The 54964-nt window shown below is 67.3% G+C and carries 55 protein-coding genes (1 of these 55 cut by a window edge); 17 read left to right on the top strand and 38 right to left on the bottom strand.

Translation table 11 applies throughout. From position 1 onward, the window contains the following. From rhtB to EJO71_RS13440, 9 genes are all read right to left on the bottom strand, one after another. Window positions 1-504, bottom strand: partial view of a homoserine/homoserine lactone efflux protein gene (gene rhtB, locus EJO71_RS13480; protein WP_125949573.1) — the 5' portion only. 135 nt of this gene lie to the left of the window's left edge; the window shows 504 of its 639 coding nt (coding positions 1-504); the start codon lies at window positions 502-504; its stop codon lies beyond the left edge, outside the window. Between the two features lie 3 nt (window positions 505-507). Beyond that, the gene (locus tag EJO71_RS13475) at window positions 508-1428 is read right to left on the bottom strand and encodes a hydroxymethylglutaryl-CoA lyase (RefSeq protein WP_125949574.1); all 921 of its coding nucleotides are present in this window, start codon (window positions 1426-1428) and stop codon (window positions 508-510) included. A 158-nt stretch (window positions 1429-1586) separates the two neighbouring features. After that, a complete protein-coding gene (locus EJO71_RS13470) occupies window positions 1587-1895 on the bottom strand; it encodes an acylphosphatase (RefSeq protein WP_125949575.1) in 309 nt (102 codons plus the stop codon). 13 nt (window positions 1896-1908) lie between these two features. Next, entirely contained in the window at window positions 1909-3078 is a 1170-nt protein-coding gene (locus EJO71_RS13465; RefSeq protein WP_125949576.1) for an acyl-CoA dehydrogenase family protein, read from the bottom strand. 1 nt (window position 3079) lies between these two features. Next, on the bottom strand, window positions 3080-4297 hold the full coding sequence (locus EJO71_RS13460) for a CoA transferase (RefSeq protein WP_125949577.1): 1218 nt from the start codon (window positions 4295-4297) through the stop codon (window positions 3080-3082). After that, a complete protein-coding gene (locus EJO71_RS13455) occupies window positions 4294-5310 on the bottom strand; it encodes a tripartite tricarboxylate transporter substrate binding protein (protein WP_125949578.1) in 1017 nt (338 codons plus the stop codon). Before EJO71_RS13455 ends, EJO71_RS13460 begins: the two co-directional genes overlap by 4 nt. A gap of 31 nt (window positions 5311-5341) precedes the next feature. Continuing rightward, window positions 5342-5731: a cupin domain-containing protein gene (locus EJO71_RS13450; protein WP_125949579.1), complete on the bottom strand. Its 390-nt coding sequence runs from the start codon at window positions 5729-5731 to the stop codon at window positions 5342-5344. Beyond that, complete coding sequence (locus EJO71_RS13445; protein ID WP_125949580.1) at window positions 5728-6477, bottom strand: IclR family transcriptional regulator; 750 nt, start codon at window positions 6475-6477, stop codon at window positions 5728-5730. Before EJO71_RS13445 ends, EJO71_RS13450 begins: the two co-directional genes overlap by 4 nt. Before the next feature lie 93 nt (window positions 6478-6570). After that, complete coding sequence (locus EJO71_RS13440) at window positions 6571-7491, bottom strand: glyoxylate/hydroxypyruvate reductase A (protein WP_125949581.1); 921 nt, start codon at window positions 7489-7491, stop codon at window positions 6571-6573. A gap of 95 nt (window positions 7492-7586) precedes the next feature. Between EJO71_RS13440 and EJO71_RS13435 the strand changes: the two genes are divergently transcribed. Continuing rightward, window positions 7587-7901, top strand: coding sequence for an EthD family reductase (locus EJO71_RS13435; RefSeq protein WP_125949582.1), 315 nt, complete (start codon window positions 7587-7589; stop codon window positions 7899-7901). 22 nt (window positions 7902-7923) lie between these two features. Here EJO71_RS13435 and yfcF read toward each other — a convergent pair whose 3' ends face one another. The 9 genes from yfcF to EJO71_RS13390 form a co-directional block, all read right to left on the bottom strand. Then, on the bottom strand, window positions 7924-8556 hold the full coding sequence (gene yfcF, locus EJO71_RS13430) for a glutathione transferase (protein WP_125949583.1): 633 nt from the start codon (window positions 8554-8556) through the stop codon (window positions 7924-7926). A gap of 71 nt (window positions 8557-8627) precedes the next feature. Then, window positions 8628-9593 (bottom strand): DUF4349 domain-containing protein, encoded by a 966-nt coding sequence (locus EJO71_RS13425; RefSeq protein WP_125949584.1) that lies wholly within the window; start codon window positions 9591-9593, stop codon window positions 8628-8630. Window positions 9594-9667: 74 nt separating this feature from the next. Further along, complete coding sequence (locus EJO71_RS13420) at window positions 9668-11761, bottom strand: acetyl/propionyl/methylcrotonyl-CoA carboxylase subunit alpha (protein ID WP_125949585.1); 2094 nt, start codon at window positions 11759-11761, stop codon at window positions 9668-9670. Continuing rightward, window positions 11754-12428 carry a DUF4126 domain-containing protein gene (locus EJO71_RS13415; RefSeq protein ID WP_125949586.1) on the bottom strand — a complete coding sequence of 225 codons (675 nt, stop codon included), beginning with the start codon at window positions 12426-12428 and terminating at the stop codon, window positions 11754-11756. The genes EJO71_RS13420 and EJO71_RS13415 overlap by 8 nt, the downstream gene beginning before the upstream one ends. A gap of 25 nt (window positions 12429-12453) precedes the next feature. Then, window positions 12454-13254, bottom strand: coding sequence for an enoyl-CoA hydratase/isomerase family protein (locus EJO71_RS13410; RefSeq protein WP_125949587.1), 801 nt, complete (start codon window positions 13252-13254; stop codon window positions 12454-12456). Then, entirely contained in the window at window positions 13251-14408 is a 1158-nt protein-coding gene (locus EJO71_RS13405; protein ID WP_240651405.1) for a CocE/NonD family hydrolase, read from the bottom strand. Before EJO71_RS13405 ends, EJO71_RS13410 begins: the two co-directional genes overlap by 4 nt. 4 nt (window positions 14409-14412) lie before the next feature. Beyond that, window positions 14413-16035, bottom strand: coding sequence for a carboxyl transferase domain-containing protein (locus EJO71_RS13400; RefSeq protein ID WP_125949588.1), 1623 nt, complete (start codon window positions 16033-16035; stop codon window positions 14413-14415). After that, the gene (locus tag EJO71_RS13395; RefSeq protein WP_125949589.1) at window positions 16032-17714 is read right to left on the bottom strand and encodes an AMP-binding protein; all 1683 of its coding nucleotides are present in this window, start codon (window positions 17712-17714) and stop codon (window positions 16032-16034) included. The genes EJO71_RS13400 and EJO71_RS13395 overlap by 4 nt, the downstream gene beginning before the upstream one ends. Before the next feature lie 75 nt (window positions 17715-17789). After that, window positions 17790-18962, bottom strand: a complete 1173-nt coding sequence (locus EJO71_RS13390; RefSeq protein WP_125949590.1) for an isovaleryl-CoA dehydrogenase — start codon at window positions 18960-18962, stop codon at window positions 17790-17792. A 141-nt stretch (window positions 18963-19103) separates the two neighbouring features. Here EJO71_RS13390 and EJO71_RS13385 point away from each other — a divergent pair, with 141 nt between their 5' ends. Further along, window positions 19104-20132 (top strand): AraC family transcriptional regulator, encoded by a 1029-nt coding sequence (locus EJO71_RS13385; RefSeq protein WP_125949591.1) that lies wholly within the window; start codon window positions 19104-19106, stop codon window positions 20130-20132. 6 nt (window positions 20133-20138) lie between these two features. Here the strand turns inward: EJO71_RS13385 and EJO71_RS13380 are convergent, their stop codons facing one another. The 9 genes from EJO71_RS13380 to glyQ all read right to left on the bottom strand — a co-directional run bounded on the left by EJO71_RS13380 (window position 20139) and on the right by glyQ (window position 27966). Further along, entirely contained in the window at window positions 20139-20600 is a 462-nt protein-coding gene (locus EJO71_RS13380; RefSeq protein WP_125949592.1) for a hypothetical protein, read from the bottom strand. 61 nt (window positions 20601-20661) lie between these two features. Next, a complete protein-coding gene (locus tag EJO71_RS13375) occupies window positions 20662-20988 on the bottom strand; it encodes a thioredoxin family protein (protein WP_125949593.1) in 327 nt (108 codons plus the stop codon). Window positions 20989-21044: 56 nt separating this feature from the next. Then, entirely contained in the window at window positions 21045-21737 is a 693-nt protein-coding gene (locus EJO71_RS13370) for an HAD family phosphatase (RefSeq protein WP_125949594.1), read from the bottom strand. A 108-nt stretch (window positions 21738-21845) separates the two neighbouring features. Next, on the bottom strand, window positions 21846-22790 hold the full coding sequence (locus EJO71_RS13365) for a SprT family zinc-dependent metalloprotease (protein WP_125949651.1): 945 nt from the start codon (window positions 22788-22790) through the stop codon (window positions 21846-21848). Between the two features lie 41 nt (window positions 22791-22831). Beyond that, a complete protein-coding gene (locus tag EJO71_RS13360; RefSeq protein WP_125949595.1) occupies window positions 22832-23605 on the bottom strand; it encodes a lysophospholipid acyltransferase family protein in 774 nt (257 codons plus the stop codon). Then, window positions 23605-24183: a D-glycero-beta-D-manno-heptose 1,7-bisphosphate 7-phosphatase gene (gene gmhB / locus EJO71_RS13355; RefSeq protein ID WP_125949596.1), complete on the bottom strand. Its 579-nt coding sequence runs from the start codon at window positions 24181-24183 to the stop codon at window positions 23605-23607. The genes EJO71_RS13360 and gmhB overlap by 1 nt, the downstream gene beginning before the upstream one ends. 40 nt (window positions 24184-24223) lie before the next feature. Next, window positions 24224-26377 carry a glycine--tRNA ligase subunit beta gene (glyS, locus tag EJO71_RS13350; protein WP_125949597.1) on the bottom strand — a complete coding sequence of 718 codons (2154 nt, stop codon included), beginning with the start codon at window positions 26375-26377 and terminating at the stop codon, window positions 24224-24226. Window positions 26378-26475: 98 nt separating this feature from the next. Further along, window positions 26476-27027, bottom strand: a complete 552-nt coding sequence (locus EJO71_RS13345; RefSeq protein WP_125949598.1) for a metal-dependent hydrolase — start codon at window positions 27025-27027, stop codon at window positions 26476-26478. Between the two features lie 15 nt (window positions 27028-27042). After that, the gene (gene glyQ, locus EJO71_RS13340; protein WP_125949599.1) at window positions 27043-27966 is read right to left on the bottom strand and encodes a glycine--tRNA ligase subunit alpha; all 924 of its coding nucleotides are present in this window, start codon (window positions 27964-27966) and stop codon (window positions 27043-27045) included. Window positions 27967-28159: 193 nt separating this feature from the next. On the opposite strand from glyQ, the gene EJO71_RS13335 reads away from it, so the two are divergent. Beyond that, window positions 28160-28978, top strand: coding sequence for a phosphatase PAP2 family protein (locus EJO71_RS13335; protein WP_125949600.1), 819 nt, complete (start codon window positions 28160-28162; stop codon window positions 28976-28978). Between the two features lie 81 nt (window positions 28979-29059). On the opposite strand, the gene EJO71_RS13330 is transcribed toward EJO71_RS13335, so the two are convergent. Further along, window positions 29060-30130 carry an asparaginase gene (locus EJO71_RS13330; protein ID WP_125949601.1) on the bottom strand — a complete coding sequence of 357 codons (1071 nt, stop codon included), beginning with the start codon at window positions 30128-30130 and terminating at the stop codon, window positions 29060-29062. A gap of 159 nt (window positions 30131-30289) precedes the next feature. Between EJO71_RS13330 and EJO71_RS13325 the strand changes: the two genes are divergently transcribed. Both EJO71_RS13325 and EJO71_RS13320 read left to right on the top strand, forming a co-directional pair. Continuing rightward, window positions 30290-30967: a TetR/AcrR family transcriptional regulator gene (locus tag EJO71_RS13325; protein ID WP_171022514.1), complete on the top strand. Its 678-nt coding sequence runs from the start codon at window positions 30290-30292 to the stop codon at window positions 30965-30967. Window positions 30968-31167: 200 nt separating this feature from the next. Continuing rightward, window positions 31168-32304, top strand: coding sequence for a hypothetical protein (locus EJO71_RS13320; protein WP_125949602.1), 1137 nt, complete (start codon window positions 31168-31170; stop codon window positions 32302-32304). Between the two features lie 26 nt (window positions 32305-32330). On the opposite strand, the gene EJO71_RS13315 is transcribed toward EJO71_RS13320, so the two are convergent. From EJO71_RS13315 to EJO71_RS13290, 6 genes are all read right to left on the bottom strand, one after another. Beyond that, a complete protein-coding gene (locus EJO71_RS13315) occupies window positions 32331-32645 on the bottom strand; it encodes a hypothetical protein (RefSeq protein WP_125949603.1) in 315 nt (104 codons plus the stop codon). 126 nt (window positions 32646-32771) lie between these two features. Continuing rightward, a complete protein-coding gene (locus EJO71_RS13310) occupies window positions 32772-33182 on the bottom strand; it encodes a hypothetical protein (RefSeq protein WP_240651406.1) in 411 nt (136 codons plus the stop codon). 251 nt (window positions 33183-33433) lie between these two features. After that, a complete protein-coding gene (locus EJO71_RS13305; protein WP_125949605.1) occupies window positions 33434-34453 on the bottom strand; it encodes a spore coat U domain-containing protein in 1020 nt (339 codons plus the stop codon). Beyond that, complete coding sequence (locus EJO71_RS13300) at window positions 34450-36861, bottom strand: fimbria/pilus outer membrane usher protein (RefSeq protein ID WP_240651407.1); 2412 nt, start codon at window positions 36859-36861, stop codon at window positions 34450-34452. Before EJO71_RS13300 ends, EJO71_RS13305 begins: the two co-directional genes overlap by 4 nt. After that, on the bottom strand, window positions 36812-37543 hold the full coding sequence (locus EJO71_RS13295) for a molecular chaperone (RefSeq protein WP_125949606.1): 732 nt from the start codon (window positions 37541-37543) through the stop codon (window positions 36812-36814). The genes EJO71_RS13300 and EJO71_RS13295 overlap by 50 nt, the downstream gene beginning before the upstream one ends. 14 nt (window positions 37544-37557) lie before the next feature. Further along, complete coding sequence (locus EJO71_RS13290) at window positions 37558-38061, bottom strand: spore coat protein U domain-containing protein (protein ID WP_125949607.1); 504 nt, start codon at window positions 38059-38061, stop codon at window positions 37558-37560. Between the two features lie 316 nt (window positions 38062-38377). Here EJO71_RS13290 and EJO71_RS13285 point away from each other — a divergent pair, with 316 nt between their 5' ends. From EJO71_RS13285 to EJO71_RS13255, 7 genes are all read left to right on the top strand, one after another. Further along, window positions 38378-38965 (top strand): NAD(P)H-dependent oxidoreductase, encoded by a 588-nt coding sequence (locus tag EJO71_RS13285; protein WP_125949608.1) that lies wholly within the window; start codon window positions 38378-38380, stop codon window positions 38963-38965. Next, window positions 38962-40236: an amidohydrolase family protein gene (locus tag EJO71_RS13280; RefSeq protein WP_125949609.1), complete on the top strand. Its 1275-nt coding sequence runs from the start codon at window positions 38962-38964 to the stop codon at window positions 40234-40236. Before EJO71_RS13285 ends, EJO71_RS13280 begins: the two co-directional genes overlap by 4 nt. A gap of 16 nt (window positions 40237-40252) precedes the next feature. Beyond that, window positions 40253-41116: a creatininase family protein gene (locus EJO71_RS13275; RefSeq protein WP_125949610.1), complete on the top strand. Its 864-nt coding sequence runs from the start codon at window positions 40253-40255 to the stop codon at window positions 41114-41116. 69 nt (window positions 41117-41185) lie between these two features. Next, entirely contained in the window at window positions 41186-42169 is a 984-nt protein-coding gene (locus EJO71_RS13270) for an ABC transporter substrate-binding protein (RefSeq protein ID WP_125949611.1), read from the top strand. Between the two features lie 64 nt (window positions 42170-42233). Further along, window positions 42234-43070, top strand: a complete 837-nt coding sequence (locus EJO71_RS13265) for an ABC transporter ATP-binding protein (protein ID WP_125949612.1) — start codon at window positions 42234-42236, stop codon at window positions 43068-43070. After that, window positions 43067-43873 carry an ABC transporter permease gene (locus tag EJO71_RS13260; protein ID WP_125949613.1) on the top strand — a complete coding sequence of 269 codons (807 nt, stop codon included), beginning with the start codon at window positions 43067-43069 and terminating at the stop codon, window positions 43871-43873. The genes EJO71_RS13265 and EJO71_RS13260 overlap by 4 nt, the downstream gene beginning before the upstream one ends. A gap of 9 nt (window positions 43874-43882) precedes the next feature. Continuing rightward, a complete protein-coding gene (locus EJO71_RS13255) occupies window positions 43883-45253 on the top strand; it encodes an FAD-binding oxidoreductase (protein WP_125949614.1) in 1371 nt (456 codons plus the stop codon). Window positions 45254-45259: 6 nt separating this feature from the next. Here EJO71_RS13255 and lnt read toward each other — a convergent pair whose 3' ends face one another. The 4 genes from lnt to EJO71_RS13235 form a co-directional block, all read right to left on the bottom strand. Then, on the bottom strand, window positions 45260-46825 hold the full coding sequence (gene lnt, locus EJO71_RS13250) for an apolipoprotein N-acyltransferase (RefSeq protein ID WP_125949615.1): 1566 nt from the start codon (window positions 46823-46825) through the stop codon (window positions 45260-45262). Further along, window positions 46825-47703 (bottom strand): transporter associated domain-containing protein, encoded by an 879-nt coding sequence (locus tag EJO71_RS13245; RefSeq protein ID WP_125949616.1) that lies wholly within the window; start codon window positions 47701-47703, stop codon window positions 46825-46827. Before EJO71_RS13245 ends, lnt begins: the two co-directional genes overlap by 1 nt. Window positions 47704-47802: 99 nt before the next feature. After that, window positions 47803-48531: a GNAT family N-acetyltransferase gene (locus EJO71_RS13240; RefSeq protein WP_125949617.1), complete on the bottom strand. Its 729-nt coding sequence runs from the start codon at window positions 48529-48531 to the stop codon at window positions 47803-47805. A gap of 109 nt (window positions 48532-48640) precedes the next feature. After that, complete coding sequence (locus tag EJO71_RS13235; protein ID WP_093206014.1) at window positions 48641-49114, bottom strand: Lrp/AsnC family transcriptional regulator; 474 nt, start codon at window positions 49112-49114, stop codon at window positions 48641-48643. A gap of 143 nt (window positions 49115-49257) precedes the next feature. Between EJO71_RS13235 and hppD the strand changes: the two genes are divergently transcribed. The 5 genes from hppD to EJO71_RS13210 all read left to right on the top strand — a co-directional run bounded on the left by hppD (window position 49258) and on the right by EJO71_RS13210 (window position 54886). Further along, a complete protein-coding gene (gene hppD, locus EJO71_RS13230; protein WP_125949618.1) occupies window positions 49258-50385 on the top strand; it encodes a 4-hydroxyphenylpyruvate dioxygenase in 1128 nt (375 codons plus the stop codon). Between the two features lie 37 nt (window positions 50386-50422). After that, the gene (locus tag EJO71_RS13225; protein WP_125949619.1) at window positions 50423-51229 is read left to right on the top strand and encodes a transporter substrate-binding domain-containing protein; all 807 of its coding nucleotides are present in this window, start codon (window positions 50423-50425) and stop codon (window positions 51227-51229) included. A 25-nt stretch (window positions 51230-51254) separates the two neighbouring features. Continuing rightward, entirely contained in the window at window positions 51255-52130 is an 876-nt protein-coding gene (gene phhA / locus EJO71_RS13220; protein ID WP_125949620.1) for a phenylalanine 4-monooxygenase, read from the top strand. 125 nt (window positions 52131-52255) lie between these two features. Further along, entirely contained in the window at window positions 52256-53950 is a 1695-nt protein-coding gene (locus EJO71_RS13215) for an AMP-binding protein (RefSeq protein WP_125949621.1), read from the top strand. Window positions 53951-53953: 3 nt separating this feature from the next. After that, window positions 53954-54886 (top strand): MBL fold metallo-hydrolase, encoded by a 933-nt coding sequence (locus EJO71_RS13210; RefSeq protein WP_125949622.1) that lies wholly within the window; start codon window positions 53954-53956, stop codon window positions 54884-54886. Window positions 54887-54964: the final 78 nt, after the last annotated feature.

Here is a 54964-nt window from a genome sequence, read left to right as displayed (position 1 = left end):
GTGCATCACGGTCACGTCGACCATCACCGTCGTGGCCAGCAGCACCAGCAGCTGCAGCCACAGGGGCCGCGTCGGCTGGATGAACTGCGGCAGCACGGCCGCCATGAAGACGATGCCCTTGGGGTTCGTCACGTTGGTCAGGAAGCCGCGCAGCACGCGCTGCGAGGCCGTGAGGTCGGGCTCGGCGGATGCCTCCTGCGCGTTGCCTTCGGCCTTCGCGACGGGCGCGCGCCACTGGCGCCAGCCCAGCCACAGCAGGTAGCAGGCGCCGACCACCTTGATGACCGTGAACGCGGTGGCCGAGGCGGTGAGCACCGCGCCCACGCCGAGCCCGGCCACCAGCAGGATCACGGCGAGCCCCAGCTGGAGCCCGACGATGGTCGCCGTGGTGCGCCGCACGCCGTAGCTGAGCCCGTGGCTCATGCTGAGCACCGCACCCGAACCGGGCGACACGGCAATGACGCAGCTCGCCACCAGGAATGCGAGCCAGACTTGCAGATCCATGCTTCAACCCGCCCGCTTGGTGCGGATGGCCTTCGAGGCGCGCGAATTCGGCTCGCGGCCCAGTGCCTCGCTGATGTAGACGCCCGCGTCGATCAGCCTGTCGAGGTCGATGCCGGTCTCGATGCCCATGCCGTGCAGCATGTAGACCACGTCTTCAGTCGCCACGTTGCCCGTCGCGCCCTTGGCGTAGGGGCAGCCGCCCAGGCCGGCAGAGGACGACTGGAAGTTCCACACGCCCAGCTCGAGCGCCGCCAGCGTGTTGACCAGCGCCTGCCCGTAGGTGTCGTGGAAGTGGCCGGAGATGGCGTCGACATCGAAGTGTGCCAGCGTGGCCTCCATCGCCGCCTGCACCTTGCGCGGCGTGCCCACGCCGATGGTGTCGGCCACGTCCACGCGCTGCACGCCGATGCCCTTCATCAGCTGCGCGAGGTAGCCGACCTTGGCCGGCGCGATCTCGCCCTCGTAGGGGCAGCCGACCGTGCACGACATCGCGCCGCGCACGCGGATGCCCTTTTCGAGCGCCGCGGCCACCACCGGTGCGAAGCGCTCGATGCTCTCGGCGATGGAGCAGTTGATGTTCTTCTGGCTGAAGGCCTCGCTGGCCGCACCGAACACCACGATCTCGTCGGGCCATTCCTCGCGCGGTGCGGCGATGGCCGCCTCGAAGCCCTTCATGTTGGGCGTGAGCACCGAGTAGCCCACGCCGGGCTTGCGCTGGATGCCGTGCATCACCTCGGCGTTGTCGGCCATCTGCGGCACCCACTTGGGACTCACGAAGCTGGTGACCTCGATCTCCTTCAGGCCCGCGTCCTGCAGGCGGTGCACGAGGCCGATCTTCACTTCGGCGGAGACGGGCTGCTTTTCGTTCTGCAGGCCGTCGCGCGGGCCGACGTCGACGAGCCTGACTGTGGTGGGGAGTTTCATGGGATGTCTCTGGTATCGCGGGAGGATGGAAGACCGCCTCCGATTGTCGGCCACATGGAAATACCCTGCCTGGTACACAAGCGGCGGAAGGTAGCAATGCGTGCCTGTGGCGTTGCAAATGGTGCCAGCCGCGCGGCACCGGCGGCTGGAAGAGCCGGCTAGACGGTTTCGCGCTGCTCGAAGCCTTCGGGCAGGTCGTCCGCCGGCGTGGTACCGACCATGTCGCCCAGGTCCACGGCATCGACGCGCGCGCCGTCCGGACCCTGATGCGCCCAGCGCACCAAAGCCTCCACTGCGCCGGCCTCGCCTGCGGCAAGCGCCTCCACGCTGCCGTCGCGCCGGTTGCGCACCCAGCCGCGCACGCCGAACCGCCGCGCGGCCTGCACCATCGACCAGCGGTAGCTCACGCCCTGCACGAGGCCGTGGATGGCGAGATGGCGGACGACGATGGCGTTGCGGTCGTTCATTGCATGGGTTGGATCAGTACGACTTCGGCAGCCCCAGCGCCTTCTCGGCGATGAAGTTCAGGATCATCTGCGGGCTCACCGGCGCGATGCGCGGGATGTAGCTCTCGCGCAGCAGCCGCTCGACATGGTATTCCTTCGCATAGCCCATGCCGCCGAGCGTGAGCACCGCGTTCTGGCAGGCGTCGTGCGCCGCCTCGGCCGCGAGGTACTTGGCCGCGTTGGCCTCGATGCCGCAGGGCTCGCCCGCGTCGTACAGCGTCGCTGCCTTGAGCATCATCAGGTCGGCCGCCTCCAGGTTGGCCCAGGCGCGTGCCAGCGGATGCGCCACGCCCTGGTTCTGGCCGATGGGCCGGCCGAACACGACGCGCTCCTGCGCGTACTGCGAGGCGATGCGCAGCGCCGCGCGGCCGATGCCGATGGCTTCCGCCGCGATCAATATGCGCTCGGGGTTGAGCCCGTGCAGGATGTACTCGAAACCCCGCCCTTCCTCGCCGATGCGGTCTTCTTCCGGCACGTGGAGCCCGTCGATGAAGAGCATGTTGGAGTCCACCGCCGCGCGGCCGAGCTTGTGGATCTCGCGCACCTCGACCTTACTGCGGTCCAGCGGCGTGTAGAACAGCGTGAGGCCCTGCGTGGGCTTCTTCACCTGGTCGAGCGGCGTGGTGCGCGTGAGGATCAGCATGCGGTCGGCCACCTGCGCGGTCGAGATCCAGATCTTGCGACCGTGCAGCACGTAGCCTCCATCGGGCCGGCGCACGGCCTGCGTCTTGAGGCTGGTGGTGTCGAGCCCCGCGTCGGGCTCGGTCACGGCGAAGCAGGCCTTCTCGGTGCCCGCGATCAGCGGTGGCAAAAAGCGCTGGCGCTGCGCCTCGCTGCCGAACACCACCACCGGGTTGAGCCCGAAGATGTTCATGTGAACCGACGACGCGCCCGACATGCCGGCGCCTGATGCGCTGATGGCACGCATCATCAGCGCCGCCTCGGTGATGCCGAGGCCCGCGCCGCCCTGCGCCTCGGGCATGGCGATGCCTAGCCAGCCGCTTTCGGCCACGGCGCGATGGAACTCGTGCGGGAACACGGCGCGGTCGTCGTGGTCGCGCCAGTAGTCGATGGGAAAGTCCTCGCAGAGGCGTTCGATGGCGGCGACCAGCGAGCGCTGGTCTTCGTTCAGGGAAAAGTCCATTTCAGTCCTTGGCTGTGTCGGGTTGCAGCGTCACGCCGCGTTCGAGCATGCGTTCGATGGCCTCGTCGCCGTAGCCCGCCTCGCGGAGCAGCTCCACGCTCTGCTCGCCGATGCGCGGCGCCTGGCGGCGAATGGCGGCCGGCGTGGCGCTGTAGCGGCCTACCGGCGCGAGGGTGCGGATGCGGCCTTCGCTCGGATGGTCGAGCTCGGGATAGAAGCCGACGGCGCGCAGGTGCGGATCGTCGAGCAGGCTCTCGGTGCTGTGCAGGCGCGCGACCGGGATGTCGGCGGCAGACAGCGCGGCGAACCACTCGTCGCTGCCGCGCGTGGCCATCACCTCGGCCACGAAGGCATAGACCGCGCCGATGTTCGCGGCGCGTGCCGTGTGCGTGCCGAACATCGGCGAATCACGCAGCTCCGGCCGACCGATCACGTCGAAGAAGGCCTGCCAGTGCTTGTCGTTGTAGATGAGCACGCTGAGGTAGCCGTCGGCCGTGGCGTAGGGCTTGCGGTGCGGCGCGAGCAGGCGCGCGTAGCCGGTGGGGCCGAGCGGCGGCTCGAAGCTGTGGCCGCCGAGATGGTCGCCCATGACGAACTGCGACAGCGCCTCGAACATCGGCACCTCGACGGCCTGGCCCTTGCCGGTGCGCTGGGCATGCAGCACGGCGGCCAGCAGCGCGATGGCCGCCTGCAGCCCCACCGCGCGGTCGGCTAGCGTGACGGGCGCATAGCGCGGCGCGCCGCCGCTTTGCTGCGCGAACAGCGAGGCAACGCCCGCCGCGCCCTGAATCAGGTCGTCGTAAGCGGGCTTGCCTGCATAGGGCCCCTGCTCGCCATAGCCGAAGGCGCCGAGGTAGACGATCTTCGGGTTCACGGCGGACACCGCCTCGTAGCCGAGCCCGAGCCGGGCCATCGCCTGCGGCCGCGTGTTGTAGATCAGCGCGTCGCAGCCCGCCGCAAGCCGCAGGCAGGCCTCGCGGCCCTCGGGCTGCTTGAGGTCGAGCACGATCGAGCGCTTGTTGCGGTTGAGGTGCATCGCCATCGCGCCCATGCCCGGGTTGCGCATCGGCCCGACGGCGCGCAGGTTGTCGCCGCCGGGCGGCTCGACCTTGATGACGTCGGCGCCGAGGTCGCCCAGCGTCTGCGTCGCATACGGCCCCATCACCACGGCCGTGAGGTCGAGGATGCGGATGCCCTGCAGAGGTCCGCCCGCGCTCATTCGGGCTGGATCCCCGCTGCCTGGATCAGCTTCTTCCACTTCGCCAGCTCCGACACCGTGAACGCACCCAGCTCTTCGGGCGTGCTGCCGAAGGCATCGAAGCCCAGCTTCGCCACGCGCTCGCGGAAGACCGGGCCGTTCGCCATCTCGGCGAGCACCTTGTTGAGCTTCAGCACGATGTCGCGCGGCGTGCCTGCCGGCGCGAACACGCCGTTCCACGAGGTGATGTCGAAGCCCTTGAGCTCGGGCGTGTCGGCCAGCGGCGGCAGTTCGGGAAAGAGCTTGGTGCGCTCCTGCGTGGTGACGGCGATCGCGCGCATCTTGCCGGCCTTCACCGTGGCGAGGCCCGCGGCGAGGTCGACCACCATCATCGACACCTGCCCGCCGATCAGGTCGGCGATGGCCGGCGGCGTGCTCTTGTAGGGCACGTGCAGCATCGGCACGCCGCTCATGCGCGAGAGCGTGGCGCCGCTCACGATGCCGGTGCTGTTGCCGCTCGCGTAGGTGAGCTTGCCCGGGTGGGCGCGACCCCAGGCCAGCAGCTCGGCCACGCTCTTCACGGGCAGGTCGTTGTTCACCACCAGCATGAAGGGCAGGTTGCCCATACGGCTCACCGGCGCGAAGTCTTTCACCGGGTCGTAGGGCAGCGACTTCATCAGGCTCGGGTTGGCCGAGTGCGTGGTGTTGGTCGTCATGAACAGCGTGTAGCCGTCCGGCGCCGCCTTGGCGACGTACTCGGCCGCGATCACGCCGTTGGCGCCCGCCCTGTTGTCGACGATGACCGAGGCCTTCAGCGCCTCGCCCAGCATCTGCCCCGTGATGCGCGCCACCGCGTCGGTGCCGCTGCCGGCGGCGAAGGGCACGACGATGCGTATGGGCTGCTTCGGATAGCCGTCCTGCGCGAAGGCCCAGGGCATGGCGCCCGCAAGGCCCGCGGCCGCGCCGATGGAAATGAAACGGCGACGGTTCGCCATCGCGGCCGGTTGCCCGGTCGCGTTCTTCGTTGTCTGCATGGTTTGTCTCCGGTTGTAGTGCTGTCGGTTCTCAGGGCCGGATCACGCGCTCCGGCGATTCCTCGTAGGGCGGGCTGTAGATCACCAGCACGCGCACCGGCTCGTCGCTCACCACCGTGAAGGTGTGCATCGCGTCGGCGGGAAAGAAGCAGCTGTCGCCCGGGTGCAGCTCCTGCCGCTGGCCGCCCACCTCGGCGACCGCGCGGCCCTCGAGCATGTAGCAGACCTGCTCGATGCCCGGGTGGGCGTGAGGCAGCGCGCCTTTGCCCTTCTGGATATGGCCGACGAGCACCTCGAGCTGCTTCGCGCCCACGGTCTCGGGGCCGATCAGGCGCTTGTTCAGCGTGCCGGTGTGGTTGGCCGGGTGGTAGCCGGTGATCTCGTCCTCGCGGACGAAGTAGCGCGGGGAGCTTGCAGTCATCGGGGGCTTTCGTTCTTGGGTTCGATGGCGAGGCAGGCGGAGCGCAGCATCGCGGCGATCTCCTCGATGCGCGCCTCCATGCGGTAGCGCGGGCCTGCGACGGAGATGGCATAGGCCTCGCCGCCGATGCGCAGCGGCCAGGCCAGGCCGATCAGGTCGGGAATGCTTTCGCCGAGGTTGCCGTACCAGCCGCGCACGGCGGAGCGCTGCAGCTCGGCCTCGATGGCGTCGGCGGTGGTGAGCGTGGCGTCGGTCAGCGGCGCGAGCGTCATGCCTTCGAGCAGGCTGCGGCGCGCGCCGGGTTCGAGCGTGGACAGCAGCGCACGGCCGATGGAATTGGCATAGGCCGGGCGCGTCTCGCCCGACTCGGCTGTGTAGCGAATGCTCTGCGGCGCGCTCAGCACCTCCAGGTAGACCACCTGCCCCGCATCACGGAACTTGCCGAAGACCACCGTCTCGCGCGCCGCGTCGCGCAGCTCCTCGAGCGTGGCCTTCACCCGGTCGAGCACCGGGTCGTGGGCGGCGATGACCTGCGCCATCGCGAGCAGCCTGCCCGTCGGGTAGTAGCCCTGGCGGCGGCCGGTCTCGTACATGTAGCCCTGCTCCTCGAGCGTGCGGATCAGGCCCAGGCAGCTCGACACCGGCATGTCGAGCAGGCGCGCCATCTCGGAAAGAGCCAGCGGCTGCTTCTCCCGGGCGAAGAGCTCGACGATCTCGATCACCCGAAACGCAGTTTTCACAGTCATGAAAATATTTTCATACTTGTGAAAAACTATTGTTTCAGGGTTTCCCCTGCCCGCTTTGCACTCCGGCGGGCCCGGAGATAGGGTGCGCGCCCGTCAGTAGCCGCGCACCGGATCGACCACGCCAACGATCGGCAGCCCCTTCTCCATCGCACGGATCTTCCCGGCGATCTGGGCGATGGACTCCTCGCGCAGCGTGCGCGCCGAGCCGTGCGGGGTCACGGTGATCTTCGGATGGCGCCAGAAGGCGTGGTCCGATGGCAGCGGCTCGACCTGGAACACGTCGAGCGTCGCGCCCGCGAGCCGGCCGGCGTCGAGCAGCGGGATCAGGTCGTCTTCCACCAGGTGGCCGCCGCGCGCGATGCTGATGAGATAGCCCTCGGGCTTGAGCTTGCCCAGCGTGTCGCGGTTGAGGATGCCGCGCGTTGCCTCGGTCAGCGGCAGCAGGTTGACCAGCACGCGCGTGGACGACAGGAACTCGTCGAACTGCGCCTCGCCGCTGAACACGCGCACGCCTTCGATCTCTTTTGGCGAACGGCTCCAGCCCAGCACCGGAAACTCGAACTGCGCCACGGCCTTCGCCACGCGCTCGCCGAGCACGCCCAGCCCCATGATGCCGACCGGGAAGTCGCGCCGCAGCTTCGGCTTGCGGTAGCTCCACTTGCCCTCGCGCGCGTCGGCCTCGTAGACATCGAACTCGCGGAAGTGGCGGATCAGCGTGTGGCAGACGTACTCGGCCATCTGCACCGACATGCCCGCGTCGTCGAGCCGCACGATGCGGGTGTGCGCCGGCACCTTCAGCTTGAGCAGCGCATCGACGCCCGCGCCGATGTTGAAGATGCCGCGCAGCTTCGGCTGCTCGTCGAGAAACTCCTGCGGCGGCGCCCACACCACGGCATGGTCGGCCTGCGGAGCACCGGGCTTCCAGGCTTCGATGACGGCATCGGGGAGTTCGGCCTTCAGGCCTTCGATCCAGGGGTCTGGGCGGTTGTCGGTGAGGTAGACGGTGATTCGCATGGGCACGCATCTTAGGTCGCGGCCGCGTCGCCCTCGGCTTGTGCGGGCACTGGCCATCTCCTATCCTCGAACGCCCATCTCAGGAGACTCCTTGCATGATCAAGTTCAGCGTGATGTACCCCCACACCCCCGGCGCACGGTTCGATCACGACTACTACCGCGACAAGCACATGCCCATGCTCAAGGCCCGCATGGGTGACGCATGCCTCTCGTACACCATCGACAAGGGCCTGGGCGGCGGCGCGCCGGGCTCAGCGCCCACCTACGTCGCCATGTGCCACGTGTTCGCCGAATCGGTCGAATCCTTCCAGAAGGCCTTCGGCCCGCACGCGAAGGAGATCAGGGACGACGTGAAGAACTACACCGACATCGCGCCGGCGACGCAGATCAGCGAAGTAGTGGTGGGCTGACGGGCTCGCCGCCGCCGAAGACTCAGCGCGGCGGCCGCTCCAGCGCCACCCAGCGCTGCACCGAAGGCCGCTGCCACTGGCGGTCGGCATAGGAGGCCAGCCGCTGCGGCACGGCATCGCCGTTCATGACCAGACGGTTGAGCATCAGAGCCAGGTCGACATCAACAATGGACCACTCGCCGAACAGGTTCTCGGCGCCATCGGCAAGCAGCGCCTGCGCCACCTGGAAGAGCGTCTTCGCCGCCCGGTGGGCCGTTGCCGACAGCGGCGCGCCGGCCGGGCCGTAGAAGATCACCTCGGTGGGGCGTTCCTGCCGGATCGGCATCAGGTCGCTTCGGAGCCAGGCCTGCAGCTGGCGCGCCCGGGCCCTGGTGCGCGGCTCGGCGGGGTACAGCGGCGTTCCCAGCACAAAGCTCTCTTCGATGTACTCGGTGATGGCGGACGACTCCGACAGGGCGAAGTCGCCGTGCACCAGCGTCGGCACGCGTTGCGTGAGCGACAGCTGCGAGAAGCCCGCCGCCCGGTGCTCCAGCGCGCTCAGGTCGAGGGGCGACATCTCAAAGGCGAGCTGCTTCTCGTGCAGCGCCACGAACACCGACATGGCATAGGGGCTGGCGTACTGGGCATCCACGTAGAGACGCAGCGGATCCGGCATCGGGAAAAGCTCCTGGGGTAAGAAAAAGGGCCTAGAACAGAGCCCTCCCCGATCTTACTTACTCGGCCGCATCATTTGGCCGCGGCGCGGCGACGACGCCACAGCACGCGCGCCAGCCAGCCCACCGGCAGCACCACCAGCACCAGCCACGGCAGCACCGCCGCGATGAAGGTGATGAGCGAGCCCACGCTTTCCGCCAGCACCGAGCCGGCGTTGCGCAGCGCATGCCGCATCGGGCTGTAGCCGTCGCCGCTGCTCACCAGCGCGCGCTTGGCCGAGAACTGGATCTGGATGTGCTGCTTGCTGGTCTGCTGCGCCAGCACCTTTCGCTGCGTGGCGATGGCGTCGAGCTCGGCCTGCGTGTCCGACAGCGTGCGCTGGATGGCCAGCAGGTCGGCCATGGTGCGCTTGGTGACGGTGTCGCGCAGCATCGTGCGCAGGCTGTCGCGGAACTCGGTGCGGTTCTTGATGCGGGCCTCGACGTCGATCACCTCGGCGGTCTTGTCCTCGCTGGTGGTGGTGTGCGAGACCACGTTCGCCACGCCGGCCAGGCCGCCGAGCAGCTTGTCGACGTCGGCGGGCTCCACGCGCATCTCGAGCATGGCGTTGCCGGGCTGCTGCGGCGTCTCGCGCAGCAACGACGACGACAGCAGCTCGCACTTCAGCGTGCCGCACAGGTCGCGCACCTTTCCCCAGGCGTCGGCCAGCTGCTCGGCCGGCACTTCGACGTTCAGGTCCTGCCGCACGGCCAGGAAACGCTGCAGCGGCGTGCCGTCCTGCTGCGAGTCGGTGGCCGAAGGCGCGGAGGCCGGCTCCGCCGAGCGCATGCGCTGCTCCTTCATGGCCATGCCGCCACCGTAGCCGGCTGCCGCCTGCATGGGCGCGGGCGGCGGGGCCGGTTCGGCGAGCACGTTGGCTTCGCCGCTGCTGCGGTTGCAGCCAGCCAGCGAGAGCGCGGCTGCAAGGGCCAGCAGGGCGATGCCCGCATGGCGGCGGGCGGAGAAACGGCGGGGCAAACGGGGCAGGCGATAGGTCATGGAACGATTCCCTTGAGTGATGACTACCGCAGCTGATACGGGCAGGCGCCCGAAACGGGGTTAACTTTTTTTCGTCAGGCCGCCACCGCCGCGCTCATCCGAAGCAGTTCGTCGCCCTCGGCCACCTGCTCGCCCGGCGCGAACATCAGCTCCTCCACCGTGCCGTCAGCCGGTGCGGCGATGGTGTGTTCCATCTTCATGGCTTCCATCACCGCCAGCGGCTGGCCACGGCTGACCTTGTCGCCGGCCTTGACCGCGAAGGACACGACCTTGCCGGGCATCGGCGCCGTGAGGCGGCCGCCTTCGGCATGGGTGTCGCCGGCGTGGGCGAGGCGGTCGATGGCGGTGATCTTCGTGGCGCCCTTCGATGCAAAAACGTGCGCGGTGGCGCCGTCGAGGTGCACGTCGAGCGTCTGGCGCGTGCCGGCGAACTCCACCTCGAACTCGCCGGTCGGGAACTGGCCGATCACCAGCGGCCCTTCGGCGCCGCCGGCCTCGAGCCACAGGCTGCCGTCGCGCTTGTAGGTCAGCACCGCGGTCTGCTCGGCACCGCGGAACTCGAAGTCGAAGTGGCGGCGGTACTCGCCCAGCGAGCGCCAGCCATCGCGCCGCGCAAAGGGATCGGGCATCTTCGCGGGCCATTCGGTGATCAGCGTGCGCGTGATGGCTGCGGCAGCCGCCAGCGGCAGGCCCAGCGGCTCGCGATCGAACAGCACGGCGCGCTCGCGCTCGATCAGCGCGGTGTCGAGGTTGGCCTTCGAGAACGACTGGGTCGCCAGGATGCCGCGCAGGAACTGCACGTTGGTGGCCACGCCCACGATCTGCACCTGCGCGAGCGCAGCGTCGAGCCGGGCCAGCGCCTCTTCGCGCGTGGAGCCGTGCACGATCAGCTTGGCGATCATCGAGTCGTAGAAGGGCGAGATCTCGCCACCCTCGCGCACGCCGTCGTCGATGCGCACGCGGCTGCGCTGGAATGCGGTCGCCTGCGGCTTGCGGTACACGCGCAGCGTGCCGGTGGCGGGCAGGAAGTTGTTGTCGGGGTTCTCGGCGCAGATGCGCGCCTCGATGGCATGGCCGTGGATCTGCAGCTCCGACTGCTTCGCGGGCAGCGTCTCGCCCGAGGCCACGCGCAGTTGCCACTCGACGAGGTCCTGCCCCGTGATGGCCTCGGTCACCGGGTGCTCCACCTGCAGGCGCGTGTTCATCTCCATGAAGAAGAAGTTCATCTCGACAGAATCGGCCCCCACGCTCGGCACTGACGTGTCCTCGCTGCCCCCCGAGGGGGCGCTCGCTTGCTTGGGGCGGCCCGGCGCGGCGCGAGTTTCTCGCTGCTCGACGATGAACTCCACCGTGCCCGCGCCCACGTAGTTCACCGCGCGCGCGGCGGCCACGGCGGCCTCGCCCATCTGCTTGCGCATCGCCTCGGTCATGCCGGGCGCGGGAGCTTCTTCAAGTACCTTCTGGTGGCGGCGCTGCACCGAGCAGTCGCGCTCGAACAGGTAGACGTAGTTGCCGTGCGCGTCGCCGAACACCTGGATCTCGATGTGGCGCGGGCGCTGCACGTACTTCTCGATCAGCACCGCGTCGTCGCCGAAGCTGTTGATGGCCTCGCGCTGGCACGAGGCAAGCGCGGCGGCGAAGTCTTCGGCCTTGTCGACCGCGCGCATGCCCTTGCCGCCGCCGCCGGCGCTGGCCTTGATGAGAACCGGGTAGCCGATGCGATCGGCCTCGCGCTGCAGCAGCTGCGGGTTCTGGTCATGGCCGTGGTAGCCCGGCACCAGCGGCACGCCGGCCTTTTCCATCAGCTGCTTCGACTCGGCCTTCAGGCCCATCGCCTTGATGGCCGAGGGCGGCGGGCCGATGAAGACGAGGCCCGCATCGGCGCAGGCCTGCGCGAACTCCTCGTTCTCGCTCAGGAAGCCGTAGCCCGGGTGAACCGCCTCGGCGCCCGTGGCCTTGGCGGCTTCGAGGATCTTTTCCCAGCGCAGGTAGCTGTCCTTCGGCGCGCTGCCGCCGAGGTGCACCGACTCGTCGCAGGCGCGCACATGGTTGGCATGCGCATCGGCATCGGAGTAGACGGCGACGGTGCGTATCGCCATGCGGCGGGCAGTGGCAGCTACACGGCAGGCGATCTCGCCACGGTTCGCAATGAGGATCTTCTTAAACATTCGGAGTGTCTCCCGGAGGATTCTTTTTCAGTTGAAACGCGGGCACCACGCCCGGATCGGGCCGGCCGCTGAAGATGCGGGCCACGCGGGCGAACAGCGCCTTGAGGAAACGCCAGCTCTTGCGGATGAGCCACACGCTCGCCACAAGCACCAGCACGAACAGCACGAAGAAGACGAAGGGATGCGCCACCGCGAGCCACAGCCCCGCGGGCACCATGGCGTCTTCCGCCAGCGAGGCGCCGACGTTCGAGAAAGGCTCCGGCGACGTGTTGATCGCCGCGCGCGTCGTGGCCTTGGCCGCGTGCGCGGTGGCCGCGAAGCTGCCGCCCAGCAGCGCCGCGACGATCGCCATCACGCCATGGTCCACGCCGAACACGCTGGCCGCGAGCGCCGCGCCGGCCGGAATGCGGATCGCCGTGTGCACCACGTCCCACAGCGAATCGAGGCCGGGGATCTTGTCGGCGAAGAATTCGATGAACACCATGAAGCCGCTGGCCGCGATCACCACCGGATGCGCCAGCAACTGCAGCCCGCCCGGCAGCGGCACCCAACCGAGGTACCCGACCAGCCCCGTCAGCAGCACGACAAGGTAAAGCCGCACGCCGCTGGCCCAGCCGATGGCGGCGGCCAGTGCGATGAGCTGGGGCATGTCGAGGCTGGTGTTCATGGCGGGACCTCCGGAGGATGGGTCGTCAGGCCTTGTTCGCTTCGAGCCACGAGGGCTTGCGCTTCTGCAGGAAGGCCTGCACGCCTTCGCGGCCTTCGTCGCTCGCGCGGATGTCGGCGATGCCTTCGACCGTCTTCGCGATCAGCGCGTCGTCGATCTCGCGGCCGGCCACGTCGGCGATCAATTGCTTGCAGGCGCGCACCGCAGCCGGGCTCGCCCCGGTCAGTGCCTTCACGAGCTCGTCGACCTTCGCATCGAGCGCGTCGGCAGCGACCACTTCATGCACGAAGCCGATGCGATGCGCCTCGGCGGCGGTGAAGCGCTCGGCCGTGAGGAAGTAGCGCTGCGAGGCGCGTGTGCCCATCGCGCGCAGCACGTACGGGCTGATGGTCGCGGGCACGAGGCCGATCTTCACTTCGCTCAGGCAGTACCAGGCGGTGTCCACGCTCACGGCCATGTCGCAGGCGGCGACCAGCCCCATGCCGCCCGCATACACGTCGCCCTGCACGCGCGCGATGGTGGGCTTTGGGCATTCGGCAATCGTGCGCAGCATGGCGGCGAGCTTGCCCGCGTCGGCGATGTTCTCGTCGCGCGTGTAGTCGGCCATGCGGCGCATCCAGTTGAGGTTCGCGCCCGCGCAGAAGGCCGGGCCGTTCGCGCCGAGCACGATGGCCTTGACCTGCGGCGCCGCGCCGGCCTCGGTGAAGGCCTGCGTCAGCTCGGCGATGACGATGTCGTCGAAGGCGTTGCGTGCGTCGGGCTGGTCGAGCCAGATGCGGGCGATGGCGCCCTCGAGGCTCAGTTGCAGTTTGGTGTATTGGGTCATTGTTCCGGTTTCCAGACGACGTTGGCATCGACTGCATAGAGCTGGCATCCGCCCGCTGGTGCCTTGCGGGCGCAGCTTTCCATCGCCCGGCCGCGCGGGTCTTCTCCGCCCCATGCGGAGCCCCATCCGCCTTGCGAGCTGGCCGCGAACGCACGGGGAGAGGGCTTTTCCAGGAAGACCCGATAACCCTTCAGCGAAGCCTCGCTCTGGTCGGGCACGCGGTCCACCGCGTCGATGGCGGCAAAGCCGCTGGGCGGCATCGCCGGCTCGACCGCATAGCGCGCAAATTCGGCGCGCGGCTCGTCCGGCATGCCGATCTCGCGCAGGAATTTCGCGACCTCCGGCTGCCAGATGCGCGCGCCGTCGGCGGCGCCGAACATCGAGTGCGAATCGCCGCCGAAGGTGCCGAACGCCACCAGCCGGGCCCTGCCGCCCGCCGCGACGTAGCTCTCGTGCATGCCCTTCCAGGCGAAGGGCGGAAAATAGCTGTCGTTGTCGCCGTAGAACCAGAGCGATGGAACGCTCGTCCCCTTGCCGTAGCTGCCGGCCGCGCCGATCAGGCCCTGCTGCCAGCCCACGCACTGCTCCTGCTTGAGGCCGCCGGCGAAATCGATCAGCCCCTTCACGCCCGGATAGTTCAGCGTGCCGAAGGCCAGCGTGGTCCATCCGCCGTGCGACTGGCCCGCGACCACGATGCGCGTCTTGTCCGCCCAGAGCTGCGCCGTCACGTAGTCGAGTACCGCGGCCACGTCACCGGCCTGCTCGCGGCCGTTGCTCTCCACATTGCAGCCGCCGCCGATGTAGCTGCCGGTCGACTTGGAGAAGCCCTGCCGCATCGGCACCACCACGGCATAGCCTCGCGCCAGGAAGAAGCGGACCGCACCCAGCGGCCGGTAGCGGCCCTGGAAGCGCGGATCGCCGTTGGCCTTGCCGTGGTTGATCACCACGATCGGAAACGGCCCTGCGCCATCGGGCTGATAGATCGTGGTCTCCAGCTCTGTGGTGAACAGTCCCGACTTCTTCGGCACCATCACCACCGATTCCGGCAATGCTGCCGCGCCCATGGCCTGCGTGCACGCCAGCGCGGCAGCGGCGAACCCGAGCAGGGCCGCGATCCGCCGGGCGTGCAAGCCGATGGTGCGCGCGAGCCTCATCGCCTCACATCCGGAAGATGCCGAACTTCGGCTCGGGAATCGGCGCATTGCGCGCAGCCGCAAGCCCCAGCGCCAGCACGCGCCGCGTATCGGCCGGATCGATGATGCCGTCGTCCCACAGCCGCGCGGTGGCGTAGTAGGGGTGCCCCTGGTCTTCGTACTGCTGGCGGATCGGCGCCTTGAAGGCTTCTTCCTCTTCCTTGCTCCAGCTGCCGCCCTTGAGCTCGATGCCGTCGCGCTTCACGGTGGCGAGCACGCTCGCGGCCTGCTCGCCGCCCATCACGCTGATGCGCGCGTTGGGCCACATCCAGAGGAAACGCGGGCTGTACGCACGGCCGCACATGCCGTAGTTGCCGGCGCCGAAGCTGCCGCCGATGATGATCGTGAACTTGGGCACGTTGGCCGTGGCCACCGCCGTCACCATCTTGGCGCCGTGGCGTGCGATGCCTTCGTTCTCGTACTTGCGGCCCACCATGAAGCCGGTGATGTTCTGCAAGAACACCAGCGGAATCTTGCGCTGGCAGCACAGTTCGATGAAGTGCGCGCCCTTCTGCGCCGATTCGGAAAACAGGATGCCGTTGTTGGCGACGATGCCCACCGGCATGCCCTCGATCTCGGCGAAGCCGCACACCAGCGTCGCGCCGAAGCGGGCCTTGAACTCGTGGAACTCGCTGCCGTCGACGACGCGCGCGATGATCTCGCGCACGTCGAAGGGCTTGCGCGTGTCGGTGGGAATCACGCCGTAGAGCTCTTCGCGCGGGAATGCGGGCTCGCGCACCGCGGCACGCGCCGGGGCCTCTGCCGCCTTGGCATTGAGGTTCGCCACCGCCGAGCGCGCCAGCGCCAGCGCATGCAGGTCGTTCTGCGCCAGGTGGTCGACCACGCCCGACAGGCGCGTGTGCACGTCGCCACCGCCCAGGTCCTCGGCCGTCACCACTTCGCCGGTAGCCGCCTTCACCAGCGGCGGGCCGCCCAGGAAGATGGTGCCCTGGTTCTTCACGATGATCGATTCGTCGCTCATCGCGGGCACGTACGCGCCGCCGGCCGTGCACGAGCCCATGACCACCGCGATCTGCGGGATGCCCTGCGCGCTCATGTTGGCCTGGTTGTAGAAGATGCGGCCGAAGTGCTCGCGGTCGGGGAACACCTCGTCCTGGTTCGGCAGGTTGGCGCCACCCGAGTCGACGAGGTAGATGCAGGGCAGGCGGTTCTGCTCGGCGATCTCCTGCGCGCGCAGGTGCTTCTTCACCGTCATCGGGTAGTAGGTGCCGCCCTTCACCGTCGCGTCGTTGCACACGATCATGCAGTCCACGCCGTTGACGCGGCCGATGCCCGCGATGATGCCGGCGCCGGGTGCGGATTCGACGCCCTTGCCGTCGAGGTACATCGCATGCGCAGCCAGCGGCGCGATCTCCAGGAACGGCGTGCCCGGGTCGAGCAGCTCCGCCACGCGGTCGCGCGGCAGCAGCTTGCCGCGTGCCGTGTGCTTGGCGCGCGCGGCCTCGCCGCCGCCCTGCTCCACTTTCGCGAACTGCGTGCGAAGGTCGTCGACCAGCGCGCGCATGGCTGCGGCATTGGCCTGGAAGTCCGCCGAGCGGGCGTTCAGTTTGGTCTCGAGTTGGCTCATGCTGTCTTTTCCTGGCTCAGGCCGAGTTGCTCGGTCATGGCGTCGCGGATCTTGAATTTCTGGATCTTCCCGGTCACCGTCATCGGGAACTCAGAGACGAAGCGGATGTACTTCGGCACCTTGTAGTGCGCGATCTGGCCCTTGCAGAACTCGCGGATGTCTTCCTCGGTGGCGCTCTGGCCCGGCTTCACGATGATCCAGGCGCACAGCTCCTCGCCGTACTTGCGGTCGGGCAGGCCGACGACCTGCACGTCCTGCACCTTCGGGTGGCGGTACAGAAACTCCTCGATCTCGCGCGGATAGATGTTCTCGCCGCCGCGGATCACCATGTCCTTGATGCGCCCGACGATGTTGACGTAACCCTCGGTGTCCATGGTGGCAAGGTCGCCGGTGTGCATCCAGTGCTCGGCGTCGATGGCCTCGCGGGTCTTGGCTTCGTCGTCCCAGTAGCCGTGCATCACCGAGTAGCCGCGCGTGCACAGCTCGCCCGACTTGCCGGGCGGCATGACGGCGCCGGTCTCGGGGTCGACGATCTTCACCTCCAGGTGCGGCTGCACCATGCCCACGGTCGACACGCGGCGGTCCAGCGGCGTGTCGGTGCTGCTCTGGCAGCTCACGGGGCTGGTCTCGGTCATGCCGTAGGCGATGGTGATCTCGCTCAGGTGCATCTCGCTCACCACGCGTTTCATCACCTCGATGGGGCACGGAGAGCCGGCCATGATGCCGGTGCGCAGCGTCGACAGGTCGAACTCCCTGAAGCGCGGATGGTCGAGTTCGGCGATGAACATGGTGGGCACGCCGTGCAGCCCGGTGCACTTCTCGGCCTGCACCGTCTCCAGCACGGTGAGCGGATCGAAGCCGTCGTTCGGGTACACGATGGCCGAGCCGTGCGTAAGGCAGGCCAGGTTGCCCAGCACCATGCCGAAGCAGTGGTACAGCGGCACCGGAATGCACAGCCTGTCGACCGGCGAGAGCTTCGTGCACTCGCCGATGAAGAAGCCGTTGTTCAGGATGTTGCGGTGCGTGAGCGTCGCGCCCTTGGGAAAGCCGGTGGTGCCGCTGGTGAACTGGATGTTGATCGGGTCGGTGGCCTTCAACGTCTTCTGCACCTGCGCGACGCGCGGGTCGGCGGCATCGCCGCTCGCGAGCAGTTGCGAGAAGCGCTGCATGCCGGGCTGCTCCGCGCCCTCGCCCGGCTTCGCATCGATCCAGAAGGTGTGGGCCAGCTGCGGCAGGCGCTTCGGCCCCAGCTCGCGCAGCATGCCGAGGTAGTCGCTGGTCTTGAACTGCGCCATCGTCACCAGCGCCTTGCAGCCGACCTTGTTGAGCGCGTACTCGAGCTCGGAGGTGCGGTAGGCCGGGTTGATGTTGACGAGGATCAGGCCGACCTTGGCGGTGGCGATCTGCATCAGCACCCACGGCACGTTGTTGTGCGACCAGATGCCGACGCGGTCGCCGGGCGCGAGGCCCAGCTTCAGCAGCGCGCTGGCGAGGCGGTTCGATTCGGCCTGCAGCTCGCGGTAGGTGTAGCGCTTGCCTTCATGGCGGCTGACGAGCGCCTCGCGCTCCGGCTGCTTCGCGACCATGTCGTCGAAGAAATCGCCGATGGGTTGTTCGATCAGGGGGACGTCGGTGGCGCCCTTGCCGTAGCTCTCGGTCAACGAAGCAGTCATGCTCATTTCCTTCCTTGTCTCCGTTCGCTCTTTTCGCTTTTCTTCCCTGCCCGATTCGTGCCGGGCCAGGGAGAAAACATCCTATGCCGTCTCTGCGAAAAGCTCGCGGCCGATGAGCATGCGGCGGATTTCGCTCGTGCCCGCGCCGATCTCGTACAGCTTCGCGTCGCGCCAGAGTCGCTCGACCGGGAATTCCTTGGTGTAGCCCACGCCGCCCAGCGCCTGGATCGCCTCGCCGGCCATCCACGTCGCCTTCTCGGCCGAGTACAGGATGGCGCCGGCCGCATCCTTGCGGAAGGTGCGCGCATGGTCGTTGCGGTCGCAGGCCTTGCCCACGGCGTACACGTAGGCGCGCGTGGCCTGCCAGGTGGAGTACATGTCGGCCAGCTTGCCCTGCATGAGCTGGAACTCGCCGATGCTCTGGCCGAACTGCTTGCGCTCGTGAATGAAAGGCAGCACCGCGTCCATGCACGCGGCCATGATGCCCAGCGGGCCGCCCGAGAGCACGGCACGCTCGTAGTCGAGGCCGCTCATCAGCACCTTGGCGCCCTGGCCTTCGCCGCCGAGCACGTTCTCTTCGGGCACTTCGCAGTTGTCGAAGAACAGCGGGAAGGTGTTGGAGCCGCGCATGCCGAGCTTGTCGAGCTTGGCGCCGGCCGAGAAGCCCTTGAAGTTCTTCTCGACGATGAAGGCGGTCATGCCGCGCGCGCCCATCTCGGGCTCGGTCTTGGCGTAGATGACCAGCGTGTCGGCGTCGCCGCCGTTGGTGATCCACATCTTGCCGCCGTTGAGCACGTAGTAGCCGTCCTTCTTCTCGGCCTTGAGCTTCATGCTCACCACGTCGGAGCCGGCGTTGGGCTCGCTCATGGCCAGCGCGCCCACATGCTCGCCGCTCACCAGCTTGGGCAGGTACTTCTTCTTCTGCGCATCGCTGCCGTTGCGGTGGATCTGGTTCACGCACAGGTTGGAGTGCGCGCCGTACGACAGGCCCACCGAGGCCGATGCACGCGACACCTCTTCCATCGCCACGATGTGGGCCAGGTAGCCCAGCTCGGTGCCGCCGTATTCCTCCTTCACCGTCATGCCGTGCAGGCCGAGGTCGCCGAGCTTCTTCCACAGGTCGTGCGGGAAGAGGTTGTCGCGGTCGATGTCTGCGGCGCGGGGCGCGATTTCATTCGCGGCGAAGTCCTGGATCGCGTTGCGCAGCGAGTCGATGGTGTCGCCCAGATCGAAGTTCAGGCCGGGATCGTGCATGGGGTTTGTCTCCTCAGAAGGGTCTGCGCGCAATGCCACCCGCGCTGGGCGGCGCTTGCGAAAGATCGCAGCTTACGCCTCGCCGTGCCTCAATTGGCGCCACAATGGTTGCAAATCGCGCCACGACCGACCCGCCGAACCATGTCGCCCCCCTCGTTCCTCCGACCCGCCCGTGCCGTCACGCCGATGGCCTTCGTGAGAGCCATCGTGCAGGCCTATGAGCGCTACGGCATGGACCCCGCCGAGGCCCTGAAGGCGGCACAGATCACGCCGCGCGAGCTGGCCCGGGCGGGCGCACGGGTGACGGCCGCGCAGTTCGAGGCGCTGTCCAGCCACGCCATGCAGGAACTCGACGACGAAACGCTGGGCTGGTTCACGCGGCGCCTGCCCTGGGGCAGCTACGGCATGCTGTGCCGCGCCTCGCTGACTTCGCCCGACCTGGGCGTGGCCCTCAAGCGCTGGTGCCGCCACCACCGGCTGCTGACCGAGGACATCGGCCTGTCGCTCGAAGTGGCCGGCGGCGTGGCCACGCTGCGCATCGCCGAGAGCCGCCCGCTCGACGACGCCTTTCGCGAGTTCTGCCTGGTGACCACGCTGCGCTTCGTGCACGGCTACATGTGCTGGGCCATCGACTCGCGCATCTCGCTGCGCCACGCGAGCTTTCCGTTCGCCGCGCCGCCGCACAGCGACGCCTACCCGCTGATGTTCACGCCCGACGTGCGCTTCGGCGCGCCGCAGGCCGGCATCGCCTTCGACGAGCGCTACCTCGCCCTGCCCCTGCAGCGCGACGAACGCGCGCTGCGCACCATGCTCAAGCGCGCACTGCCGCTCACTATCCTGCAGTACCGGCGCGACCGCCTGCTGGGCCAGCGCGTGCGCGAGCTGCTGCGCTCGCGCGCCAGCGAGGCCACCACCGCCGAGGCGCTGGCCGCGCTGCTCAACGTGTCGGGCCGCACGCTGCACCGGCAGCTGCACGAGGAAGGCACTTCGCTGCAGATGCTGAAGAACGAAGTGCGCCACGAGATGGCCGTCGACCAGCTGCGCCGCACCACGCGGCCGATCAAGCAGGTGGCGCTGGCGGTGGGCTTCCGCAACGAGAAGAGCTTTTCGCGCGCGTTCCTGCAATGGACGGGGCAGGCGCCGCGCGACTTCCGGCAGCAGGGCAAGTGAACAGGATCAGGCGGTCTTTTCGCGATCCTGCAGCAGACCCTTGAATGCGGAGACCTGCCACGCGAACTCTTCCGCGAAGGCATCGGGATCGGTGATCGCGTAGGCGCCATAGGCATAGACCGTGGCGTAGGCTGCGTACTCCGCCGCCTGCAGCGCGCGGCCGGCCACCGCCTGGTAGACGGCATAGGTCGCGGACACCGCTGCGTGGGCCGTCCCGTCGATGGAGCGCGAGCCCGGGTGGCTGGCCGCCACCTCGGCCATGCGCTGCTGCGCCGATGCCAACGCGGCAGCATCGGCCTGGCCATCGACAAAAGCCTCGAGCGTGTCGAGGCCGCTCACGGCTTCGGGCGACTCCAGCAGGTGCCTCACGCGCTGCGCGCACATGAAACCGAACCGCAGCCGTAACGAGGCGTGGGTCTCCGCATCGATATCGGCCGCCCTTGCGAGCTGCTGGAGTTCCGTGTTCATGTCAGACGTCCCTCGGTGGATATCCAGCCTCGAAACAGGTGCGCCCCCGAGCCTCGCTTGCTCAGGCTGGTGCGTCGATCTGCGCGAGCGCGTCGGCGATCGACTGGCTGTCCTCAGGTCGCACCAGCTTCGCGACCTGCTTGCCGTCGCGCATGAACACCAGCGTGGGCCACAGCCGCACGTTGAACGAGCGGCCCAGCGGCCGGCCGCTGCCGTCTTCCACCTTGATGCGGCGCACGTTGGGGTACTTCGCAAAAGCCTCGGTGATGTTCGGCTGCGCGGCCTTGCAGATGCCGCACCAGTTGGTGCCGAACTCGACCACGGCGGGGCCGGCGAGCGCATCGATCTCGCTGCGCTCGGGTTGCTCGGTTTTGTATTCGGATGTCATGGAATGAAGTTCCTGCGGCTCGGTGATTTCGTCCCGAACCGCATTCCAACAGAAACTCAGGCCGCCTGCAGCCCGTAGCCCGAAAGCAGCGCCGGCAGTTCGGCCATGTCGCTGAACACCTTCACCGCGCCCACGCCCAGCAGCGCCCCCGGTCCACTGTGGCCCGACTCGCCCGTGCTGTAGCCGAACACCGTCGCGCCCGCGGCCACTCCGGCCATCGCGCCGGTGACCGTGTCCTCCACGATGGCGCAGCGCCTGGGGTCCACGCCCAGCGCTTCGGCGGCGGCGAGGTACACGTCGGGATGCGGCTTGGAACGCGGCATCTCATGGCCGCTGAAGATGCGACCCTGGAAATAGTCGAGCACGCCGACCTTCGCAAGCTGCAGTTCGACCTTGTGGCGATCGGCACCCGATGCGCAGGCGATGCGGCCCTTGAGCCTGGAGTGGACCTCGCGGATGGCGGCCGGGGCATGGGGGATGGCGGTGAGGTCGCGCTCCAGAGCCTCGTTGCGGCGGGCGCGGAATGTCTTGAGCCAGTCGTCGGTGATTTTGAAGCCGGTCTTCGATTCGATCAGCGCGGCTTCGTCCTTCACGGCCTTGCCGGTGAAGGTGTTCATCGATTCTTCCGTCGTGATGTGCCAGCCCAGTTCGCCGAGCATTTCGGCGAGGACCCGGTTGGTGATGGGTTCGGAGTCGACCAGGACGCCGTCGCAGTCGAAGAGGACTGCGGAGAAGGGGAAGGGGGTCATGGGATTGAGCCTGGATTGGGTTGCCTTGATGGTAGCAATCGGCTTCGGGCCCGGTTTGCTTCCTGGGCGGGGCTCGCACTGACCATGCGGCGAGCCCCCAGAACGACATCAGTTCCAGCGAGGAACCGTCTCATCCTTCAGCTGCTGCCGAAGCACGTCGTAATCAGGCACGACACTCTCGACGGTCTCCCAGAACCGGTGCGAGTGATCCATCACCCTGAGGTGCGCGAGCTCGTGCGCAACGACATAGTCGATCACCGGCAGCCGGAAGTGAATCAAGCGCCAGTTGAGCCGGATCGATCCATCCGCACTGGCGCTCCCCCACCGCGTGGCCGCATTCGACAAAGACAGCTTCTCCCACCGTACGCCAAGCAGCGGCGCGAAGTGATCCAGCCGCTCGATGAACAGCTTGCGCGCCTGCCGCATCAGCCAGGCCTGTGCCGCATCGCGAATCTGCGAAGGCTCGGCGTTCTGCGACACGGCCAGTCTCAGCACCCGCGGTGCATCGCCTTGCGCGGGATCGAGCGTGCCTCCGACACTGGCAAAGCCGTGCTTCGGATCGAGCCGCATCACGATCTGCTCGCCCAGGAACGGAAACCCGGCGCCGTCCTTCCACTCGATGCGCGTGGCTTCGACGCGCGCATGCCGTTGCTGCGTTTCGGTCAGCTTGCGCAGGATCCAATCCGACTTCTCGTGAATGGCCGCGTCGACGTCGCGCAGCGCCACCCAGCGCGGCGCGCGCACCGAGAGCCCATCGGCCCCGACGAGAAAGCCGATCGTCTTGCGCTTGCCGCGCTTGAATTCATAAGCCACGCGCGCGGAGCCCAGCACCACTTCGCGCGTGGCCTGGGGATGCGCGAAGTTCGCGAGCGTCAGCGTGTCGGCCAGCGGCACCGCGGGCGGTGCATCCGGATCGGGCAGCCCTGCCGCGGGAGCGACGACGGCTGGTGGCGGCGCCACCGGCGGCACGGGCTTCTTCTTCGAGCGCCGAGGCCGTGCCGGCGCGGGGGCCGGCGGCGCGAATTCGCTGCCCAGCCCCTCGAACAGATCCATCGTGAACCGGAGCAATCCCATGGCGGGCTTTCTCTTCCTCTTCAGCTCACCGCTTCCTGCTGCGCGGCCTGCCGGGAGCCGTCGGCGTAGGCCTCGGGGTCGAGGCGGCGCATCTCGGCCTCGATCCACTCCTCGACCTCGCGCATCAGCTCGTCGGGCTTGCGGCCCACGCTCGGAATGGCCGGGCCGATGGACACGTCGACCACGCCCGGACGCTTGATGAAGGCCTTGCGCGGCCACACCTTGGCCGATGTCACCGCAATGGGGATCACCGGCACGCCGGTCTCGCAGGCCAGCCGCGTTCCGCCGCTCTTGTAGGTGCCCTTCTGCCCGCGTGGAATGCGCGTGCCCTCGGGGAACATGATGATCCAGATGCCCTGCGCGAGCAGCTTGCGGCCCTGGTTCACGACCTTGTTGAAGGCCTGCGCGCGCTGGCTGCGGTCGATGTGGATCATGTCCAGCCGCGCCATCGCCCAGCCGAAGAAGGGGATGTAGATCAGTTCCTTCTTGAACACGTAGGCCAGCGGATGCGGCATCAGCGTGGGCATGAGGAAGGTCTCGAGCGTGGACTGGTGCTTCACCAGCAGGATCGCGCCGGCGAGCTTGTCGGTCGGCAGGTTCTCCATGCCGCTCACGCGGGTCTTGATGCCCAGCAGCACGCGCGCGCCGCCAATGGCCCAGCTGAGCCAGCGTTCGGCCATCCAGTAGAGCGGAATGCCACGCTTCCAGAGCGAGCTGACGCACATGATGATGCCCCAGGGCACCACGGTGACGAGCATCCACAGTGCGTGGAGAATGGAACGGAACAACGCCATCAGACAGCTACCTGCAGTGCATCCCGCGCTTCGCGCGCGAGCAGAAAGTCGACAAAGGCGGCGAGATCGTCGTGGACCAACGTGTTCGCCGGGTATTCGGAAGGAAGCGGATCGACGCCGCGGCAGGCCGCGCCCATGCCCGTGAGCAGCAGGTGCGGCTCGCAGCCGGCGGCCGCGCCCGCCTGCAGGTCGCGCAGGCTGTCGCCGCAGGTCGGGACGCCCTTGAGGTCGATGCCGTAGCGGTCGCCGATCTGCAGGAACAGGCCCGGCTTGGGCTTGCGGCAGTCGCAGCCCTCGTCGGGGCTGTGCGGGCAATAGAACACCGCGTCGACCTTGCCGCCCACGGCCGAGAGCATCTTGTGCATCTTGGCGTGCATGGCATTGAGCGAGGCCATGTCGAACAGGCCGCGGCCCAGGCCCGACTGGTTCGAGGCGATCACCACGTGCCAGCCCGCATGGTTGAGCCGCGCCACGGCCTCCAGCGCACCGGGCAGCGGCGTCCACTCGATGTCGCTCTTCACGAAGTCTTCGCGGTGCACGTTGATCGTGCCGTTGCGGTCGAGGATGACGAGTTTCATGGCGGTACCGCTCCTGGTGATGGAGGCGTCGTGGTCGGGATCAGACGGCCAGCCGTTCGAGCTGCGCCACGCGGTTCATCGCGGCGTGCAGCGACATCAGCAGGCCCAGGCGGTTCAACCGCAGGTCGGCCTGCTCGGCGTTGACCATCACGCCGTCGAAGAAGGCGTCGACCGGCTCGCGCAGCGCGGCCAGCGTCTGCAGCGAGGCGGTGTAGTCGCCGGCGTCGAACTGCGCGTTGGCGGCGGGCACGACCTGCGCCATGGCGGCGTGCAGCGCCTTCTCGGCGGGCTCCTGCAGCAGCATCTCGCTGACGTGCGCGTCGGCCTCGGGGGCCTTCTTGAGGATGTTGCCGATGCGCTTGTTCGCGGCGGCCAGAGCGGCTGCGGCCGGCAGGGCCGCGAAGGCGCGCACGGCAGCCAGCAGCTTGGGCACCTCGCCCAGGCGCTGCGGGCGATTGGCCAGCACGGCATCGACTTCCTGCGCGCTGGCGCCCTGCTCGCGCAGACTGCCGGCGAGGCGGTCGTAGATGAAATCGACGACGAGACGCACGTCTTCCGCGGCCTTGTGCAGCGGGAACTCCCCGGTCTTGCCGATGGCGTCGTCCAGCACGGTGCGCGCGGAACTCACCAGCGCGGTCAGGTCCAGCGGCAGGTCTTTCTCGACCAGCATGCGGATCACGCCCAGCGCATGGCGACGCAGCGCGAACGGGTCGCGGTCGCCGGTGGGCAGGTTGCCGATGCCGAACATGCCGACCAGCGTCTCGAGCTTGTCGGCCAGCGCTACCGCGAGGCCCACGCTGTTGCGAGGCAGCTCGTCGCCGGCGAAGCGCGGCTTGTAGTGGTCTTCGATGGCGTCGGCCACCGCTGCGTCGAGGCCGTCGTGCTGCGCGTAGTAGCGGCCCATGATGCCCTGCAGCTCGGGGAACTCGCCGACCATGTCGGTCACGAGGTCAGCCTTGGCGAGCTGTGCGGCCTGCGTGGCGTGCGCGGCGAGCGTCGCATCGCCGAGCTTCTCCGCAATGCCGCGCGCGATGCGCATCACGCGCTCCACGCGCTCGCCCTGCGTGCCCAGCTTGTTGTGATAGACCACCTTGCCCAGCGACTCGACGCGCGAAGCCAGCGACTTCTTGCGGTCCTGGTCGAAGAAGAACTTGGCGTCGGCCAGGCGCGGGCGCACCACGCGCTCGTTGCCGCCGGTGACCGCGCTCGCGTCGTCGGGGCTGATGTTGCTGACGACCAGGAATTTGTTGGTGAGCTTGCCCGCGGTGTCGAGCAGCGGAAAGTACTTCTGGTTGGCCTTCATCGTGAGGATCAGGCATTCCTGCGGCACTTCGAGGAACTCGCGCTCGAAGCTGCAGACCAGCACGTTCGGACGCTCGACCAGTGCGGTCACTTCGTCGAGCAGCGCGTCGTCCTGGATGGGCACCGAGCCACCGCCGACCTTCACTGCCGCGGCGGCCAGCTGGCGCGCGATTTCGGCGCGGCGCGCCTCGAAGCTTGCGATGACGGCGCCTTCTTCCTGCAGCTGCAGCGCATAGCTGTTGGCATCGCGCAGCACGACCGGATCGACCGCCGCCTCGAAGCGGTGGCCGTGCGTCTCGCGGCCCGCCTTCAGGCCCAGCGCCTCGACGGGCACCACGGCGTCACCGTACAGCGCCACGAGGCCGTGCGCGGGGCGCACGAAGCTCACGCTGCTCCAGCCCGGCAGCTCGCAGCCGCTTTCGAGCTGGTAGCTCATGACCTTCGGGATCGGCAGCTTGGCGATGGCTTCGGCCAGCGCCTTCTGCAGGCCCTCGGCCAGCGTCGCGCCCTTCGCGGTGCTTTCGTAGAACAGGGCTTCGGCCTTGCCATCCATGGCGCGCTTGAGGCCGGGCACGGCCGAGGCGTCGGCGCCCAGCGCGCCCAGGCGCTTGAGCAGCGCGGGAGTCGGCTGGCCCGAGGCGTCGAGGCCGACGGCCACGGGCATGAGCTTCTGCGACACGGCCTTGTCGGCGGCGCGCTCGGCCACATGCGTGATGTGCGCGGCGAGGCGGCGCGGCGAGGCGTACGAGGTCAGCACGGCGCCGGGCTCCACGAGCCCCTGCGCCACGAGCTGGTCGCGCAGTACGCCGGCAAAGGCGTCACCGAGCTTCTTCAGCGCCTTGGGCGGCAATTCCTCGACAAACAGTTCGACAAGAAGGCTGGCAGACGACATGGCTCAGAGAGTAGGAGGAAATGGGCCGCGAGCGGCACCGGCCACGGGCACGCAGCGAAGCTGCGCCGTGGAAGGGAAAGAAAGGACGAGAACCGGGTTCATGCGGCGACGGCGCCATCGCGCCGCTCCACATTGCGGCGCGCGACGAGCACGGCCAACGAAGCCAGCAGCAACGGAGCCCACACGGTGAGCATCTCGTTGAACAGCACCTGCGCGCCGCGCGGCGAGAAGAACTTCTTCAGCGCGATCGGCGACACCTCGATGGGTCGCCACGGGCTGAAATAGCGCACGTCGCTGAAGGGCCAGAAGAAGGCGATGCCGATGCCGCCGTTGGTCAGCATGTCCAGCAGCGGATGCGACACGGTGCACAGCGAGATCCACGCCCAGCCGGCCGCCCGGCGCATGCCCCAGTACTGCGCGAGCCACCAGCCGGCAAGGCCCAGCAGCAGCGCGAACACCAGCGTGTGCGTGAAGCCGCGGTGCCCCGACATGCCGCCGTAGGCGATGCCGAGCTTGAAGGCCAGGCCGTCGAAGTCGGGCACGATGGAAGCGAGCATGCCCGCCAGCAGCGCCGCGACCGGCACGCGCCGCGTGCCCAGCGCAATGGCTGCGCAGACCGGGACGGCGACGTGGGTGAAGACGGTGGGCATGGGACGAGAGGTGCTTCAGGCAGCTTTCTTCGGTGGAATCTGCGCGACCCACTCGCGCGGCGCCATCGGGAAGCCCAAGCGCTCGCGGCTGTCGTAGTAGCTCTGCGCCACGCTGCGCGCAAGGTTGCGGATGCGGCCGATGTAGGCAGCACGCTCGGTCACGCTGATCGCGCCGCGCGCGTCCAGCAGGTTGAAGCTGTGCGCGGCCTTCAGCACCTGCTCGTAGGCCGGCAGCGCGAGCTGGGCGTCCATGAGGTGCTTCGCCTGCTTCTCGTGCGCATTGAAGGCGGTGAACAGGAACTCGGCGTCGCTGTGCTCGAAGTTGTAGGCCGACTGCTCGACCTCGTTCTGCTTGAACACGTCGCCGTAGGTGAGCTTGTTGCCGCCGTGGCCTTCGGTCCACACCAGGTCGTACATGTTCTCGACGCCCTGCAGGTACATGGCGAGCCGCTCGAGGCCGTAGGTGATCTCGCCGGTGATCGGCTTGCAGTCGAGGCCGCCGACCTGCTGGAAGTAGGTGAACTGCGTCACTTCCATGCCGTTGAGCCAGACTTCCCAGCCCAGGCCCCAGGCGCCGAGCGTGGGGTTCTCCCAGTCGTCTTCCACGAAGCGGATGTCGTTCTTCTTCAGGTCGAAGCCCAGGGCCTCGAGGCTGCCGAGATAGAGCTCGAGGATGTTCGAGGGCGCCGGCTTCAGCACCACCTGGTACTGGTAGTAGTGCTGGCCGCGGTTCGGGTTCTCGCCATAGCGGCCGTCCTTGGGGCGGCGGCTGGGCTGCACGTAGGCGGCCTTCCAGGGTTCGGGGCCGAGGGCGCGCAGGAAGGTGGCGGTGTGCGAGGTGCCCGCGCCCACTTCCATGTCGTACGGTTGCAGCAGCGCACAGCCTTGGTCGGCCCAGTACGACTGCAGTTTGAGAATGATTTGTTGGAAGGTCAGCATGGATCTGCGTGAAGGCGGCCGCCCGGCGGGAGAAGAACCCGCGGCGCAACGAACCGGCTATTTTACGAGGCAGCGGGCGGTCAGGAACGGGCCGCTATGCTGTCGCCCTTTCCCCCGATCCCCAGCTTCCCCCGGCCTCCCTCTCCCCGGTACACCGTGACTCGACTGCCCTTGCCGCCCGAACGCTCCGCTCATGCCCGTTGACCATGCCGCATTGATCGCCCTGGGAGAGCGCATCGGCGCCCAGGCCTGGCCCGGATTCCTGGTTCTTCTCCTCGTGCTGACCGTGGTCGCCGGCGTCGCGGCCTGGGGCTTCGAGCACCTGCGGCGCCGGCACTCGGCGCAGCCCGAACCGGGCGCCGGGCTGCTGTTCGGCGGACTGGCCATCGGCGCGGCATCGGTGATCGCGCTGGCCTGGGGGTTCGCCGAAGTGGCGGAAGGCCTGGGCCAGGGCCGGCCGATGGGCCTGCTGGACGAGACGATCAGCCACGCCGTGGGCGCCCACACGCCGCCAGGGGTCCGCGAGGTGTTCTCGTGGATCACCCACCTGGCCGACCCGATCACGGTGGTGCTGCTGTGCACGGGCGTGGCAGTGGCGCTGTGGCTGCGCGGGCATCGCGGCTTCGCGGCCGGCTGGGTCGCGGCCACGGTCGGCAATGCGGTGCTGAACCACGTGCTCAAGCACATCTTCGAGCGCGCGCGGCCGGTGCACGACTTCGGCTTCGCGCAGGTCTCGGGCTATTCCTTTCCGAGCGGCCACAGTTCGGGCTCGATGGTGCTCTACGGCATGCTGGGCTACCTGGGGGTGCGCATGCTGCCGCCGCGCTGGCGGGTGCCCTCGGTGATGGCGGCCGCCGCCGTGATCGTCACCGTGGCCTGCAGCCGCATCTTCGTGCGGGCGCACTTTCCGAGCGACGTGCTCGCGGGGCTGTGCTCGGGCGCGGCATGGCTGGCGATCTGCATCGCGAGCATCGAGTACGCGCGGCACCATCGCGGAACAAGCCTCCGATAGGGAAGAAAAAAGAAAAAGCCGCAGCGGCTTTCACCGCTGCGGCCTGGCTCAGCAAGGGCACCAAATGCACCCCAAGGGAGATCAGTACTCCCAGAAGATGCGCTGCAGTTCCTTGGTGTTGCTGGTCTTGGTCAGGGCGACCATCGCCAGGATGCGCGCCTTCTGCGGACGCAGGTCATGCGCCACCACCCAGTCGTACTTGTCGTCGGGCTGCTCGGCGTTGCGGATCACGAAGCCGTCGGGCACGCGTGCGCTGCGGATCACGATCACGCCGTCGGCGCGGGCCTTCTGCAGGTTGGGCACGATGCGGTCGGCCACCGAGCCGTTGCCGGTGCCGCCGTGGATCAGCGCCTTGGCGCCGCTCTTGGCGATCGCGTCGATGGCCACCGACGACACGCCCTCGTAGCCCATCGCGATCTCGACCGGCGGCAGCGCGGTGATGCTGTCGATGTCGAACTCGGAGTTCATGGTGTGGCGCTTGACCGGTGCGCGGAACCAGTAGTTGCGGCCCTCCACGATCATGCCCAGCGGGCCCCACTGGCTGGAGAAGGCGTTGGTCTTGATGTTGACGTTCTTGCTCACGTCGCGGCCGGTGTCGATGTTGTCGTTCATCGTCACCAGCACGCCCTTGCCCATCGCGTCCTTGCTGCCCGCCACGTTCACGGCGTTGTACAGGTTGAGCGCGCCGTCGGCCGACAGCGCGGTGCCCGGGCGCATCGAGCCGACCACGATGATCGGCTTGTTCGTGTGCACGGTCAGCGTGAGGAAGTAGGCGGTTTCTTCCAGCGTGTCGGTGCCGTGGGTGATGACGATGCCGTCCACGTCCGACTGCTTCGACAGTGCCGACACGCGCTTGGCCAGCGTCAGCAGGTTGTCGTTGGTCAGGCTTTCCGATGCGACCTGGAACACCTGCTCGCCGCGCACGTTGGCTACCTTGGAGAGCTCCGGCAGCCCGGCGATCAGCTTCTCGACGCCGACCTTGGCGGCCGCGTACGTGGCGCTGTTGACGGCCGAGGCACCGGCCCCGGCGATGGTGCCGCCGGTGGCGAGGATCACCACGTTGGGCAGCGCCTGTTGCGCCTGCGCGAGCGCACTGGCAGCCAGCAGCGCGGCGCCCGCCGCGAAAGCACGGAAACGGGGAGAGAGGTACATGGAGAACTCCTGTGTTGAGTGGAATTTTTCGAGGCGGCGAGGAAGATACATGAACCATGCCCGCATGCCCCGTGCGCCCATGCCGGCATGGCATGCGGTCATGCGCAGGACCGGGGTGGTATTACCATCGACCGCGCGCACTGCCGCCCACCCGCCATCATGAACGCCGATCCCGCCGCCCTCACCGTTTCACCCGCACGGGAAATGCCCGCGCCAGATGGTCCGCTGTCGCGCGCGAGGCCCGGGCGCGAACGCATCATGGCGGCGATCCGCACCGCCGCGGTCACGGAATTCAGCCTGCACGGCCTGAAGGGCACCTCGACCCAGGCCATCGCGGCGCGCGCCGGCCTCACCAAGCCCCAGCTGCACTACTACATCGCCGGCAAGGAAGAGCTCTATGAAGAGCTGCTGATGCAGGTGCTGCACGCATGGAAGGTGGTGTTCTCGTTCGAGGATGCGAGCGACCCGGCCACGGTGCTGGGCAGCTACATCCGCAAGAAGCTCGACCACGCCATCGACAGCCCCGAGATGTCGCGCCTCTTCACGCGCGAGATCCTCGACGGCGGGCGCAACCTCGACCGCTACTGGCCCAACGCGCGGGCCTGGACGCAGAACAAGATCGACGTGATCAACGGCTGGATCGCGCGCGGGCAGATGCGCCCGCTCGACGCGCGCATGCTGCTGATGCACATCTGGGCCATGACCCAGAGCTATGCCGACTACGCGATCCAGGCGCGCGTGATGCTCGGCCTGCCGCCCGACGCGCCCATCGACCGCGAACCCATCGCGCGCGAGCTCGTGGCCTTCGTGCTCAACGGCTGCGGCATCAAGGCCTGAGCTTCGGCGCCTGAACGCGAGCCCCCGCGCCGGGTTCAATTCTTTCGTTCTAACTTTCTCCCGCGTTCTTTGAGCTTCCTGCAACGCAGTGACTTTCTGCACTGTGTTGGGCGTGCCTGCGCGCCTACCTTCGCTCGCTTCGCCGCCCGCCCTCTTTTTTCTTGCGGCGGCGAATCACGAACAAACAGGAGTAGAGGATCATGAAAACGAGATTGTTCTTTGCCGCGCTCGCGACGGCGGCACTGGTGGCGTGCGGTGGTGGTGGTGGAGGCGGTGGCGGTGGCAGCGGCTTCGACCCGGGGCTCTTCAGCCAGATCCCCCCGCCGCCGAAGGAGCCGCCGCCAAAGGAGCCGCCACCTGAAGAACCCGGCCCCGGCACCAATCCGACGCCCATCAACGCCCACTACAAGTACGTGACCTTCGAGCAGGACCGCGATCCGGACGTCGATCCGGCCGAGAAGCGCTACGACGACTACATCGCGCTGCTGAACCGCGAAGGCGCCGCGGGCTATCGCTATGTCGAAGGCACCCTCGGCGGCAACATCGTGCGGCTGCAGGACAAATTCATGGTGGTGAAGGACGTCGACACGACCTATACCTACGAGTACAAGACGATCGAGCTCGACATCCTGAAGCGCGACCTGCTGCCGCGGCTGCTGCAGCAGATGAAGGACCAGGGCGCGCAAGGCAAGGTCTTCGTGCAGCTGATGCCGCAGCTGAAGATCCTGCCGCCGCCGAACAGCAATCCCGTTTTCGGCGTGCTCTATCGCAAGGACATGGGCTCGTCGGCCACCTACGACTACAACTCCATCCCGATCCCCAACACCAAGGAAGACATGCTGAACGCGGCCAACGCGCAAGGCGCCAACGGCTTCAGGCCGTGGTTCGCGCCCAGCACCATCAACAACGAGAGCGCGTACTTCTTCATCAGGGACCTGAGCAGTTCCGCGCGCTACGAGATGAAGGCAGTGATCAGCCCGCTGAGCGTGGTCGGCGGCGACTTCCCCGACGTCCCGAAACAGATCCGCGAACAGGGCGCGCTGGGCTACCGCCTGCTGAAGGAGCGCTTCCTGACCGACACCGACGGCAAGCGGCCGAGCTTCTTCCTCTACATGAAGGACGTGACGCAGGCGAGCACCTTCGAGTACGAGTTCCCCAAGGCCAACGACATCTACTTCGGTCTTGACGAGAACAACATCATCCAGGCGAACGAGCAGACGGCCCTCGGCCTGCGCTACTTCGGCAACCCCGACGAGCCGATCTTCTTCCGGTCGCTGAACTGCACGGGGGCGCTTTGCCTGTCGCCTGACAACACCGAGATCGGCAACCAGGACTGAAAAAGACTGAGCGCGGCTAGAGGAGCCTAGAGACCGTGCACGACCCAGGCGCCGGGAGGCGCCGTGGGCACGTGCACGGTGTTCTCGCCAGGCCGCGCGAAGCGGTATTCGCGACCGCCGATCGTGATCGACTTCATGTTGGTCCAGACCAGATAGTCGTATCCCCCTGCGGTCTGCGTGGCCCGCAGCACCTGGAACACCGGCGGCACGACCACCACGAGGCGCACCCGTGCCGTCGCGGAGCCGGTGCCGAAGCTGCTCTCCGCCGCGCACGCCAGCGGCGCGAGCACCATCAGCGCGGCCAGGGCGGCGCGCGCCGGGTGAAGCCGATTTCCCGTCATGAGGTCCGATCCGTTGTCCGTCGCAAGAACATGAGATGCGGGCGCGCCATCGGCGCCCGACCTCCGGGTATCGGCAGGAACGGGAAGAAATTCAGGGTTGGGCAGGGCCGGCGCCCTGCCTGCGGCCTAGTAGGTCACTGTCACCCGCGTCGCATTGCTGCCATCGCCGGCCGCGGCTGTTGCGGCCTGCGACGAAGCGCCGCCCGTGATCGTCGCCATCGAACCCGTGGTGCCATGCCAGACGGCACCAAGGCTGTCGCGGCCGTCGGCATCGGTGCCGGGCACCATGAAGGTCGATTCCCCGACCTTGTCGAAGCGGTACTCACGCCCCTTGATGGTCACGGACGCCATGTTGGTCCAGACGCGGTACTCGTGCCCACCTTTCACAGGCGTGACGTCGAGCACCTTGAAGGTCGGCAGAACGTTGATCGTCAGATTGAAACGGCCCGTGGCGCTGCTCGTGGCGCGCATCGGCTCTGCGGAACTGAGCTGCAGCGGCAACGGCAACAGGAGCAGCAGCACGCCGACGGCAGCCATCGGGGGTACCGTTCGCGGCGACCGTAGCGCAGTCGCCCCTGCAGTGCGCCTGTTTCCGGGCATGGGAACTCCTCTCGTCGCAACCTGGGTGGGAGGCATCGGAGCGATGCCCAGTCAGGCTTATCGGCAGAGTCGCGGAAAAATAAAGGCTCCCTGAAGCGCGATTCTTCGCGCATTGCGCGCAATTTGCCAGCACGCATTTCGTGGCGGCAAGGCCGCGGGCCCGCCGAAACCCGGGCGGAAGGCGGGCCTCAGTAGGTCACGGTGACCGTCACGATGTCCTGGTAGCTGTCCGGCCGGACGTTGGTGCTGGCACCGAGGACACGGCCATACAGGGTCAGCGGCTGGACCAGGCCATTGCCCGAGCCTGCGACAGTGTTGGTTCCGATGACGCTGCCCCATACATTCGTGCGGCCAGGGTTGCGGTAGAGCTGGTAGGGCACCGAGTCGGTGTTGCCGGGCACGCCTCCCGTTGGCGTCATCGTCCCCGCACCGGCGGTCAGGTTGTTGGACGGTGTCAGCCCGACCGTGTAGGAGGTCGGCGTCGTGCAGGTGATGTTGATCGTGCTGGTCTGATCGACGTTGGCCCCGCCCGGCAGGCCCACGACAGAGCCGAAGTTCAGCGGGTCGGCCGTGACCAGGCAGCTCTTGGAAATGGTCGCGCTGACGATGAAGGCGAACTGGTCCGCCAGCGTCGTGCCGCAGGTAGTCGGCGGGGCACTCGTGCTCGACGTCAGCGTGATCGAGGTATGGATGCCGGCGAAGTTGTCCTGGTACGAGCCCGGCGGCACGGTGGTCTGGAGGGCAAGCAGCTCCCCGCGCATCGTGGCGGTTCCCGAGGAGGTGGTGGACCGGGCAGGAATGGCGATGTTGATCGTGTACGGGTTCGGCACTGCGGCGTTGCCGTTCGAGCCCCAGATCGTGGTGCTCGTCCCCTGGTAGAGCTGGAACTTCAAAGAGTCGCCGGCACCGCTCTTCATGACGCGTGGATTGAAGTTCGTGAGGCCTTCGTTGCCGTCGCCGATGTTGAAGCAGACCCTGGCGTATTCGGTGGTGTTGGTGTTGCCGGTCTTGGTGCAGGTGTAGCTCAGCGTGGCGTTGACGGACGGGGGCGTGCCGCCGGCGACCAGGTCGACCGGACCGAAGGCCACGGCCGTCATCGACGCGGTGCAGTTGATCGAGGCCTGCGCATTCCCCGCGAAGAGCAGCGACAGCAGCGCGCAGAACAGCGGCAGGCACAGGGCCCGCAATGTACGGATCAGAAGACTCATGGCGTCCTGGCCTCCCTTGTGCAGCGCAGCGGCCCGATCTGCGGGATTGCCGTGCCGTCCTTGCGATAGTCGAAGCTGGTCCGGCAGGCGCCGCCGGGCGTCTGCACGTCGAGCGCGTTGTGGGCCTGCAGCGATTCGAGATACACCGCGCCGTCGAAGCCGACCAGGGCCGGCTCGCCGCCCTGCCCGTTGGCGCGCACGCGGCTGCCCAGCGGCAGGGGCTTGCCCGCCTCGTCCACCAGCAGCAGCGCGGCCGCGCTGACCGGCGTGATGCCGAACCGCACCAACGTGCCGGAGCGGTCGCTCGGCGTGGCGACCGTCTTCACACGCTCGATCTTCACGTCGGCGGGCAGCTGCATCGGATCGATGGACAGCTGGTTGTTCTGGTAGGAGCGCAGCGGCGCCACCAGCAGCATGCCCTTGTCATCCGTGGTGCCGATGTCCCGGTTCTCCAGCCTCACGGGCACGCCGGCGATGCCGTCGGTGGAGACCACCGCGAAGGCGTCGTCGATGCGCCGGGCCGCGAAGGGCTGTCCGCCCATGAACGCGATGGAGCCGGTGGCGCCGGCGTAGGCGTAGCGGCTCTCGCCGAGCACGCTGATGCCGGCCATGGCGCGGCCGTAGCGGCCCAGGTAGTCGATCTCGGCCTGCCCGCCGTTCTGGCCGCCGCCCTGGCGCAGGCCGGCGCGCCAGCCGATGCCGCCGTCGCCCGGCATGGAGCTTTGCGCGTCTGCGGTGTAGACGGTCTGGCCGCGGTCGCGCTGCACGCCGGCGCTGGCCGTGATGTTGCCGTCCAGCGCCCAGGTAAAGCCGACGAAGAGGCTGCGTTCGCGGCGGTTGTCCAGGTTCTGGTTGAGGCTCACGTTCATCGAGGCGCTGCTTCCGATCGCCCTGAACCAGTAGACGCTGGCCATGCGCGTCGCCTCCTGCGCCGGATAGCGCAGGTAGAGGTAGCTCAGGCCGAAGCTGCCGAAGTCCTTCGTGGTGTAGCCGATCGACGCCCGGCCCGAACCGCGCGGCGGCGCGCTGCCGTACAGGGAGGCGACGTCGCGGTATTCGCCGCGCGTGCGCGTGCCCTCGACCGCGAAGTTGAACTGGTTGTCGCGCCAGCTGTAGCCCAGGTTGAGCAGCGAGCCTCCCTCCCCGCGATAGCTGCTCTGCGCCACGGCGCCAGTGAACACGCCGCTCTGCCCGAGCAGCCATGCGCCGCCGACGCCGCCCTTGACCAGACCTCTGGTGGCCTCGCCGTGCGCCTCCAGCGTGAAGCTGTTGCTCACGCCGTAGCGCCAGACACCGGTGGTGGCGGGGTCGCTGCCGTAGTCGTTCGAGCGCAGGCCGTAGTTCTTGCGCACCACGCCGAGATCGACGGACCAGTCGGACAGGCCCTCCTGCAGCAGCCGCTGCGTGTCGTACAGCGAGAAATCGAGCGTCGTGGCACGGCCGAAGGCGTCGGTGAGCACCACCTGGGCATTGCCCGCACCGTTGATGCTCGGAACCGTGTTGAGCTGGAAGGGCCCCGCCGGCAGCTGGCCCGTGTACTGGCGCAGGCCGTTGATGTAGAGCTCCACCTGCGAGGGCAGGGTGGCCGAGCCCAGGAACGCCGGCAGCGGGGTGGTGGTGCGATAGGGTTGCAGCGAAAAATTGCGCGACAGCTGGATGCCTCCGATCCGGGTGGACCGCGACCACGGAAGCGACGCGGTGGTGGTGTCGCCCACGCGTAGCGTCAGCATGTCGTCGGGAAACGACTGGCTCCAGGTGGTGTCGAGGCGGACCGAGTCGTGCTTCCAGTCGTCGTTGTCGACACGGTAGGCGCGCGACATCATCGTGCTGCTGAACACGCTGCTTCCACTGAAGGCGCGCACTTCGGCGAGCGCGTTGAGACTGGAGTTGTTGCCCCGGCCCTGCGTGCCGTAAAGGTCGTAGTTGAGCAGCAGGCCGGGCGAGGCGCTGGCCTTCGGGGAGGACACCGTCGACGTGTTGACCACAGTCCTGGGCAGGCGCAGCACGTCGTCGGAGGCATTGATCGAAAGGCTCTGCCTTGCGGTGTCGTACGACACCTGAACCCCGGGAAGGCTCTTGAGGCGCACGGGATCGGACACGCCCTCCGGCAGGATGAAGCCCAGCTGCCGCAGCGTGGTGGCGCTGGCCCAGAGCTCCTGGCCGCGCAGGCCGAAATGCACCAGCCCCTGTGGGTTGCCGTTGAGGCTCAGCTCCAGGTAGAGGTCGCTGCCGCCCGGTCCGGTGAGGTCGGCTTCCGCGGCGGATGCGACCAGCCATGAGCCCGGCCCGGCTGCAGTCTTCTCGGCCTGGGCATCGACAGACGCCAGACCCGACAGAAGCAGCAGTGGGAGCAGGCGCTCAGCGGACGCGTGGAAGTGGCGGAATCTTTTCCTGCGTCGCGTTGCCATTGATCTTCGTTTCCAGGACGCCGCCGCCAGCAAAGGCTTCCGCGGGTGTCTTCAAGGGCCAACGCATGCTCGCGCCAGGCAGCACGTAGCCCATCAGGCCGCCATGCACCGGGGTGCGCTTGCCGGCGGCATCGACAAAATCCAGATCGGCAAGCTGGGCGTGCATTCCGCCGCCGTTGGCGACTTCGAGCATCGCCTGGCTGCCCTCGCGGCGCAGCGACCAGCTGAGCTGGGGCGCGGCCGGCTGTGCTCCGGCGGCCGCGATGAAGATGGGAACCGAGTAGCGCAGCACCAGCTGCAGGCCCTTCTTCTCCTTCATCTCGACGGGCAGCTCGTCGATGATGACCCGGTACGAATTCTCGACCGCGCCGGCGGGAACCCCGGTGCGGATGACGCGGATCAACTGCCGCTCTGACGGTGCGAGCTGCACCATCGGCGGGCTCACGAGGAGCTCGCGCGAGGGCGTCAGCTTTTCGCCACCATTCTCCTGCGACCACTGATAGACCCGCACCTGCGCGTGCACAACGTCGTCGCCGGTGTTGCTGAGCCAGAGGCCATCCGCGTTCTGCGAGGCCTGGAGCGTCAAGGTGACCGGAGCGACCTGCAGCCCGCTCGCCGAGGCGGCCGCGCACACCAGCAGGGCGAACGCGAGGGCGAGTGTGTGGCGCAGCAAGCGGTGCACGGTCAGGCCATCGATCAGTAGTTGACCTGAACGGTCACGGTGTCGGAGTAGTCGCCAGGCGTCACGTTGACGCTCGCGACCGTGGCGAACACGGGGATCGACTGGGCCGCGCCGGTGCCGGTTCCAGCCACGGTGTTGGCGGGCGAGGTGGCGTTGCCCCAGACCGAGCCAGTGGCGCTAACCGAACGCAGCTGGTAGGGGATGGTGTCCGGACCGGCCACGGTGGGATTCATGACGCCGGCGCCGGTAGTGTTGGTGGGGACGCTCGAGGGCTGCAAGCCGATGTTGTAGGGCGTCGACTTAGAGCAGGTCACGCTGATGTTGCTGCTGGCGGACAGGGCGGTGGCGGTGGAAGTGACCGAACCGAAGTTGATGTTCGAGCCCGCACCTGCAGTAACCGAGCAGGCCTTAGTCACGGTGATGAGGACCTGGAACGTGGAACTGGTCGTTGCGGCGACTGCCGCGCTGGTGACCAAGGCAGCAAGAACGGCTGCAACGATGAGGGAAGGTTTTTTCATGAGGACGGACTCTCGGGTATCGAACGGTTGATGAAGAGAGAAATGAGGCCCAAAGTTCACAAACTTAGGACTGTGAATTTTAGTTAACAATTGGATGAAAGAGTGTGCGAGTGTTACGTAAAGCTCGAGGCCTTCGCTTTTCTCGTTGTGTTTCTGCCGGCTTCCGTGACTTTTGTTACGGAATTCAATCGAACTAAGGCGAGCCTTCCGGCCGACGCATCGCCCCGCTACCACGTAGCCCCAAACCAGTGCACCACCACTGGCACGTCGCTTGCATAACCTGACCACTTGCTCTGATTAAGCGGTCAAACACACCATGCGCGTGCTCGTCGTCTACTGCCACCCGGTCGAAACCAGCTTCCACGCCGCCCTGCACCAGGAGGTGCTGAAGAACCTCCGTGCCGCCGGGCACGAGGTGGACGACTGCGATCTCTACGCGGAGGGCTTCAACCCGGTGCTGTCGCGCGAGGAGCGGTTGGGCTATCACGACGTGCCCTCCAACCAGCTGCCGCTCGCGCCCTACGTGGAGCGGCTGCAGTGGGCCGAGGGCATCGTGTTCTGCTTTCCGACGTGGTGCTTCGGGCTGCCGGCGATGCTCAAGGGCTACTTCGACCGGCTCTTCATGCCGGGCGTGGCCTTCGACATCAGCGATCCGGCCAACGTGAAGCCGATGCTCACGCACATCAGGCGCATCAGCGCCGTCGTCACCTACGGCCGGCCGCGCTGGATGGCGATGTACATGGGCGACCCGCCGCGCAAGATCGTCACGCGCTACATGAAGCGGCTGACGGGACAGCGCGCCAAGGTCGACTACCACGCCCACTACCACATGAACGTCGCGACCGAGCCCCAGCTCAAGCGCTTCATGGCGCGTGTCGGGCAAGCCATGGCGCGGTTCGCATGAACGGGCCCGCCCCCACCCTGCTCGACAACGTGCGGCTGCCGCGCTGGCTGCTGCCCGCGGACTGGCCGCAGCGCGACGGCGTGCCTGCGCTCGCGCGCATTGCGATCAAGGCCGGTCGCGTCCAGTCGGTGCAACCCGCCACGGCCGAGCCATCGCCTTCCGCCTGGGACCTCGCCGGCACGTTGGCTCTGCCCGGCTTCGTCGACGTCCACACGCACCTCGACAAGGCCTTCACGCTGCCGCGCATGAAGCAGGTGCAACCCGGCCTGCTCGGCGCCATCGACGCGATGCTCGCCGACCGCGTGCACTGGACACCCGCCGACGTGCGCGAGCGCGCCACGCGCGGCCTGCAATGGGCCTGGGAATGCGGCACCGTGCACCTGCGCACGCATGTCGACTGGTGGGAGCCCGATGCCGTGCCGATGGCCTGGCCGGTGATGGCCGAGCTGGCGCAGGAGTGGGCCGGCAGGGTGCGGCTGGAGCAGGTGAGCCTGATCAAGCTGCCGCTCTTCGAAGACGCCGCGCAGGCTATGCGCCTCGCCAGGCAGGTGAAGGCGACCGGGCCGCACGCGCTGCTCGGCGGCTTCGTGCATTCCACCAACTGGAGCGAGAACGCGCTGCGCAACCTGCTGGTGTCGGCACAGGCCTGCGATCTCGACATCGACCTGCACGTCGACGAGGAACTCAACGCCTCGGCCGTCGGCCTGCAGACCACCGCGCGCATCCTGCGCGAGATCGGCTACGAAGGCCGCGTGGTCTGCGGCCACATCTGCGCGCTCGCGGCCCAGCCCGAGGCGCAGGCCTTCGCCACGCTCGATGCGGTGGCGCGCGCACCGATCACGGTGGTTTCGCTGCCCGCAACCAACCTGCTGCTGCAGGATGCAGTCACCGGCCGCACGCCGCGCCAGCGCGGCATCACGCTGGTGAAGGAAGCGCGCGATCGCGGCATTCCGCTGCTCTTCGCCAGCGACAACGTGCAGGACCCCTTCTGCCGCCTCGGCAGCTTCGACCCTGTCGAGGCGCTTGGCACGGCCGCACTGGTGGCGCAGCTCGACGAGCCCTTCGATACCTGGTCGCAGGCGCTGTGCCGCGGCGACTGGCTGCAGCGCGCACCTGCGTCGGCCGCGCCTTCGCTGGTCGGCCGCGCCGCCGACCTTGTGCTGTTCACGCAGGCCGACCGCCACGGCTGGCCTTCGCGCACATCCACCCGCGTGGTGCTGCGCGACGGCCGCGTCACGCACGGCGACGCGACGCCCTTCCTCCCAAAGTAAGAGAACAAGGACTCCCATGCTCCACGGCTACATCCCGCCCCACCGCTTCCTGCCCTACCTGAGCTGGACCGAGATCGCCGCGCTGCCCGATCGCGAGAACACCGTCATCGTGCTGCCCTGCGGCGCCATCGAGCAGCACGGCCCTCACCTGCCGTGCTCGGTCGACAGCGTGATCTGCTCGGGCGTGATGGGCAAGGCGCTCGAGAAGCTGCCCGCCGAGGTGCGCGCATTCGCGCTGCCGACCATCACCTATGGCAAGTCGGAAGAGCACCTGCACTTCCCCGGCACCATGACGCTGACCGGGACCACGCTGTTGTCGACCGTGATCGAGATCGGCGAATCGGTCTACCGCTCGGGCTTCCGCAAGCTGCTGTTCGCCAACGGCCACGGCGGCCAGCCGCAGGTGCTGGAGATGGCGGCGCGCGAACTGCGCCTGCGCCACGGCGACTTCGTGATCGTGCCGCACGGCGTGTCGCGCTTGCCGAGCGCGGCGAGCAAGCAGGTGAGCGAACAGGAAAAGAAGCTCGCGATGCATGCGGGCCATTCCGAGACGGCGCTGATGCTCGCGCTCGCACCCGAGACGGTGCACATGGAGCACGCAGTCGCCAACTTTCCGCCGCCCTTCCCGATCAAGCTGCTGTCGGCCGACGGCCGCCCGGCCTGCGCCTGGACCGCGCGCGACTTCGGCCCGAGTGGCGTGATCGGCGACCCGACCACCGCCACGCGCGAGCAGGGCGAAGCCATCCTCGACACGCTCTCCGACAGCTGGGTGCAAGCGCTGACCGAGCTGCATGCGCTGCGCTGGGTGGTGCGCGAGGAAGCCACCTGGGAGCGCGGGCACCAGCAGGGCTTCGTGCAGCAGAGCTTCCAGCCTGCCTGAGCCCGCTTCTTGCAACGGCCGATTCACCTTTTTCTTCTTCAACTCCCCTGCCTACGAGAGGTCCCCACCATGCGCTCCTTCGCACTGTCCATCGCCGGCGCCGCCGCCATCGCCTTCCTCGCCGCCGCGCCCGCACAGGCCGAGGACAAGTTCACCTACATGACCAACTGGTACGCGCAGGCCGAGCACGGCGGCTTCTACCAGGCCGTGGCGCAGGGCATCTACAAGAAATACGGCCTCGACGTGACCATCAAGATGGGTGGCCCGCAGGTCAACATTACACAGATGATGGCCGCCGGCCAGGCCGACTGCATCATGGGTTCGAGCGACATCCAGATGATGCAGGTGCGCGAAGGCGGCGTGCCGGTGGTCAACGTGGCGGCCTTCTTCCAGAAAGACCCGCAGGTGCTGATCGCGCACGACGACGTGAAGAAGTTCGAGGACCTGAAGGGCAAGACGCTGCTGATCGGCGCACAGGCGCAGCGCGGCTACTGGCCGTGGCTGAAGGCCAAGTTCGGCTTCACCGACGAGCAGACGCGGCCCTACACCTTCAACATCCAGCCCTTCGTTGCCGACAAGAACACCGCGCAACAGGGCTACCTGACCTCCGAGCCCTACGCCATCCAGAAGGCCGGCGTGAAGAGCACCGTGCTGATGTTCAGCGACCACGGCTTCCCGGCCTATGCGACCACGGTGTCGTGCATGGAGAAGACCGTGAAGGACCGCAGCAAGCAGGTCGCCGCCTTCGTGAAGGCCTCGGCCGAGGGCTGGAAGAGCTACCTCGCCGACCCGGCGCCCGCCAACGCGCTGATCAAGAAGGACAACCCCAACATGACCGACGACCAGCTCGCCTACAGCGTGGCCAAGCTCAAGGAGATGGGAATGATCACCGGCGGCGACGCAGCCAAGCTCGGCATCGGCGTGATGACGGATGCGCGTGCGAAGGCGAGCTACGACTTCCTCGTGAGCGCGAAGCTGCTCGACCCGTCGAAGGTGGAGCTGGCGAAGACCTATACGACCGAGTTCGTCAAGGACGCCAAGGTCCTGCCCTGACGCTCAAGCACTGCCCTGAAACCAGGCGGCCGCGCGATGCGGCCGTTCTCGAAAGGCCTCACGAATGAATCGCATCGACCCCCACACGCTGGCCCCTCCGCCCGAACTCGCGCCCGCCGTGCCGGCAGTGGAAGTGCTCTCGGCCGAGAAGACGTACCCCAACGGCACGCAAGCGCTGCTGCCGGTGGACCTGTCGATCGCCGAGGGCGAGTTCGTAACCCTGCTCGGCCCTTCTGGCTGCGGCAAGAGCACGCTGCTGAAGATGGTGGCCGGCATGCTCGAGCCCAGCGACGGCCGCCTGCTGGTGTGGCGCAGGCCGGTGGCGCAGCTGCACGACTGCCCGCACAAGCTGTCCTTCGTGTTCCAGTCGCCCACGCTGATGCCGTGGGCCAGCGTGCGCACCAACGTGCGGCTGCCGCTGGACCTGGCGGGCGTGCCGCGCAAGGAGGCCGATGCGCGGGTGATGGAATCGCTCGCGTTGGTGGGGCTCGAGAAGTTCGCCGACGCGCTGCCGCGTGCACTCTCGGGCGGCATGCAGATGCGCGTGTCGATCGCGCGCGGCCTCGTCACGCAGCCCGACCTGCTGCTGATGGACGAGCCCTTCGGCGCGCTCGACGAGATCACGCGCCACAAGCTCGACGCCGACCTGCTGGAGCTGTGGCGCAAGAAGAAGCTCACGGTGATCTTCGTGACGCACTCGATCCACGAGGCTGTGTTCCTGTCGAGCCGCGTGGTGATGATGGCCGCGCGGCCGGGCCGCGTGGTGGAAGAGTTCCGCATCGACGAGCCCTACCCGCGCAGCGCCGACTTCATGGTCACGCCCGAATTCGCGCGCCACGCCAAGCGGCTGCAGGACAGCCTGCTGCGCGCCAGCAGCACCGACGAGGAGGCCGCGCGATGACGAAGCCCATGCCTTTGCTGAACCAGCCGCGCGTGCAGCGCGTGCTCTACCCGGTGCTGATCGGCGTGGTGCTGGTCGCGTTGTGGCAGTGGATGGTGGTGGCCATGGAGCTCCCGCCCTACCTGGTGCCCTCGCCCTACCTGATGGTGCAGACGCTGGTGACCGACTGGGCACCGCTGGGCAATGCGCTGCTGGTCACGCTGAAGATCACGGTGCTGTCGTTCCTGCTCGCAACTGTGGCGGGCGTGCTGATCTCGTTCCTGTTCGTGCAGAGCAAGCGCATCGAGACCGCGCTCTTCCCGTACGCGGTGCTGCTGCAGGTGACGCCCATCGTGGCGGTGGCGCCGCTGATCATCATCTGGGTGAAGAACCCGGTGGCCGCGATGACGGTGTGCGCGGCGCTGGTGGCGCTGTTCCCGATCATCAGCAACACCACGCTGGGCCTGCGCAGCATCGACCCCGACCTGCAGAGCTACTTCAAGCTCAACCGTGCCACTCGCTGGCAGCAGCTGGTTCGGCTGCGCATTCCGAGCGCGCTGCCTTACTTCTTCGGCGGGCTGCGCATCTCCAGCGGCCTCGCGCTGATCGGCGCGGTGGTGGCTGAATTCGTCGCGGGCACGGGTGGCTCGGGCGCGGGGCTGGCCTACCAGATCCTGCAGGCGGGCTTCCAGCTGAACATTCCGCGCATGTTCGCGGCGCTGCTGCTCATCTCGCTCACCGGTGTCGCGCTCTTCGTGCTGATGGCCTGGCTCACGAAGCTGGCGCTGGGCTCCTGGCATGCGAGCGAACTTTCCCAGGATTGAACCTTGACCATGAATGCTCCCGTTTCCGCCATCGAGCAGTTGCTGCTCGAACTGCCAGACCTCGACTGGATCACCGACGAAAGCCGCGTCACGCGGCTGTCCTCCGACTTCTCGTGGTTCAGCCCGGTGCTCGTGCGCCAGCTGAAGGACAAGCGCGCCGACGTCGTCGTGCGACCACGCACCGAAGAAGAGATCCGCGCGGTGGTCGGTGCCTGCGCGCGCCGCTGCGTGCCGATCACCATCCGCGGAAGCGGCACCGGCAACTACGGCCAGACCACGCCGCTGGCCGGCGGTGTGGTGCTCGACATGACGGGCTACAACACCTGCCTGTGGGTGCAGCCCGGCGTGGCGCGGGCGCAGGCCGGCATCCGCCTCGGCGAGCTCGAGAAGCAGACGAAGCCCACGGGGCAGGAACTGCGCTGCGTGCCGTCGACCTACCGCAGCGCGACGCTTGGCGGCCTGTTCGGCGGCGGCTTCGGTGGGGTGGGCTCCATCAACTACGGGCCGCTGGGTGCGCCCGGCAACGTGCTCGGCATCCGCGCGATGACCATCGAGGCCGAGCCGCAGGTGATCGAGCTGCGTGGTGCCGAGGCGATGCGCATGCACCACCTGTGGGGTACCAACGGCCTCGTGCTGGAGCTGGAGATCGCGCTGGCACCGGCGCATCCGTGGCTGGAGACGCTGGTGACCTTCGGCGACTTCGAGAGCGCGCTGAACTTCGCGGACAAGCTGGCGCATGCGCCGGGCATCGTGAAGCGCGGCGTCACCTTCTTCGCCGCACCGATCTCCGACCACCTCGCACAACTGGCCTCGCACCTGCCGCAGGGCTGCCACACGGTGCTGTCGCTGGTGGCCGAGTCGAGCGAGCCGGCGATGCTGCTGCTGGTGGAGTCGCACAGCGGCACCGTGAGCTACCGCAAGACGGCCGCCGAAGTGCAGAAGAGCAACCGCACGCTGATGGAATTCACCTGGAACCACACGACGCTGCACGCGCTGAAGATCGACCCGACGCTGACCTACCTGCAAAGTGGGTTCATCCCGGGCAAGCATGTCGAGCAGGTCATCGAGATGGAGAAGCTGCTGGGCGGCGAGGTGATGATGCACGTCGAGTTCCTGCGCAACGTGGCGGGGCTCATGACCTGCAGCGGGCTGCAGCTGGTGCGATTCAGCACCGAGGAGCGGCTGCAGGAGATCATCCGCATCCATCGCGAGCACAACGTGCACATCAACAACCCGCACGTGAACATCGTGGAAGACGGCAAGGCCGGCGGGCCGCTGCCGCCAGAAGTCATCGAGGTGAAGAAGCGCTTCGATCCGCTGGGCCTGCTGAACCCCGGCAAGCTGCGCGACTGGCCTGTGAAGGCATCGTCGGCAGCCTGACCGCTTTCAGTTCTTGCGACGGCCTTGCACGAAGGCCACCGCCACGATGGCCATGGCCAGCAGCCACAGCGGCCAGAGGCCGAAGGGCGCCACCCAGCGTGCGAAGGGCGTGAGGCCGCGCCGGCCTTCCACGCTGGCTTCGAGCACGCCGCGCGTGAGGCGCGGCAGTTCGTGCGTGACGCGGCCTTGGGCGTCGATCACGACGGTCGCGCCGGTGTTGGTGGAGCGCACCATCGGCCGGGCGAACTCGAGCGCGCGCATGCGCGAGATCGACAGGTGCTCGTCGATGGCGACGGTGTCGCCGAACCACGCGATGTTGCTCACGTTGAGCAGGATGGTGGGCGCCGTGGCCTCGTCGCGGAAGTTCGCGCCGATCTCGTCGCCGAACAAGTCTTCGTAGCAGATGTTCGGCGCGATACGCTGGCCTTGCCAGACGAAGGGCGCCTGCGCGAGGCCGCCTCGCGCGAAGTCGCCCAGCGGGATGTTCATCATCTGGATGAACCAGCGGAAGCCCAGCGGAATGAATTCGCCGAATGGCACGAGATGATGCTTGCTGTAGGCGTAGGTCTGCGCGTCACCGGGGCGGAAGCCGAGCACCGCGTTGCTGTAGGTGCCCTGCCCTCCAAGCGGCAGGCCGACGATGGCGGCCTGGTTGCCCTGGCTGTAGCGTGCCTTGATCGCCTCCAGATAGCCGGCAGGCAGTTGCTGCGGCAGCAGCGGCAAGGCAGTCTCGGGGGTGACGACGAGCGAAGCCTTGGCATCGCGCAGTTGCTCGCCATACCACTGCAACGCAGTCTCGATGCCACCGCCGGGAACGAACTTCTCGTCCTGCGGAATGTTGCCCTGCAGGAGCGCGACGTTCAGGCTGCCGGTCGCGCCTTTCGCGCCCTGTACGTCGTCGCGGAGCGCGGGCACCAGATGAGGCACGGCGAACACCAGTGCGATCAGCGCTGCACCTTGTACGGCGTCGGCAATGCGAAGCGGCCGATTCAGTGCGACGAGCGCCACGACCAGCGCGGCCGCCGCACCGATGCCGTAGACACCCACCCATGGCGCCAACGCCGCGAGCGGTCCCTCGACGTGCGCATAGCCGCCGGCGCCCCACGGAAAGCCGGTGAACCAGCTGCCGCGCACCAGCTCGGCGAGCGTCCAGAGCGCAGCGAAGACCAGCGCACCCGTCACCCGGCCCTTCGGCCCGCGCACCACGAACCACGCGGCCGCCACGGCGTAGTAGAGCCCGAGCGCCGCGGCCAGCGCCAGCACGGCGATGGCCGCGAGCGGAGCCGGCAAGCCGCCGTAGGTGTGCATCGAGATGAAGAGCCACCAGAAGCTGCCCGTGAGCCAGGCGGTGGAGAAGAGCCAGCCATGCAGGCCGGCGCGGCGCCAGCCCGCGCCCTGCGCGCGCAGGCCGTCGAGCAGCCAGACGAACGCACCGAGCGACAGCAGCTGCAGCCACCACAGCGGTTTGCCGCCGACGGGCGAAGCCATCGACAGCGCCTGCGCGAGCCCGGCGGCGCCGAAGCCGATCAGGCGGAACAGGTTGGCGAAGGAGGAAGCCGGCGCGCGGGCCATCAGTCGGCCGCGTCGCCGCCGCGTGCCGGGGACACCTTGAACCAGCGCACCGCGCCGCCCTTGGTGTGGAGCACGACGAAGTCGAAACCGCCGATCGCATGGTGCTCGCCGCGCTTGGGCACGTGGCCCATCTCGTGCGCGATCAGCCCGCCGATGGTGTCGAAGTCTTCGCTGAGCTGCTCTTCGTCGAACACGATGCCAAAGGCCTCGGCAACGCGCTCGATGGGCGTGTCGCCCGAGACGCGGTAGGTGTGGTCGGCGAGGCCGAAGATGTCGCCCTCGTCTTCCGCGATGTCGAACTCGTCCTCGATCTCGCCGACGATCTGCTCGAGCACGTCCTCGATAGTGATGAGGCCGGCCACGCGTCCGAACTCGTCGATGACGATCGCCAGGTGGTTGCGGTTGCCTCGGAACTCGCGCAGCAGGTCGTTCAGGCCCTTGCTCTCGGGCACGAAGGTGGCCGGCCGCAGCAGCGCGCGGATGTTCAGGCCCGGCGCGCGCTGCAGCTTGAGCAGGTCCTTCGCGAGCAGGATGCCGATGATGTTTTCCTTCTCGCCCTCGTACACCGGAAAGCGCGAGTGCGCGGTGTCGATGATGAGATGCAGCAGCGCGTCGAACGGCGCGTCGATGTTCACCAGGTCCATGCGCGGCGCGGCGACCATCACGTCGCCGGCGGTCATGTCGGCCATGCGCAGCACGCCTTCGAGCATCACGCGCGACTCTGCGCCGATCACCTCGTTGTCCTCGGCGTCCGCCAGGGTTTCGATCAGCTCGTCGCGCGAGTCGGGACCGGGGTGGATGAATTCGGCGAGTTTCTGGAGAAAGCTGCGCTTGTCTTCCCGTTCGACGGGAGCGCGTTCAGGGTGAGGGTCGGCCACTGCGGGAGGGCGGAGTTGAGGAGGAACAAGGATACCGGATTGCGTGTGACACGCTCTACCCCAAGGCCGGCGTAGGCCGGCTGGGGGCGCCGCATTCCCTCAGGGAGCGGACTTCTTGCGGGCGTCGCGCATGCCGCTGCGCACTTCCTGCAGGCTGGCCAGGAAGGCCCAGAACTGCTTGGCGCGGCTCTTGAGCGCGAAGTCGACGGCGGCGTAGTGCTCCAGGGCGATTTCGCTCATTCGGCTGTCGAAGGTGGCGCTGGGCAGCTCCAGATGGGCCTCTGCTTCGGAGCCGCTGCGCACCACGGTGGCGCCGGCGTTGCGGGCGATCTTCAGCATGGCGGCGTTCTCGCTCAGCGCATGGATGAAGAGCATGCCCACGCCTTCGTTGCGAGCCACGACCACGGCGCGTTCGAACAGGCGGGCACCGTAGCCCCGGCCGCGCGCATGGGCCGAGACGGACACACCGAACTCGGCGCAGTCACTGTGCTGGTCGCCGGGGGCGAAGGCCAGGTGCGCCATCGCGATCAGGTCGAGGCGACGGTTGTAGATGCCGAAGAGCTCGTCGCGCTCGAAATCGAGGCCGTCGACGTAGCGCTGGATCTGCTCGTCGGCCGCCGCGTAGCCGAAACGCAGGTAGCGGTCGTGCGGGGTGAGGTCGAGCAGATGGCGGGCGATGCGCTCGCGTTCGCGCGGGCCGATCGAGCGGATCGGCACCATGACGGGTTGAGGCGCGCTGACTGCGCGTGGTTGCGCCTCAACCATCGGCGCTTTCAGGAAAGAGCCAATGCCGAGAGACGCTTTGAGAAGGGTCTTGGCGGTAAGCATGGCTCGACTTTAAGGGTTTTCCCTTAAACAACAAGTATGCAAGGTCAATTCCAGGACACATTCGTGACTCTCTACCAGAGCGCGTGGCGCTCGCGCAACCAAAATGTGGCTAAACAGGCACAGCTGTTGTGGCTTTGACACGGTCGAGCACGAAGCTGGTCTTGCAGTCTTCCACGCTGGGGTGCTTGAGCAGGGTGTCCATGATGAAGCGGCTGTAGTGGGCCATGTCGGCCACCACGACGCGCAGGAGGTAGTCCATGTCGCCGGTCAGGGCCGCGCACTCGACGACCTCGGGCCAGGTCTGTACGCTGGCGCGGAACAGGTCCATGGGGTTGCGCTTGTGGGTCTCGGTGTGCTTTTCGAGCCGCACATTGAGATATGCGGTCAGCCCCAGGCCGATGGCTTCCGGCTGGACGAGGGCCACGTAGCGGTCGATCACACGGTGCTCTTCCAGCCGCTTGACCCGCCGCAGCACGGCGCTGGGCGACAGGCTCACCTGCTCGGCGATCTGGTCGTAGGTTGCACGGCCGTCTGCTTGCAGCGTGCGCAAAATGAGCCTATCAATCTTGTCCAGTGCTTCCATTTCCGCATTCTTGCAGTTTTACTGCGCAATGACCATTGCAAGCGCCCGGAAACGCAGAAAACCTGAGAGGCATCCAACCTACATTGCATGACCGGCCGATTTCGCGCCCTATTCATTCAATCCCCACCCACCGGAGACCGCACATGAGCCAAGCCGACGCACCCGCCTTCACGCCCTGGGAGAACCCCATGGGCACCGACGGCTTCGAATTCATCGAGTACGCGGCACCTGATCCGGTCGCCATGGGCAAGGTGTTCGAGCGCATGGGCTTCAAGGCCGTGGCCAAGCACCGCCACAAGAACGTGCTGCTTTATCGCCAGGGCACGATCAATTTCATCCTGAATGCAGAACCCGATTCGTTCGCACAGAAGTTCGCCCGCGAGCACGGCCCGAGCGTCTGCGCCATCGCCTTCCGCGTGCAGGATGCCAAGCAAGCCTACGAACGCGCCACGGCACTGGGCGCCTGGGGCTTCGCCGACAAGGCCGGCCCCGGTGAACTGAACATTCCCGCCATCAAGGGCATCGGCGACAGCCTGATCTACCTGGTGGACCGCTGGCCCGGCAAGAACGGGGCGAAGCCCGGCGACATCGGCAACATCGGCTTCTACGACGTCGACTTCGAGGCACTGCCCGGCGTTGCGCCGGAGCAGGCGCTTTCGCCGTTCGGCAACGGCCTGACCTACATCGACCACCTGACGCACAACGTGTACCGCGGCCGCATGAACGTCTGGGCCGACTTCTACGAAAAGCTCTTCAACTTCCGCGAGATCAAGTACTTCGACATCGAAGGCCAGGTGACGGGCGTGAAGAGCAAGGCCATGACCAGCCCCTGCGGCAAGATCCGCATCCCGATCAACGAAGAGGGCAAGGAGCAGGCCGGCCAGATCCAGGAGTACCTGGACATGTACCGGGGCGAAGGCATCCAGCACATCGCCATGGGCTCGGACGACCTGTACACGACCGTCGACGCGCTGCGCGCCAATGGCGTGACGCTGCTGGACACCATCGACACGTACTACGAGCTGGTCGACAAGCGCATTCCCGGCCATGGCGAGAGCGTCGAGGCGCTGCAGAAGCGCAAGATCCTGATCGACGGCAAGAAGGATGCGCTGCTGCTGCAGATCTTCAGCGAGAACCAGCTGGGCCCGATCTTCTTCGAGTTCATCCAGCGCAAGGGCGACGACGGCTTCGGCAACGGCAACTTCAAGGCGCTGTTCGAGAGCATCGAACTCGACCAGATGCGCCGCGGCGTGCTGAGCGCCGCAAAATAAGGGCCCCTTCCCTTATTCACCTGCTTCTGGAGCACGCATGCGCAGCTGTACGCCTTCGATCGGTCTGACCTTCATTGCGGCAGCCGCCGCCGTTCTTTCGGGTTGCGCGATGGCGCCGGCGGCCACGCCGGCTGCCAGCGCCTCGCACCTGGACACGGTGCAGAAGGCCGCCGTATTGCGCATCTGCACGCCGGGCGACTACAAGCCCTTCAGCTTCCAGAAGACGGACGGCGCCTTCGAGGGCATCGACGTCGACCTGATGGCGGGCTTCAGCGCCAGCCTCGGCGCGAAGCCCGAGTGGGTCAAGACCACCTGGGCCAACCTGCTGCCCGACCTGGCGGCCGGCAAGTGCGACATCGCCGTGGGCGGCGTGTCTGTCACCACCGATCGCCAGAAGCGCGCCTTCTTCAGCGCGCCCTACATGGTCAACGGCAAGACGCCCATTGCGCGCTGCGCCGACGTGGCCAAGTACCAGAGCGTGGCGGCCATCGACAAGCCGTCGGTGCGCGTCATCTTCAATCCGGGCGGCAGCAACGAGCGCTTTGCCCGCGCCAATTTCAAGCAGGCCAAGCTCACGCTGCACGGCGAGAACGTGACGATCTTCGACGAGATCCTCGCCAACCGCGCCGACGTGTTCGTCACCGAGGCGGCCGAGGCCATCACGCAGCAGAAGCTCAAGCCGGGCCTGTGCGCGGTCAACCCCGACAAGCCGCTGCAGTACGGCGAAATGGCGTGGATGCTGCCGCGCGACGACGTGGCCTTCAAGTCGTACGTCGACCAGTGGCTGCACCTGCAGCAGGCCGGCGGCGACTTCCAGCGGACGATGGACCGCTGGCTCAAGTAAGCAATTCAAGACAAGACCGATCTCGATGGAAACCCCTGCCGCCGCCGTTGTCACCCCCGCCGTCTACGGCGCCTCGGATCGCCCGCCTCGTGGCGACTACTCGCGCGGCGGCAAGGTGCTGGCCGACTACACCTGCCCGCAGGACTGGGCCAGCTACACGGCGGCCGATCACGACACCTACCGCCGGCTCTACGAGCGCCAGGCGGCGCAGTTGCCGGGACTGGCCTGCGATGCCTTCATCAAGGCGCTGCCCTCGCTCGGCGTGAAGGACCGCATCCCGCGCTTCGACGAACTCAACGAACGGCTGCATCGCGCGACGGGCTGGGAGATCGTGGCGGTGCCTGGGCTTATTCCGGAACTGCCGTTCTTCACGCTGCTCGCGAATCGCAAGTTTCCGGTGACGGACTGGATCCGCAAGCCGGAGGAGTTCGACTACATCGTCGAGCCCGACGTGTTCCACGACCTGTTCGGCCATGTGCCGATGCTGTTCGACCCGACCTTCGCCGACTACGTGCAGCGCTACGGGCAAGGCGGCATCAAGGCGCACGAGCTGGGCGCCGGAGAGAAGCTGGCGCGCCTCTACTGGTACACGGTGGAGTTCGGGCTGATCCGCCAGCCGGATGGCCTCCGCGCATATGGCGCCGGCATCCTGAGTTCGGTGGGCGAGCTGAAGCACGCAGTGCTCAGCGACGAGCCGCGTCGGCTGCCTCTGGACCTGCTGCGCACCATGCGCACGCGGTACAAGATCGACACCTACCAGGCCAACTACTTCGTGATCGACAGCTTCGCCCAGCTGTTCGACCTCACGGAGCCCGACTTCACGCCGCTGTACGAGTCGCTGGAGGTCGCTTCCGACATCGAAGCCGGCGTGCTGCTGCCGGGCGAATCGGGCAAGGCCTGAAATTCCGAAGGGTTGTTCGGCGCGCGCAGCTATCGCGCGCGCGACAGCCCGCGCCCTTCCCCTAGGACAAGCCCGCTGGTCGCGGAGGCGCACTGCCTCCCACAATCCGCGCCAAAGGAGCTTGCATGCAGACCACATCCGCGCGACAGAACTATCCGGCCGGCGTACCGCACGAAATCAATCCCGAGCAGTACCGCTCCTTGCCTCACATGTTCGACGAGGCCTTCGGCCGCTATGCGGACCGGCCGTTCTCGGTCTGCATGGAACGCTGGATGTCTTATGGGGAGCTCGACACCCTGTCGAAGGCGCTGGGTGCCTGGCTGCAGTCGCGCGGGCTCGAGCCCGGAGCGCGCGTGGCGATCATGCTGCCCAACATTCCGCAGTTCGCGGTCACCATGTGCGGCGTGCTGCGCGCGGGGTACACCTGCGTCAACGTCAATCCGCTGTACACGGCGCGGGAGCTGGAGCATCAGCTGAAGGATTCCGGGGCAACGGCCATCGTCATCCTCGAGAACTTCGCCGCGACGCTCGAGAAGGTGATCGAGCGCACGCCCGTGAAGCACGTGGTCATGACGTCGATGGGCGACCTGCTGGGCGGCTTGTACGGCGCGTGGATCACAGTGGCCGTGCGCCACCTCGCGAAGCTGGTGCCGGCCTACAAGCTGCCGTTGAGCGACGGGCGCAGCGTGACGCCGTTCAACCAGGTCATCTCCGAAGGGCGCGGTCGCACGCTGGGGCCCGACCAGAGCACGCTCGATTCGATTGCTTTCCTGCAGTACACGGGCGGCACGACTGGCTTATCGAAGGGCGCGGTGCTGACTCATCGCAACATCGTCGCGGCCACTCTGCAGGCAGAGGCCTGGTTCACACCGGCGCTGTCGCGCGCCGGCGACCTGGCGAAGGTCAACAGCATCGCCGCGCTGCCGCTGTATCACATCTTCGCGCTGACGCTGTGCCTGCTGGTGATCCGCCAGGGCTCGCACATGACGCTGATTCCGAACCCACGGGACTTCAACAAATTCATCGCGGTGTTGAAGAAGCGGCCCTTCCACATGCTGCCCGCGGTGAACACGCTGTTCAATGCGCTGTTGATGCATCCTGAGTTCAAGTCGGTCGATTTCTCGACGCTGTTCGTTTCGCAGGCGGGTGGTATGGCTGCCTCGGAAGGTACGGCGCGCAAGTGGTTCGAAGCCACGGGTTGTCCGATGATCGAAGGCTGGGGCATGAGCGAGACCTGCGCGATCGGGACCAACAACCCGGTGTCGAACACCAAGTTCACCGGGACGATCGGCCTGCCATTGCCCAGCATCGAGATCGCGATCAAGGACGATGAAGGGAATTCGCTGCCGATGGGGCAGTCCGGCGAGCTTTGCATCAAGGGGCCGAACGTGATGACCGGCTATTACAACCAGCCGGCCGAGACCGCTGCGGCATTCACGGCGGACGGCTTCATGCGCACCGGCGACATCGCCGTGATGCAGGAAGACGGCTACAGCCGCATCGTCGACCGCAAGAAAGACATGATCCTGGTCAGCGGCTTCAATGTGTTCCCGAACGAACTCGAGAACGTGATCTCGCTGTGCCCCGGCGTCGTGGAATGCGCGGCAGTGGGCGTGCCCGACGAGAAGCAGGGCGAGGCCATCAAGGTTTTCGTGGTCCGCAGGGATCCTGCGCTGACCGAGGATGCAGTGCTGCAGTACTGCCATTCGCAGCTCACGGGCTACAAGCGGCCGAAGCACATCGAGTTCCGGGAGTCGCTGCCGAAGACCAATGTCGGGAAGATCCTGCGCCGCGAACTTCGCACCAGTGCGGGCGCCTGAACGATGAGCCATTCGTCGGCGAGCACCGGGCTGCCGGCGAATGTCGTTGTGCTCGAGCGGGGGTGGCTTTCCTCGAACAACGTCCTGTTCGTGGGCAAGGAAGAAACGGCGATCGTCGATACGGGGTACGCAACACATGCCGATCAGACGGTCGCGCTGGTCGAATCTGTGCTGGGAAGGCTGCCGCTCGATCGCATTCTGAATACACATCTGCACAGCGACCACTGCGGGGGAAATGCCGCGCTGCAGGCGCGGTATCCATCAGCTCGCACTGACATTCCGCCGGGCGAGGCTGCATTCGTGCAGAGTTGGGATCAGCAAGGCTTGAGTTTTCTGGCGACGGGGCAGACCTGTCCGCGATTCGGTTTTACCGGACTGTTGCAGCCAGGGACCGAGCAGTTGCTTGGGGATAGGCCGTGGCAGGTGCATGCAGCTCCTGGTCATGACCCTCACTCAGTCATCCTGTTCGATGCCGAGGCACGGACGCTGATCTCGGCGGATGCACTGTGGGAGAACGGATTCGGCATTGCGTTTCCCGAGTTGGCCGGGGAGCCGTCGTTCGAAGACGTGGGCGCCACCCTGGATCTGATCGCGGGGCTTGCGCCGCGGCGGGTGATTCCGGGGCACGGCTCTGTCTTCGATGGCGTCGACAAGGCGCTGTCCGTAGCGTATCGGCGGCTTGATGGCCTTCAGCGCGATCCTGTGAAACACGCGCGGCATGCCATCAAGGTGCTGATGAAGTTCAAGCTGCTGGAGGTGCAGTCGATCTCTGTGGCGGATTGGGATGCCTGGCTGCAGGGCACGGCTTATCTCAATTCAATTCGGGCACGCTTCTTCAACGACGTGGAACTGGATCGATTGACCGGAGATATTTTTTCGGAGCTGATTGAGTCATGCGCTGCGGAGAAGAGTGGTTCATTCCTGCGTAACCTGTAGTGGTTGCAGATTGCTCTGCCTTGGTTCCGAAGTTGTGTGTTTTCGGTGGCGCAAAGCAAAAACCCCCAGCCATTGTCT

Origin of the sequence: Variovorax sp. 679, assembly GCF_003952185.1 — a bacterium.
Lineage (GTDB): Bacteria > Pseudomonadota > Gammaproteobacteria > Burkholderiales > Burkholderiaceae_C > Variovorax.
The sequence above is the reverse complement of the archived record's forward strand: the minus strand, read 5'-3'. Positions and strand labels throughout refer to the sequence as shown.

Excerpts from the sequence above, each read along its gene's own strand:
- EJO71_RS13475 (WP_125949574.1), bottom strand. The coding sequence starts at position 1,428 with ATGAAACTCCCCACCACAGTCAGGCTCGTCGACGTCGGCCCGCGCGAC.
- EJO71_RS13470 (WP_125949575.1), bottom strand. The coding sequence starts at position 1,895 with ATGAACGACCGCAACGCCATCGTCGTCCGCCATCTCGCCATCCACGGC.
- EJO71_RS13465 (WP_125949576.1), bottom strand. The coding sequence starts at position 3,078 with ATGGACTTTTCCCTGAACGAAGACCAGCGCTCGCTGGTCGCCGCCATC.
- EJO71_RS13460 (WP_125949577.1), bottom strand. The coding sequence starts at position 4,297 with ATGAGCGCGGGCGGACCTCTGCAGGGCATCCGCATCCTCGACCTCACG.
- EJO71_RS13455 (WP_125949578.1), bottom strand. The coding sequence starts at position 5,310 with ATGCAGACAACGAAGAACGCGACCGGGCAACCGGCCGCGATGGCGAAC.
- EJO71_RS13450 (WP_125949579.1), bottom strand. The coding sequence starts at position 5,731 with ATGACTGCAAGCTCCCCGCGCTACTTCGTCCGCGAGGACGAGATCACC.
- EJO71_RS13445 (WP_125949580.1), bottom strand. The coding sequence starts at position 6,477 with ATGACTGTGAAAACTGCGTTTCGGGTGATCGAGATCGTCGAGCTCTTC.
- EJO71_RS13440 (WP_125949581.1), bottom strand. The coding sequence starts at position 7,491 with ATGCGAATCACCGTCTACCTCACCGACAACCGCCCAGACCCCTGGATC.
- EJO71_RS13435 (WP_125949582.1), top strand. The coding sequence starts at position 7,587 with ATGATCAAGTTCAGCGTGATGTACCCCCACACCCCCGGCGCACGGTTC.
- yfcF (WP_125949583.1), bottom strand. The coding sequence starts at position 8,556 with ATGCCGGATCCGCTGCGTCTCTACGTGGATGCCCAGTACGCCAGCCCC.
- EJO71_RS13425 (WP_125949584.1), bottom strand. The coding sequence starts at position 9,593 with ATGACCTATCGCCTGCCCCGTTTGCCCCGCCGTTTCTCCGCCCGCCGC.
- EJO71_RS13420 (WP_125949585.1), bottom strand. The coding sequence starts at position 11,761 with ATGTTTAAGAAGATCCTCATTGCGAACCGTGGCGAGATCGCCTGCCGT.
- EJO71_RS13415 (WP_125949586.1), bottom strand. The coding sequence starts at position 12,428 with ATGAACACCAGCCTCGACATGCCCCAGCTCATCGCACTGGCCGCCGCC.
- EJO71_RS13410 (WP_125949587.1), bottom strand. The coding sequence starts at position 13,254 with ATGACCCAATACACCAAACTGCAACTGAGCCTCGAGGGCGCCATCGCC.
- EJO71_RS13405 (WP_240651405.1), bottom strand. The coding sequence starts at position 14,408 with ATGAGGCTCGCGCGCACCATCGGCTTGCACGCCCGGCGGATCGCGGCC.
- EJO71_RS13400 (WP_125949588.1), bottom strand. The coding sequence starts at position 16,035 with ATGAGCCAACTCGAGACCAAACTGAACGCCCGCTCGGCGGACTTCCAG.
- EJO71_RS13395 (WP_125949589.1), bottom strand. The coding sequence starts at position 17,714 with ATGAGCATGACTGCTTCGTTGACCGAGAGCTACGGCAAGGGCGCCACC.
- EJO71_RS13390 (WP_125949590.1), bottom strand. The coding sequence starts at position 18,962 with ATGCACGATCCCGGCCTGAACTTCGATCTGGGCGACACCATCGACTCG.
- EJO71_RS13385 (WP_125949591.1), top strand. The coding sequence starts at position 19,104 with ATGTCGCCCCCCTCGTTCCTCCGACCCGCCCGTGCCGTCACGCCGATG.
- EJO71_RS13380 (WP_125949592.1), bottom strand. The coding sequence starts at position 20,600 with ATGAACACGGAACTCCAGCAGCTCGCAAGGGCGGCCGATATCGATGCG.
- EJO71_RS13375 (WP_125949593.1), bottom strand. The coding sequence starts at position 20,988 with ATGACATCCGAATACAAAACCGAGCAACCCGAGCGCAGCGAGATCGAT.
- EJO71_RS13370 (WP_125949594.1), bottom strand. The coding sequence starts at position 21,737 with ATGACCCCCTTCCCCTTCTCCGCAGTCCTCTTCGACTGCGACGGCGTC.
- EJO71_RS13365 (WP_125949651.1), bottom strand. The coding sequence starts at position 22,790 with ATGGATCTGTTCGAGGGGCTGGGCAGCGAATTCGCGCCGCCGGCCCCC.
- EJO71_RS13360 (WP_125949595.1), bottom strand. The coding sequence starts at position 23,605 with ATGGCGTTGTTCCGTTCCATTCTCCACGCACTGTGGATGCTCGTCACC.
- gmhB (WP_125949596.1), bottom strand. The coding sequence starts at position 24,183 with ATGAAACTCGTCATCCTCGACCGCAACGGCACGATCAACGTGCACCGC.
- glyS (WP_125949597.1), bottom strand. The coding sequence starts at position 26,377 with ATGTCGTCTGCCAGCCTTCTTGTCGAACTGTTTGTCGAGGAATTGCCG.
- EJO71_RS13345 (WP_125949598.1), bottom strand. The coding sequence starts at position 27,027 with ATGCCCACCGTCTTCACCCACGTCGCCGTCCCGGTCTGCGCAGCCATT.
- glyQ (WP_125949599.1), bottom strand. The coding sequence starts at position 27,966 with ATGCTGACCTTCCAACAAATCATTCTCAAACTGCAGTCGTACTGGGCC.
- EJO71_RS13335 (WP_125949600.1), top strand. The coding sequence starts at position 28,160 with ATGCCCGTTGACCATGCCGCATTGATCGCCCTGGGAGAGCGCATCGGC.
- EJO71_RS13330 (WP_125949601.1), bottom strand. The coding sequence starts at position 30,130 with ATGTACCTCTCTCCCCGTTTCCGTGCTTTCGCGGCGGGCGCCGCGCTG.
- EJO71_RS13325 (WP_171022514.1), top strand. The coding sequence starts at position 30,290 with ATGAACGCCGATCCCGCCGCCCTCACCGTTTCACCCGCACGGGAAATG.
- EJO71_RS13320 (WP_125949602.1), top strand. The coding sequence starts at position 31,168 with ATGAAAACGAGATTGTTCTTTGCCGCGCTCGCGACGGCGGCACTGGTG.
- EJO71_RS13315 (WP_125949603.1), bottom strand. The coding sequence starts at position 32,645 with ATGACGGGAAATCGGCTTCACCCGGCGCGCGCCGCCCTGGCCGCGCTG.
- EJO71_RS13310 (WP_240651406.1), bottom strand. The coding sequence starts at position 33,182 with ATGGCTGCCGTCGGCGTGCTGCTGCTCCTGTTGCCGTTGCCGCTGCAG.
- EJO71_RS13305 (WP_125949605.1), bottom strand. The coding sequence starts at position 34,453 with ATGAGTCTTCTGATCCGTACATTGCGGGCCCTGTGCCTGCCGCTGTTC.
- EJO71_RS13300 (WP_240651407.1), bottom strand. The coding sequence starts at position 36,861 with ATGGCAACGCGACGCAGGAAAAGATTCCGCCACTTCCACGCGTCCGCT.
- EJO71_RS13290 (WP_125949607.1), bottom strand. The coding sequence starts at position 38,061 with ATGAAAAAACCTTCCCTCATCGTTGCAGCCGTTCTTGCTGCCTTGGTC.
- EJO71_RS13285 (WP_125949608.1), top strand. The coding sequence starts at position 38,378 with ATGCGCGTGCTCGTCGTCTACTGCCACCCGGTCGAAACCAGCTTCCAC.
- EJO71_RS13280 (WP_125949609.1), top strand. The coding sequence starts at position 38,962 with ATGAACGGGCCCGCCCCCACCCTGCTCGACAACGTGCGGCTGCCGCGC.
- EJO71_RS13275 (WP_125949610.1), top strand. The coding sequence starts at position 40,253 with ATGCTCCACGGCTACATCCCGCCCCACCGCTTCCTGCCCTACCTGAGC.
- EJO71_RS13270 (WP_125949611.1), top strand. The coding sequence starts at position 41,186 with ATGCGCTCCTTCGCACTGTCCATCGCCGGCGCCGCCGCCATCGCCTTC.
- EJO71_RS13265 (WP_125949612.1), top strand. The coding sequence starts at position 42,234 with ATGAATCGCATCGACCCCCACACGCTGGCCCCTCCGCCCGAACTCGCG.
- EJO71_RS13260 (WP_125949613.1), top strand. The coding sequence starts at position 43,067 with ATGACGAAGCCCATGCCTTTGCTGAACCAGCCGCGCGTGCAGCGCGTG.
- EJO71_RS13255 (WP_125949614.1), top strand. The coding sequence starts at position 43,883 with ATGAATGCTCCCGTTTCCGCCATCGAGCAGTTGCTGCTCGAACTGCCA.
- lnt (WP_125949615.1), bottom strand. The coding sequence starts at position 46,825 with ATGGCCCGCGCGCCGGCTTCCTCCTTCGCCAACCTGTTCCGCCTGATC.
- EJO71_RS13240 (WP_125949617.1), bottom strand. The coding sequence starts at position 48,531 with ATGCTTACCGCCAAGACCCTTCTCAAAGCGTCTCTCGGCATTGGCTCT.
- EJO71_RS13235 (WP_093206014.1), bottom strand. The coding sequence starts at position 49,114 with ATGGAAGCACTGGACAAGATTGATAGGCTCATTTTGCGCACGCTGCAA.
- hppD (WP_125949618.1), top strand. The coding sequence starts at position 49,258 with ATGAGCCAAGCCGACGCACCCGCCTTCACGCCCTGGGAGAACCCCATG.
- EJO71_RS13225 (WP_125949619.1), top strand. The coding sequence starts at position 50,423 with ATGCGCAGCTGTACGCCTTCGATCGGTCTGACCTTCATTGCGGCAGCC.
- phhA (WP_125949620.1), top strand. The coding sequence starts at position 51,255 with ATGGAAACCCCTGCCGCCGCCGTTGTCACCCCCGCCGTCTACGGCGCC.
- EJO71_RS13215 (WP_125949621.1), top strand. The coding sequence starts at position 52,256 with ATGCAGACCACATCCGCGCGACAGAACTATCCGGCCGGCGTACCGCAC.
- EJO71_RS13210 (WP_125949622.1), top strand. The coding sequence starts at position 53,954 with ATGAGCCATTCGTCGGCGAGCACCGGGCTGCCGGCGAATGTCGTTGTG.